The sequence below is a fragment of the Aminobacter sp. LjRoot7 genome (assembly GCF_964252895.1).
Lineage (GTDB): Bacteria > Pseudomonadota > Alphaproteobacteria > Rhizobiales > Rhizobiaceae > Aminobacter > Aminobacter aminovorans_B.
The window spans coordinates 1-57671 of record NZ_CAXUPX020000017.1 but is presented as its reverse complement, the minus strand read 5'-3'; the positions used below and the strand labels follow the sequence as shown (position 1 = coordinate 57671).

The 57671-nt window shown below is 61.6% G+C and carries 47 protein-coding genes and 1 pseudogene (1 of these 48 running past the window's edge); 17 read left to right on the top strand and 31 right to left on the bottom strand.

Translation table 11 applies throughout. From position 1 onward, the window contains the following. The 8 genes in view from ACSQ3E_RS29080 to trbI are tightly spaced (at most 18 nt apart) and all read left to right on the top strand, a layout consistent with a single transcriptional unit that may run on beyond the window. Nucleotides 1-2014, top strand: partial view of a conjugal transfer protein TrbE gene (locus tag ACSQ3E_RS29080; RefSeq protein WP_263008368.1) — the 3' portion only. 443 nt of this gene lie to the left of the window's left edge; only the last 2014 of its 2457 coding nucleotides appear in the window; its start codon lies beyond the left edge, outside the window; its stop codon occupies nucleotides 2012-2014. Continuing rightward, nucleotides 1986-2786, top strand: coding sequence for a P-type conjugative transfer protein TrbJ (trbJ, locus tag ACSQ3E_RS29075; RefSeq protein WP_263008367.1), 801 nt, complete (start codon nucleotides 1986-1988; stop codon nucleotides 2784-2786). The genes ACSQ3E_RS29080 and trbJ overlap by 29 nt, the downstream gene beginning before the upstream one ends. Beyond that, nucleotides 2783-2992 (top strand): entry exclusion protein TrbK, encoded by a 210-nt coding sequence (gene trbK, locus ACSQ3E_RS29070; RefSeq protein ID WP_263008366.1) that lies wholly within the window; start codon nucleotides 2783-2785, stop codon nucleotides 2990-2992. Before trbJ ends, trbK begins: the two co-directional genes overlap by 4 nt. Then, on the top strand, nucleotides 2986-4173 hold the full coding sequence (trbL, locus tag ACSQ3E_RS29065; RefSeq protein ID WP_263008365.1) for a P-type conjugative transfer protein TrbL: 1188 nt from the start codon (nucleotides 2986-2988) through the stop codon (nucleotides 4171-4173). The genes trbK and trbL overlap by 7 nt, the downstream gene beginning before the upstream one ends. Before the next feature lie 18 nt (nucleotides 4174-4191). After that, entirely contained in the window at nucleotides 4192-4854 is a 663-nt protein-coding gene (locus ACSQ3E_RS29060; RefSeq protein ID WP_263008364.1) for a conjugal transfer protein TrbF, read from the top strand. Nucleotides 4855-4871: 17 nt separating this feature from the next. Then, complete coding sequence (gene trbG, locus ACSQ3E_RS29055; RefSeq protein WP_263008426.1) at nucleotides 4872-5711, top strand: P-type conjugative transfer protein TrbG; 840 nt, start codon at nucleotides 4872-4874, stop codon at nucleotides 5709-5711. A gap of 3 nt (nucleotides 5712-5714) precedes the next feature. Next, on the top strand, nucleotides 5715-6167 hold the full coding sequence (gene trbH / locus ACSQ3E_RS29050) for a conjugal transfer protein TrbH (RefSeq protein WP_263008363.1): 453 nt from the start codon (nucleotides 5715-5717) through the stop codon (nucleotides 6165-6167). Nucleotides 6168-6178: 11 nt separating this feature from the next. Next, nucleotides 6179-7483 (top strand): IncP-type conjugal transfer protein TrbI, encoded by a 1305-nt coding sequence (gene trbI / locus ACSQ3E_RS29045; RefSeq protein ID WP_263008362.1) that lies wholly within the window; start codon nucleotides 6179-6181, stop codon nucleotides 7481-7483. A 414-nt stretch (nucleotides 7484-7897) separates the two neighbouring features. Here trbI and ACSQ3E_RS29040 read toward each other — a convergent pair whose 3' ends face one another. From ACSQ3E_RS29040 to ACSQ3E_RS29025, 4 genes are all read right to left on the bottom strand, one after another. Continuing rightward, complete coding sequence (locus tag ACSQ3E_RS29040) at nucleotides 7898-9337, bottom strand: hypothetical protein (RefSeq protein WP_263008361.1); 1440 nt, start codon at nucleotides 9335-9337, stop codon at nucleotides 7898-7900. Continuing rightward, nucleotides 9324-14327, bottom strand: coding sequence for an AAA domain-containing protein (locus tag ACSQ3E_RS29035; RefSeq protein WP_263008360.1), 5004 nt, complete (start codon nucleotides 14325-14327; stop codon nucleotides 9324-9326). Before ACSQ3E_RS29035 ends, ACSQ3E_RS29040 begins: the two co-directional genes overlap by 14 nt. Before the next feature lie 472 nt (nucleotides 14328-14799). Beyond that, nucleotides 14800-15825, bottom strand: a complete 1026-nt coding sequence (locus ACSQ3E_RS29030; protein ID WP_263008359.1) for an alpha/beta hydrolase family protein — start codon at nucleotides 15823-15825, stop codon at nucleotides 14800-14802. Continuing rightward, nucleotides 15815-17428: an RcgA family putative transporter gene (locus ACSQ3E_RS29025; RefSeq protein WP_263008358.1), complete on the bottom strand. Its 1614-nt coding sequence runs from the start codon at nucleotides 17426-17428 to the stop codon at nucleotides 15815-15817. The genes ACSQ3E_RS29030 and ACSQ3E_RS29025 overlap by 11 nt, the downstream gene beginning before the upstream one ends. Nucleotides 17429-17645: 217 nt before the next feature. Here ACSQ3E_RS29025 and ACSQ3E_RS29020 point away from each other — a divergent pair, with 217 nt between their 5' ends. Together ACSQ3E_RS29020 and traR are read left to right on the top strand one after the other, a co-directional pair. Further along, on the top strand, nucleotides 17646-17813 hold the full coding sequence (locus ACSQ3E_RS29020) for a hypothetical protein (RefSeq protein WP_263008357.1): 168 nt from the start codon (nucleotides 17646-17648) through the stop codon (nucleotides 17811-17813). Nucleotides 17814-17938: 125 nt separating this feature from the next. Further along, the gene (gene traR / locus ACSQ3E_RS29015) at nucleotides 17939-18643 is read left to right on the top strand and encodes an autoinducer-binding transcriptional regulator TraR (RefSeq protein WP_263008356.1); all 705 of its coding nucleotides are present in this window, start codon (nucleotides 17939-17941) and stop codon (nucleotides 18641-18643) included. Between the two features lie 14 nt (nucleotides 18644-18657). Here traR and ACSQ3E_RS29010 read toward each other — a convergent pair whose 3' ends face one another. From ACSQ3E_RS29010 to traA, 5 genes are all read right to left on the bottom strand, one after another. Then, complete coding sequence (locus ACSQ3E_RS29010) at nucleotides 18658-18981, bottom strand: transcriptional repressor TraM (RefSeq protein WP_263008355.1); 324 nt, start codon at nucleotides 18979-18981, stop codon at nucleotides 18658-18660. Nucleotides 18982-19141: 160 nt separating this feature from the next. Beyond that, on the bottom strand, nucleotides 19142-19756 hold the full coding sequence (locus ACSQ3E_RS29005; RefSeq protein ID WP_263008425.1) for a TraH family protein: 615 nt from the start codon (nucleotides 19754-19756) through the stop codon (nucleotides 19142-19144). Between the two features lie 14 nt (nucleotides 19757-19770). Then, nucleotides 19771-20910, bottom strand: a complete 1140-nt coding sequence (locus tag ACSQ3E_RS29000) for a conjugal transfer protein TraB (RefSeq protein WP_436125298.1) — start codon at nucleotides 20908-20910, stop codon at nucleotides 19771-19773. 16 nt (nucleotides 20911-20926) lie between these two features. Next, on the bottom strand, nucleotides 20927-21457 hold the full coding sequence (traF, locus tag ACSQ3E_RS28995; protein ID WP_263008424.1) for a conjugative transfer signal peptidase TraF: 531 nt from the start codon (nucleotides 21455-21457) through the stop codon (nucleotides 20927-20929). Next, nucleotides 21454-24756, bottom strand: coding sequence for a Ti-type conjugative transfer relaxase TraA (gene traA, locus ACSQ3E_RS28990; RefSeq protein WP_263008423.1), 3303 nt, complete (start codon nucleotides 24754-24756; stop codon nucleotides 21454-21456). Before traA ends, traF begins: the two co-directional genes overlap by 4 nt. 183 nt (nucleotides 24757-24939) lie before the next feature. Between traA and traC the strand changes: the two genes are divergently transcribed. The 4 genes from traC to ACSQ3E_RS28970 all read left to right on the top strand — a co-directional run bounded on the left by traC (nucleotide 24940) and on the right by ACSQ3E_RS28970 (nucleotide 28228). Beyond that, the gene (traC, locus tag ACSQ3E_RS28985; RefSeq protein ID WP_436125297.1) at nucleotides 24940-25269 is read left to right on the top strand and encodes a conjugal transfer protein TraC; all 330 of its coding nucleotides are present in this window, start codon (nucleotides 24940-24942) and stop codon (nucleotides 25267-25269) included. A gap of 4 nt (nucleotides 25270-25273) precedes the next feature. Next, nucleotides 25274-25489, top strand: a complete 216-nt coding sequence (gene traD, locus ACSQ3E_RS28980; RefSeq protein WP_263008422.1) for a conjugal transfer protein TraD — start codon at nucleotides 25274-25276, stop codon at nucleotides 25487-25489. Further along, on the top strand, nucleotides 25476-27401 hold the full coding sequence (gene traG, locus ACSQ3E_RS28975) for a Ti-type conjugative transfer system protein TraG (protein WP_263008431.1): 1926 nt from the start codon (nucleotides 25476-25478) through the stop codon (nucleotides 27399-27401). Before traD ends, traG begins: the two co-directional genes overlap by 14 nt. Nucleotides 27402-27949: 548 nt before the next feature. Continuing rightward, complete coding sequence (locus ACSQ3E_RS28970; protein WP_263008421.1) at nucleotides 27950-28228, top strand: WGR domain-containing protein; 279 nt, start codon at nucleotides 27950-27952, stop codon at nucleotides 28226-28228. Nucleotides 28229-28248: 20 nt separating this feature from the next. On the opposite strand, the gene ACSQ3E_RS28965 is transcribed toward ACSQ3E_RS28970, so the two are convergent. The 5 genes and pseudogenes from ACSQ3E_RS28965 to ACSQ3E_RS28945 form a co-directional block, all read right to left on the bottom strand. Beyond that, nucleotides 28249-28560: a DUF736 domain-containing protein gene (locus tag ACSQ3E_RS28965; RefSeq protein WP_263008420.1), complete on the bottom strand. Its 312-nt coding sequence runs from the start codon at nucleotides 28558-28560 to the stop codon at nucleotides 28249-28251. A 689-nt stretch (nucleotides 28561-29249) separates the two neighbouring features. Continuing rightward, nucleotides 29250-30174, bottom strand: a pseudogene (locus ACSQ3E_RS28960) (hypothetical protein). Next, a complete protein-coding gene (locus tag ACSQ3E_RS28955; RefSeq protein WP_263008430.1) occupies nucleotides 30171-31103 on the bottom strand; it encodes an ArdC family protein in 933 nt (310 codons plus the stop codon). Before ACSQ3E_RS28955 ends, ACSQ3E_RS28960 begins: the two are co-directional and overlap by 4 nt. Nucleotides 31104-31383: 280 nt before the next feature. Next, the gene (locus tag ACSQ3E_RS28950; protein ID WP_263008419.1) at nucleotides 31384-31569 is read right to left on the bottom strand and encodes a hypothetical protein; all 186 of its coding nucleotides are present in this window, start codon (nucleotides 31567-31569) and stop codon (nucleotides 31384-31386) included. A 485-nt stretch (nucleotides 31570-32054) separates the two neighbouring features. After that, a complete protein-coding gene (locus ACSQ3E_RS28945; RefSeq protein WP_263008418.1) occupies nucleotides 32055-32642 on the bottom strand; it encodes a hypothetical protein in 588 nt (195 codons plus the stop codon). A gap of 548 nt (nucleotides 32643-33190) precedes the next feature. On the opposite strand from ACSQ3E_RS28945, the gene ACSQ3E_RS28940 reads away from it, so the two are divergent. Continuing rightward, the gene (locus ACSQ3E_RS28940) at nucleotides 33191-33535 is read left to right on the top strand and encodes an alkylphosphonate utilization protein (protein ID WP_263008417.1); all 345 of its coding nucleotides are present in this window, start codon (nucleotides 33191-33193) and stop codon (nucleotides 33533-33535) included. A 13-nt stretch (nucleotides 33536-33548) separates the two neighbouring features. Here ACSQ3E_RS28940 and ACSQ3E_RS28935 read toward each other — a convergent pair whose 3' ends face one another. The 4 genes from ACSQ3E_RS28935 to ACSQ3E_RS28920 form a co-directional block, all read right to left on the bottom strand. After that, nucleotides 33549-33878 (bottom strand): hypothetical protein, encoded by a 330-nt coding sequence (locus tag ACSQ3E_RS28935; RefSeq protein ID WP_263008416.1) that lies wholly within the window; start codon nucleotides 33876-33878, stop codon nucleotides 33549-33551. Further along, on the bottom strand, nucleotides 33875-34762 hold the full coding sequence (locus tag ACSQ3E_RS28930) for a DUF7007 domain-containing protein (protein ID WP_263008415.1): 888 nt from the start codon (nucleotides 34760-34762) through the stop codon (nucleotides 33875-33877). The genes ACSQ3E_RS28935 and ACSQ3E_RS28930 overlap by 4 nt, the downstream gene beginning before the upstream one ends. Continuing rightward, nucleotides 34759-35235, bottom strand: a complete 477-nt coding sequence (locus ACSQ3E_RS28925; protein WP_263008414.1) for a hypothetical protein — start codon at nucleotides 35233-35235, stop codon at nucleotides 34759-34761. The genes ACSQ3E_RS28930 and ACSQ3E_RS28925 overlap by 4 nt, the downstream gene beginning before the upstream one ends. An 89-nt stretch (nucleotides 35236-35324) precedes the next feature. Further along, nucleotides 35325-37055 carry a ParB N-terminal domain-containing protein gene (locus tag ACSQ3E_RS28920; protein ID WP_263008413.1) on the bottom strand — a complete coding sequence of 577 codons (1731 nt, stop codon included), beginning with the start codon at nucleotides 37053-37055 and terminating at the stop codon, nucleotides 35325-35327. Nucleotides 37056-37375: 320 nt separating this feature from the next. Between ACSQ3E_RS28920 and ACSQ3E_RS28915 the strand changes: the two genes are divergently transcribed. Then, nucleotides 37376-37726: an MbcA/ParS/Xre antitoxin family protein gene (locus tag ACSQ3E_RS28915; RefSeq protein ID WP_263008412.1), complete on the top strand. Its 351-nt coding sequence runs from the start codon at nucleotides 37376-37378 to the stop codon at nucleotides 37724-37726. Nucleotides 37727-37734: 8 nt separating this feature from the next. Next, nucleotides 37735-38232 (top strand): RES family NAD+ phosphorylase, encoded by a 498-nt coding sequence (locus tag ACSQ3E_RS28910; RefSeq protein WP_263008411.1) that lies wholly within the window; start codon nucleotides 37735-37737, stop codon nucleotides 38230-38232. Between the two features lie 79 nt (nucleotides 38233-38311). Here the strand turns inward: ACSQ3E_RS28910 and ACSQ3E_RS28905 are convergent, their stop codons facing one another. The 13 genes from ACSQ3E_RS28905 to ACSQ3E_RS28845 form a co-directional block, all read right to left on the bottom strand. Next, nucleotides 38312-43417: an Eco57I restriction-modification methylase domain-containing protein gene (locus ACSQ3E_RS28905; protein WP_263008410.1), complete on the bottom strand. Its 5106-nt coding sequence runs from the start codon at nucleotides 43415-43417 to the stop codon at nucleotides 38312-38314. An 86-nt stretch (nucleotides 43418-43503) separates the two neighbouring features. Continuing rightward, nucleotides 43504-43902: a DUF3085 domain-containing protein gene (locus ACSQ3E_RS28900; RefSeq protein ID WP_263008409.1), complete on the bottom strand. Its 399-nt coding sequence runs from the start codon at nucleotides 43900-43902 to the stop codon at nucleotides 43504-43506. 13 nt (nucleotides 43903-43915) lie between these two features. Beyond that, nucleotides 43916-44521: a DUF1419 domain-containing protein gene (locus tag ACSQ3E_RS28895; protein WP_263008408.1), complete on the bottom strand. Its 606-nt coding sequence runs from the start codon at nucleotides 44519-44521 to the stop codon at nucleotides 43916-43918. Nucleotides 44522-44660: 139 nt separating this feature from the next. Continuing rightward, nucleotides 44661-45635 carry a DUF3991 and toprim domain-containing protein gene (locus ACSQ3E_RS28890; protein WP_263008429.1) on the bottom strand — a complete coding sequence of 325 codons (975 nt, stop codon included), beginning with the start codon at nucleotides 45633-45635 and terminating at the stop codon, nucleotides 44661-44663. Between the two features lie 1006 nt (nucleotides 45636-46641). Further along, complete coding sequence (locus ACSQ3E_RS28885) at nucleotides 46642-48216, bottom strand: ATP-binding protein (protein ID WP_263008407.1); 1575 nt, start codon at nucleotides 48214-48216, stop codon at nucleotides 46642-46644. Nucleotides 48217-48464: 248 nt separating this feature from the next. After that, nucleotides 48465-50144: a sensor histidine kinase gene (locus ACSQ3E_RS28880; RefSeq protein WP_263008406.1), complete on the bottom strand. Its 1680-nt coding sequence runs from the start codon at nucleotides 50142-50144 to the stop codon at nucleotides 48465-48467. Nucleotides 50145-50176: 32 nt separating this feature from the next. Next, nucleotides 50177-50770 (bottom strand): response regulator transcription factor, encoded by a 594-nt coding sequence (locus ACSQ3E_RS28875; protein WP_263008405.1) that lies wholly within the window; start codon nucleotides 50768-50770, stop codon nucleotides 50177-50179. Between the two features lie 845 nt (nucleotides 50771-51615). After that, nucleotides 51616-52101 carry a DUF992 domain-containing protein gene (locus ACSQ3E_RS28870; RefSeq protein ID WP_263008404.1) on the bottom strand — a complete coding sequence of 162 codons (486 nt, stop codon included), beginning with the start codon at nucleotides 52099-52101 and terminating at the stop codon, nucleotides 51616-51618. Nucleotides 52102-52431: 330 nt separating this feature from the next. Beyond that, on the bottom strand, nucleotides 52432-53478 hold the full coding sequence (gene cydB, locus ACSQ3E_RS28865) for a cytochrome d ubiquinol oxidase subunit II (protein ID WP_263008403.1): 1047 nt from the start codon (nucleotides 53476-53478) through the stop codon (nucleotides 52432-52434). Next, nucleotides 53475-54902 (bottom strand): cytochrome ubiquinol oxidase subunit I, encoded by a 1428-nt coding sequence (locus tag ACSQ3E_RS28860; RefSeq protein ID WP_263008402.1) that lies wholly within the window; start codon nucleotides 54900-54902, stop codon nucleotides 53475-53477. Before ACSQ3E_RS28860 ends, cydB begins: the two co-directional genes overlap by 4 nt. Nucleotides 54903-54999: 97 nt before the next feature. Then, nucleotides 55000-55368, bottom strand: coding sequence for a tautomerase family protein (locus ACSQ3E_RS28855; protein WP_263008401.1), 369 nt, complete (start codon nucleotides 55366-55368; stop codon nucleotides 55000-55002). 20 nt (nucleotides 55369-55388) lie between these two features. Beyond that, nucleotides 55389-57110 carry a ubiquinone-dependent pyruvate dehydrogenase gene (gene poxB / locus ACSQ3E_RS28850; RefSeq protein WP_263008400.1) on the bottom strand — a complete coding sequence of 574 codons (1722 nt, stop codon included), beginning with the start codon at nucleotides 57108-57110 and terminating at the stop codon, nucleotides 55389-55391. Between the two features lie 71 nt (nucleotides 57111-57181). Continuing rightward, nucleotides 57182-57671: acetoacetate decarboxylase family protein (locus ACSQ3E_RS28845; protein WP_436125296.1), on the bottom strand; the 490-nt coding region annotated here is incomplete at its 5' end.

The window sequence follows — 57671 nt, the reverse complement described above, 5'->3', positions numbered from 1 at the left end:
CCGTGCCGCGCGCTATGCCGACACCGTACTCGACAGTTTCCAGACATCGATCCGCGAGGTCGAGCAGTATCTCGGCAACGTGCTGTCGATCAGGCGAATGGTGACCCAATCGGTCGAGGAGCGCGGCGGCTTCCAGATCGCGCGCTACGACGAGTTATTCCAGTTCATCCGCTTCTGCATCACCGGCGAGAACCATCCGATCCGGTTGCCAGAGATCCCGATGTATCTCGACTGGCTGGCAACGGCGGAGTTCCATCACGGCCTGTCGCCGATGATCGAGAACCACTACCTCGCGGTAGTGGCAATCGACGGCTTCCCGGCCGCAAGCTGGCCCGGCATCCTCAATTCGCTCGACCTGATGCCGCTGACCTATCGCTGGTCGAGCCGCTTCATCTTCCTCGACGATCAGGAAGCCCGCCAGAAGCTCGAACGCACCCGGAAGAAATGGCAGCAGAAGGTCAGGCCCTTCTTCGACCAGCTCTTCCAGACGCAATCACGCTCGGTCGACCAGGATGCGATGATGATGGTGGCCGAGACGGAAGACGCGATTGCGCAGGCGTCCTCGCAACTCGTCGCTTATGGCTACTACACGCCGGTCATAGTCCTGTTCGATGATGATGAAGCCCGCTTGCGCGAGAAAGCTGAGGCCGTGCGCCGGCTGATCCAGGCCGAGGGTTTTGGGGCGCGGATCGAGACGGTCAACGCGACCGAGGCCTTCCTCGGCAGCCTGCCGGGCAACTGGTACGCCAATATCCGCGAGCCGCTGATCAACACGCGCAACCTCGCGGACCTGATCCCGCTCAACTCTGTCTGGTCCGGCGCCGCGGCAGCACCATGTCCGTTCTATCCGCCGGCCTCGCCGCCGCTGATGCTGGTCGCCAGCGGCTCCACTCCCTTCCGGCTGAATCTGCATGTCGACGATGTCGGCCACACGCTGATCTTCGGTCCGACCGGATCGGGCAAATCGACATTGCTTTCGCTGATTGCGGCGCAGTTCCGTCGCTACGCCTCGGCGCAGATCTTCGCCTTCGACAAGGGTCGCTCGATGCTGCCGCTCACGCTGGCCGCCGGCGGCGACCATTACGAGATCGGCGAGACCGAAGGGGAGGGCGGTCCTCGCCTGGCGTTCTGTCCGCTTTCCGATCTCGCGACGGACGGAGACCGGGCATGGGCCTCGGAATGGATCGAGACGCTGGTCGTGCTGCAGGGCGTGCCCATCACGCCCGATCACCGCAATGCGATCTCGCGGCAGGTCGCGCTGATGGCGGATTCCAGCGGCAGGTCGCTGTCGGACTTCGTCTCCGGCGTCCAACTGCGCGAGATCAAGGAGGCGCTGCATCACTACACGGTCGACGGACCCATGGGGCAGCTTCTCGACGCCGAGAACGACGGCCTGTCGCTGGGCTCCTTCCAGACCTTCGAAATCGAGCAGCTGATGAACATGGGAGAGCGGAGCCTCGTTCCGGTCCTGCTCTATTTGTTCCGGCGCATCGAGAAGCGCCTGAGGGGAGCGCCCAGCCTGATCATTCTCGACGAGGCATGGCTGATGCTCGGTCACGCTACTTTCCGCGACAAGATCCGGGAATGGCTGAAGGTGCTGCGGAAGGCCAATTGCGCTGTGGTTCTGGCCACGCAGTCGATCTCGGACGCCGAGCGCTCCGGCATCATCGACGTGCTGAAGGAAAGCTGCCCGACCAAGATCTGCCTGCCGAACGGCGCAGCACGCGAACCGGGCACGCGGGAGTTCTACGAGCGTATCGGCTTCAACGAGCGCCAGATCGAGATCGTCGCGACTGCCCTGCCGAAGCGCGAATACTACGTCGTCTCGCCGGACGGACGCCGCCTGTTCGACATGGCGCTCGGTCCCGTCGCGCTGGCCTTCGCCGGCGCCTCCGGCAAAGAAGACCTGAAGCGTATCCAGGCGCTCAGTGCAGAGCTTGGCTGCGACTGGCCGGTTCGTTGGCTCCAGCAGAGAGGAATAGGCGATGCCGAAACCATCCTTGAACGCGGCTAGGACCGCAGCCACGGCGTTGGTTGTCGCCGGCATATTCAATGTTTCACCCGCGCTGTCGGGCGGCGTAACCGGGCAGGCGACGGAATGGACGCAGCTCCTGAACAATGGCGAGCTGATCACGATGGTCGGCAAGTCGACAGAGCAGATCAACAATCAGGTCACGCAGATTTCGCAGCTCGCTGAGCAGATTCAGAACCAGATCCGCATCTACGAAAACATGCTGCAGAACACGATGCAGTTGCCCAGCCACATTTGGGGTCAGGTCGAGAGCGACCTCAACCGCCTCCGCGACATCGCCGCGCAAGGGCAGGGGATCGCCTTCTCGATGGCCAATGCCGACGACGTACTGAAGCAACGCTTCCAGAGCTTCGCCGATTTCAAGACAGGCCTCGCCAACGGCGAGAGCTTCTCATCAAGCTATCAGAACTGGTCGACAACGAACCGCGATACCATCGCCGGAACACTGAAGGCGGCGGGGCTGACGGCCGATCAGTTCACCTCCGAGGAGTCTACGATGACCTCTCTCCGCTCCATGTCGGAGAGTGCGGACGGCCAGATGAAGGCCTTGCAGGTCGGTCACGAGATCGCTGCCCAGCAGGTCGCGCAGTTCCAGAAGCTGCGCGGGCTCGTCTCGCAGCAGACGACGATGATGGGGACCTGGTTCCAGTCCGAACAAACAGACAAGGACCTCGCCCAGGCGCGGCGAGAAAAATTCTTCAACACGACGCCGCCGAACGTGCGGGGCGGCCAGAGCATGGAGCCACGCTGGTGAGCCGCCCCGTCGTCATGGCGCTGGGCGCCGCCGCGTTGGTCGTCGTCGTCCTGACGATCGCATGGGTCATCGTCGCGCCAGATTCGGAGCCAGCGGCGCCGACGCCGGCCGAAACGGAGAACCGTCGTCAGAAGGCGCATGATTTCCTCGGTGGCGATCCGGATCGCGATGTCCGCGGCGGGCAGGAGATGAAGCCACGTTGGTGAGGACCCACCCATCCCGCGCGCTCGAGTTGACCTTCGTCGCCATCGCGCTCGTTATGTTGGCGAGCGTACCGGCACTCGCCCAGCAAGGCAGCGTGCTGACCACTCTGGAGAACCAGGTGGTGACGGCCGCCAGGGGCTGGGAAACGACCGTCATGAACGCGGCACGCTCGCTGTTCTGGATTCTTGCCGGGATCGAGATCGGCATTGCCGCCGTCTGGCTCGCCATCAACGCCGCCTCGCTGGACTCGTGGTTCGCGGAACTGGTGCGGCGCATCATGTTCATTGGTCTCTTCGCCTTCATCCTTGATCAAGGTCCAGCTTTCGCCAAGGCCGTGGTCGACAGCCTGTTCCAGATCGGAGCAAACGGCGGGTCGGCCTCGCCCGCCAACATCTTCGACGCCGGCCTCCGCGTCGCATCGAAGATGTCCGAGCAGGCTCAGTTCGGGCTGTTCGAAGACAATGCGTTGGCGATCGCCGCGGTGTTCGCGATGATCGTCGTCGTGGTCTGTTTCAGTCTTGTCGCGGCGATCTTCGTTGCCGTTATGGTCGAGATGTATGTCGGGCTCCTCGCCGGCATGATCATGCTCGGTCTCGGCGGATCGTCCTACACCAAGGATTTTGCCATCCGCTATCTGATCTACGCCTTCAGCGTCGGCATGAAGCTGATGGGGCTGGTGATGATCGCGCGCATCGGCTCCGACATTCTGCTCGGGCTGGCTGAGGCGCCGACGGCGACGTCCGACCAGTTCATGACGACGCTGGCCATCGCCGGGATTTCGGTCGTCGTGTTCATCATCGCCATGTACGTGCCGCCCATTATCCAGGGCGTCGTGCAGGGCGCGTCGATCGCCGGCGGCATGGAGGCGCTCCGACATGGCGGGCAGGCCGCGACGATGGCCGCAGGCGGGGCATTTCTCGGAGCGAGCGCGGCGAGATCAGGCGCGGCCACGGCGAGTTCGGCACGCGCCGGCGGCTCCTCGATGGCAGGTGCTGCCCTGCGCGGCATGGCATCGGGCATCGGCAATGCCAGCTGGGCGGCCGGCTCCGCCGCCAAGGAAAAGGCCATCGCTTCGCCCGGCGCCTATGCCGGCTCGTTGCTCGGGCTTGCCAACGCCAAGCTCGACCAGACCCGGCAGAAGGCTCCGCCTCCCCCTCCGCCGCCGCCGCTGCAGGACAAGTGAGCCGGAGAAAGCTGAAGCATGGCCGCGCAGACCCCGCCCGAAAACCCCTATGTCGCTGCACGCCAGGAGTGGAACGACCGCTATGGCTCCTATGTAAAGGCTGCCGCCGCTTGGCGCATCGTCGGCATCGTCGGGATGCTGCTGGCGGTTATCAGCACCTCCTACGCGCTTTATCAAAGTACGCAGGTCAAGCTCGTCCCCTATATCGTCGAGGTCGACAAGCTTGGCACGGCCGCGAGCACCGGCTTCCCGCAGCAGATCGAATATGCGGACCCGCGCGTGGTGCGTGCCACGCTGGGCAGCTTCGTCTCGAACTTCCGGTCGGTGACGCCTGATGCCGTCGTTCAAAAGCAGTATATCGACCGCACCTATGCGCTGCTGCGCACCTCCGACCCGGCAACCGAGAAGATCAACGCCTGGTTCCGCGGCAACTCGCCTTTCGACAAGGCAAGGAACGCCACGGTCGCCATCGAGGTGAACAACGTAGTGCCGCTCTCGAACCAGAGCTACCAGATCGACTGGACCGAATATGAGCGCGACCGGAAGGGTAAGGAGACGGCCGTACGCCGCTTTCGCGGTGTCGCGACAGTTACGTTGACCCCGCCGCAGGATGAAGGCGTAATCCGCCTCAATCCGATCGGTCTGTACATGCGGGACTTCGAATGGACCGCCCAGCTGTGAAAGGCCCGCGCACGCCGATGACCATCACGAAGACAAGAATTTGGGCCGCGCTGATGTCGGTCTCCCTGATCGCGACCGGCACTATCACCGCCACTGCGCCTGCCATGGCTCAGGGGATGAGCGCCAACGAAGAGAAGGGCGCCGGGATTTCCGGGCAATGGCGTGGCTCGCGCGGCCTCGTGACCAAGGGGCCGGACGGCAAGGTCATTTTTCTGTTCGGCGAGGTGCAGCCATCGGTGGTCTGCTCGCCTTTGCAGGTGTGCGACATTGAGCTTCAGGCTGGCGAGGTGGTTCGTGACGTGCTGGTCGGCGACACGGTGCGATGGAAGGTCGAGCCGGCAACGTCGGGGGCGGTTGGCGGGCAGGCGATCCATCTGATTGTCAAGCCCTCAGAGCCGGGGCTCGTGACATCCATGGTCGTCACCACATCGCGGCGGACCTATCACATCCAGCTCAAGTCCCATCAGAGCCAGTACATGGCGCGTGTCGGGTTTGAATATCCCGAGGACGTCTCGACCAAGCTTGCCGACATCAATGCGCGGCTGGAAGCAAGCACGATCCCCGGCGCCGGTGTGCCGGCCGAACAGCTCAATTTCCAGTACAGCGTCAGCGGCCGCGCCGGCTGGCGGCCGACGCGGGTCTACTCGGACGGGCAGAAGACCTACATCCAGTTCCCGCGCTCGCTGTCCGGACAGGATGCCCCGGTTCTGTTCGTCGTCTCCGGCGGCGAGAACCGCATCGTCAATTATCGCATGAAGGGCCACATGATGGTGGTCGACTACCATGTCGACCGCGCCGTCCTCGTCTCCGGCGTCGGCTGGAAACAGGAGAAGATCACGATCCGGCGGGGAGGGTAGGGGATGCAGACCTACAGTTCCCTTTCCCGGCTTGTGGGTATCGCCGCTGTCGCCGCATTGCTTGCCGGCTGTCAGTCCCTCGGTACGGACGGCCTGGTCGCGAGCTCCGCGCCGCAGGAGCTTTCCGGTCCTGCCGCCAGCGCCATCGCCGGCGACATGGTGAGCCGCCTTGCAGAGCAAGTCGGGCCCAGAACCGGCACGATCCTGTTGAAGCCGGACGGTTCGCCGTTCGGGAGCGTGCTCGAGGCCTCGCTCAAGGTCGGAGGCTACGCAGTGGTGAGCGACCAGAAGACCGACAAGGAGAAGCTGATTCCACTCGCCTATGTCATAGACAGTTTCGAGGGGCAGGTCCTGGTGCGCCTCTCGACGAATACGATCGATCTCGGCCGCGCCTATGACGCGACCGCCGCCGGCGCCGTGCCGGTGAGCCCGCTTTCCATCATGCGGCGCGGATAGGGGAGGGGAACATGGTGCAGTCCCTCAAGCTCGGCGGCGCACCCGCGGGTGCGGAGCCGAAGATCCGCAGGGTGAACCGGCTGCCGATCATCATCGCGATCGGCCTCGTCATCACCTTCCTTGCCGTCATTATGTACGGGCTGTCTTCTCGGGGGTTATATTTTAGGGGCGATCCCGGAATCGGAGAGAGTTCCGGCAACCCCGCCTCAACCTATGCCGATCAGCTAAAACGTGGCGTCTCCGACGGCATCATCGGCGAACCGGCCGAGACTCCGGTCTTTCAGCCGACGCCCGTGCAACGCGAGGAAAGCGTCAATCCGTTCACGCCGCAGCCGGCGGCGCGCGAAACTGTCGAGCGACAGGAACCGCAGTTTGAGCCGGAGGCGATCTGGAGGGCACGTCTGGAGCGCGAAGCCGAGGAGCAGTATCTGCGCGAACGCCACCGCCAGCGCATGGCCCGTCTGCAGGCAAACGATGCTGCTTATGATTCACCGGTCGCGGTGAGCACCGGCAAGCTTCAGGGGCAGACAGATGCAGGAAGCGATCCGGGTGCCAAAGGTAGTGCCTCCGGAATGGGCCAGGCCGGCTCGGCCGCCGACCTTTACGCAGCGGCGCTGCAGGCCGGACTGGGTAGGCAGCATCTCGATCCAAACGCCCAGCGTACCAAGGAGGATTTCTTCAACGCCGACATCAAGGAGCTTGGCTATCTCCCGAACCGGGTCGTCCCGCAGCAGTCGCTCTACGAGCTGAAGCGCGGATCGGTGATCCCAGCGACGCTGATCACCGGCATCAACTCCGATCTTCCCGGTCGCATCACCGCGCAGGTCAGCCAGAATGTCTACGACAGCGCCACCGGCCACCGGCTTTTGATCCCGCAGGGTACCAAGCTGTTCGGCCGTTACGACAGCAAAGTCTCGTTCGGCCAGTCCAAGGTGTTGGTGGTCTGGACCGACATCATTTTCCCGAACGGCTCCACCCTTCAGATCGGCGGGATGGCCGGCACCGACGCCAAGGGTTACGGGGGCTTCAAGGACAAGGTCGACAACCACTATTTGAAGACCTTCGGCTCGGCGATTCTGCTCGCCATTATCGGTACGGGCATGGACATGGCGTTGCCGGAGAGCTCGACGCTCGCCACCCAGGACACGGCGTCCGACGCCGCGAGGAGGAATTTCGCGGAGACGTTCGGCCGCGTCGCCGAACGCACGATCAACAAGAATCTCGACGTTCAACCGACACTGGAGATGCGCCCAGGATACAAATTCAACGTCCTCGTCGACCAGGACGTCACCTTCCCCGGCGCTTATCGGAGCTGATGGACGGATCAGAGGTTTTACTGGCAATGCTGCTTAATGAGACGAACGAGCGTTCCGCCATCGTCGTTATACGGACAAGGCGCATCTTATTGGAAATGCCATAGTTTCCGCCTGCGTCAGCTATCTGACCATTTCGGCAAACGAATTTGCCCTCGCCTGACGGACCGGCCGCAAAGGGGTGGATTTCTGCCCGACCGCTTCTGGGCGGCGGAGTTGGGAAAGCGGCCATTCAGGTGGTCGCTGCGCTTCGTCAGCAACGCGCCCTCAAGGTGGTCATTCGCACATCGGCGTCCCTCCACCAAAAGCGGACATAGTCGCCGCCCTTGCGCCGATCTAGGCGGCCAACATGTCTTTTCTGGTGCTGGAACGAGGTTGGGAGGCGTCAAAATCCCAAGTATTGAAGCTTCTTAGGTGTTAGTCGGGACTGCTTTTGCTTTGATAAAACTGATAGCGTTCCAGAAAGTAGGCATACGCCCGGTCGATGACTAGCGGGTCAAAGGAGGCCAGTCCGAGCGGCACTGGATTGCCGGTGGATGCACCGAGCGGAGCGTGAACGATCCCCGCCACCATGACTCCGGGCACCAGCAAGAGCTCTAGTGATTTCGGGAAGTCCCCGACACGGACAACCTGAATTTCATCGAACGTTTTTGCTGTGTACTGTGCAGGCTTATCCCATGCATAGAGGCAGACGGATTTCATATCCGGCTTTTCACCGGGCAAAGTACGCGCGGTCTTCTCCTGTATCAACGTCAGAAGGTCTCGCTGCTGGGTCGTGGCTCCCCACCTGCGGGTCTGCGGCGCGACCGCGTATATGTTGACCGGCGCTTCCGTTACGTTGCGCAGACCGTAGTCGAGCACCGCCTGCACGCGCTCGATGTTGCCCGGCAAAAGTAACGAGCCTACGATAGGAATGGTCTTTCGGTCGGTTCTGGGTTCACCTGCACGGCTGACCGCTTCCCTCCAGTAACGGATTTCGGAAAGACCATTCCGAGTCGTAAACTCTTTCAGAAACTCCGGGGCCATATCGATCAGCGTTTGATACCCGGCGGCAGCGTCGAGGTGAGCGGCTGACGTCTGTTGATCATTCACAAACAGAGCTACGGCGCGCTCGATCTCAGGTCGGTCAGCGATCTCGTGATCCATCCTCCACGGAGACAAGTCGATATCAGCGGCACTGGGATTGGATGCTTGGGCGAACGTCACGAAGCGAAGAGGCATCTGGTATCTTTCGCCCGGCGTAACCACCGGATCGATCGAATAGATGTCACGGCGCTCGGTCTTGCCGCGATCCGCTTGATCTGCGAGTTCCCTGAAGAATTGCTTGAAACGAGCCGGGACGCGCTCCGCTACTCGGCCTGTGCCAGCCGGGTCTTCTGAGGGCAGCTCGGGCAGAAGCCGCTCAAGCTCATCAAGGAAGCGTTTGACCTGGGGAGCTATCGCCATGAGGTCGAAACCGAACGAACGGCGTCGTGCCTCGACGGTGTAGATGGACGGCTGTTCGTCGTCTGCCTTGAAAAGGCCTTCACCTGAAATCGTCAACCAGAGCTTTCCGGCCCTGCGCTCCAGATATCCCGGACCAATGGCCTCCTCCAGAACATACGCCATTTCGGTCTGGCTGTAGCCGAAGAAGGCGGCTGCCTCTTCGTCAGCGATCCCAGGGGCCGCTTTGACGAGGCGCAGCAAGAACTCAAGTGTCGGGCTTACCTGCCCCAATGAGGCCACCTTGTAACTGACCTCGTAAATGCGGCAGGGTAACAGCACATCGAAAATGTCGAGGTCAACGCGGCGATCTTCCTCCGGCGGCACTAGTTCGTGGCCCTTTAGTCGCAACAGCGGCCGACTAAGCTTTCCCATGGGCGCCTCGCTTTTTCATTGAGCTGCTCTGGGATGAGTTTTCCGTTTCTCTGTCTGCCCGAGCTTCCAGCAAATCCTCCGCGGCGATGACCGAAGCAACGCTTTCGTCCGTACGTCGTCCAAAGCCTGCCGATAATTGCCCCATGGGTCTGTTGGCCTTCCATCTATGGCGCGACCCAACGATCACAAGTCTGTCCATCGCGCGGCTCACAGCGACATTGATGCGGTTTGGTGTAACGAGAAAGCCATCCTTTATGGTTTTGACGCCAGATTCGATTCCGCCCAACTCGTTGTTGCGGACAAGCGACAGAATGACGATGGGATTTTCTTTCCCTTGATAGCTGTCGACCGTACCGACCTTCACGTTCTTCTCTAACAGAGAAGCCAACGCGGACTGTCTCAGCTTTCGTTCGATTAGATTGCGCTGCGCAGCGTACATACAGATCACGCCGATGCCGACCGGGTGGTCCTGCTGGGTAAGCAGCCATTCGCGAAACCTGTCATCCGCGTACCACCGGTCAAGCAAATGGACGACCGCATCGGCCTCTGCCGGATTGATCTTGCTCTTGGCTTCTCTCCGCTCGTAGCCCATCGGGCCTAGACCATCGGTCTCAACCCATGTCAGCGGATACTTCAGGTCATCAGGCAATACCTGGGGATCGACAACAGGTCCCGTGCGACCGGCGAGCAGCGTGAGGTCGGGGTAAAATACCTCGGACACGAGCTGACCTATGGGAGAAAGCATCCGGTACTGGGTTTTCAGCCGCGAGCCGGCGGCGAGGCCGTAACCCGTCTTGAACGTGCGCTCGAAATCGCTTCGCTTGATTTCCTTTTTCGCAATTGACGTGCGTTCCGCGACGAGATTGATGACCTCGGGCTTATGTTGCGGCTGTAGCTGCGCATGGTCGCCGACCAAGACGGCCCAGCGCGCAGCCTGTAGCGGGACCAGCAGTTCGCCGGACGTACAGCGGGCGGCTTCGTCGACAATCACCAGGTCAAAAGCGGTGGCCGTTAAGCCCAGCGATGATCGACCGAGTCCCACGCATGTTCCGACAACGATCTGGCGTGTGCCGGCGAGGAACGTATCGAAACTCCGCTCGGCGCGAGACACACTGCCGATAAAATCCCGGCCCAGTCCCGCTATGGATCTCAAACGGTTGATCCTATCCGCACCGACTGCATGTTGCCGCGCCGCGCGTCGTGCTATGGCGGCGGCCGCTTCGTCCATAAAATCGCGCCAATCATCCTCGAAGCCGGATTCTGGCAGCGAAATCTCGATATCGAGCAGCGACAAGTGCTGTTGAAGCGTATCCTTTAGACCGTTGATCCGCTGCACCTGCGCTTCAGCATCGCGGTTCAGCTCGTAGATTTTTTGGACGACGGGCCTTACCGTTGTTTCGAGAACAACGACTTGCGAAATGATGTCGGGCGGAACTCCCAAAGTCTTACCCACCACGGCCATGCGCTCGCCGAATGTGGCGCCGAAGCGATCCTTGTAGGACTGCTCGACGCGGGAGGTGTGATAAGGGCGTAGGGGTGGGGAAACTTGTCCATCATCCATGCCGACGCGGAGCAGACTAGGTAACTCTCCGGTCTTGCGGAATAGAGCCAGGACCGATTCTGCCGCATTGTTTACCGCCTCATGCGACTGACTGGACAGGAGGACGTTCCGAACGAGCCCTTTGGTAATCGCATAGTGGGCAAGAGCGGCAATGAACTTCGTTTTTCCTGTCCCGGGCGGCCCCTGGAGAAGCCCCACCGGCCGGGTATTGATGATTTTTCGAAAGGCTTGCGTTTGGTCGTCATTGAGGCCGTACAGCGCCAATGCCTCGTCGCTCGCTTGCTGCCCCGCCATGTCCGGGGCCGCATCGGAGCGCGTATCAAAGACCGACAACAGGCCGGTGGCGCGACCGTTGCCAGCCAGAATGCGGCCAACGGCGTCGGTCCGCCGCTTGAGGCTGGTGCCCTCGAAGTGACTGAGAAAGCGCAGGCGCTGTCCAGCTTCAACGAGCCGTGAGCCGAAGGACCATCCGCCCTGTGCGTCGATGACAGCAAGGTCTGGCTTCGACCGGTTCAGATCGAGATCACCGATGCGCCGCCAGATTCCTTTCTTATCCTGCTTCTGAACGCCCACGGTATCATTGCGGGAGAAGTCGAACTCACCGCTTTCCAGCTCCATGACGACCTTGTGGCGGCCAATGCCGCGATCGTAGGCGCTATCAAGCTGGGCGACGCCTTCGGTGGTGAGTTCATTCTCAACCTCCATAAGCACACGCCACAGCTCCGGCACGTCGACATCGGTGGTCGGTATATCGCTTTCGGCGATCTCTTCGGCAAGGGCGTCTTCGGCCTCGTCCTCTTGCGGCACGAGATCGGCGCTTTCCGGTGTCTCGGAGGCGGCTGGCGAAGCAGCCCCGGATATTTCTTTTTCGATCCTCGCCTTGACCAAGGGATCATTCAAGATGGGTTCGAGCGCCGATAGGTCCGTGACATCAGACCTCGTGACGTTCAGGGTTTCTCCGATCCTGTGGAATTCCTGTTTGGCCGCAAGGGCAAGAAGCCACTGTTCAAGCTTGCGCCTCGTTGCAACGGTTGCTCGCCCCCCTTGGTCGAGACGAACTTCGAGTTCTTCGAAGGCCCCGCGAATGTGGAGGGCCAGATAGCCACGATGAGGGTGACGACGGACGCGAAGAAAGAGGAAGCCTTCGTCAGAATCGATCGGGCCTGTCTGCTGGCCCGCGAGGGAGACCGAAATTGCTTTGTCGTCGATTGCTTCCTTTTGACCCTTCGACTGAAGCCGTTCGATTGTCTTAGCCAATGATTCTTGTAACGGAAGGAGGGTGGTTAGTGCGGGCGGTTTCTCGCGGCAGTCCCTGATCGCGGAGGCAATGTCGGCCCCGTCCGCGGGATCAAGATCAGACGCGGCCAAGATTTCTTCGGTGATTTTTGTAAGTGCGAACCGGTCGCGCTCCATGCGGTTCCCGCTATCGGGCGCGTAGGCGGAACTTACGACTTCGCCGTCGACACGCGGCGAATAGTCGAGCACATCGATGAGGGTCGGTTGACCTTCCGCACTGACCACTATGTTGGCCGGTTTCAAATCACCGTGCCCGATTCCTTGATCGTGCAGGGCATCCATGATGGAGACGAGGTTGCTACACAAAGATAGGGCTTTGGCGGCGTCGCTAAACTCATGCTCATTGGCGAGAACGGTATCTAGGGCAGCGCCCTCGATCCACGCTTGGACAAGAACAAGACTGTCACCCAGCCAGTACACGCTGCGGACAGGAGCAATCCCTGTCGGTTTGTCGGCCTTCATGTCGGCAGCCCTGCGAAGGAAGGAAAGAAGGCTTCCTCCCTCCTTCTGAACGTCGCCCCAAGCCGACTGTTTCCACTGCTTGACCAGGACCGGGATGTCATCCTCGGCACTGCGCCATGCGTCCATACGGTCGCTTTCAATGATCATCTCCCCTTCAACGGGGAAAGTCGTGAATAACTGGCGTTGTGAGCGGATCGTCGTTCTGAACGATTCGAGCCCCGCGATTATTTCGTCAGGTGTTGGCCTCGACGCTGTTGCACGGTTGAAAGATTCGAGGGCAATGGCCGCGTCCCCGAATCTCTGATCAGGGCTGATTTCCAGAGCCTCCGCGAACCAGTCATGGAGTGCGGCATACTCGTTTGCGCCATCAACTGTGGCCTTCCATTCCGCCGGCTCGCCTGATGGCAGTTGACCGAAAAGCAGTTTGTGCACCGTGACGCCAAGCAGAAAGACGTCCCGGCGCTTCGGACCGCCATCCACTCCCAGCACGTCCTCAGGCACCGTAACTCCAGAAAGAAATTGATAACGGGAAGGCCCGAGGGATTTTCCTTCCGGAATACGCGCCGCCAGCAAATGAGACAGCCTGACCGATGTTGGCAGCTCCAGCCAGATGCTGTGGCCGCCGATATCAAGATGTGACGCATTCTGACGATGCAGCGCCGCAACGGACGATACGATCTGTCGCGCCAGCTCGATCTTCTGACCGGGAAGAGTCGTGGAAGCCTCACTGATGGAAAAGTCATTGAGGCGTCGCATGCGGCGCCTGCGATCGTAAATTTCCCAGTAGTTGACTCCACGGTCGGGATCATCCAGCCGCGGCGTGAGAAGAGTTCGCTCAAGCTCCTGATCCCGGTCGCGGAGCCAGTGGTAAACCTGCTGCTCGCGCCCGGCGATTTCCAGCCGGCCCTCCTCCGTCTGGAAGCGGCCATCGTTGCACTTGGTGAAGTCCCACAATCTCAAGATTCCGAGATTGTTCTTGTTGCCCTCGTCCGTCGCTTCATATTCCCGGTAGATGTCACTGGGATGTGCGTAGCTGAAAATATCCTCGGCAAGATACCTCTGGAATCGACGCCGCCCAGGTTTGAACGGTGAATTGGGACCAACGTTAAAGAACCTGCTTAGCTTATCCTTCCAAAAACCGTCTGTGAGCGGCCTGTGGAGGAATGTGGCGAGAGGGTCGCCGAAGGCCTCGCCTAGCTTGCGCGTATTCGTTGCGAGCTTGATAAAGTCATCAACGGCAAGAACTTTTTCTTTCTCCAGGCCATCGAGATGGGCGTTGGTCGCTAGTCCCGTGAGTACGACAAGACCAACGATGAACGGCACTGGCTCGCGGCGGGTCTCAGTCCTGCTTTTCAGGTGGCTGGCCAGGGGGCCAAGAACCTCGCGCCCGATGTCGCCAATCTTCTGGACCGGGGAAGGGCCGCAGTCCCTGCCATTGTTGTACCAGCGCCCGTCCCTGTTCTCGATCTTGCCGTTCCAGTCCTTGATGTCGACCAGGAATATGCGGTGATCGGAGACGATGATGACGTCGATCTCGCGTGATTTCCCAAGACCCAGCGTCAGATCGAGATTCGTGAAGGCATACCAATTTGACGGCAGCTCCTTTTTGAGCCGCTCAAGGCCTTTTACCTCACGCGAATGAACGCCACGGCCGCAGTTTGTGACCTGCATCTACCCTCGCCCCTGTTTAACAGGCGGGAATATAAACAGGTGTTCTCCATCACGGAACATCTTTCCATCAATGCACTGGAGGTTTGGCAGAATGGCAGCTCATCGCAATTTCTGCCGCCAAAGCGGACAAGCGGCTTCCGGCCCCGGCCCCGCCGTTTGGCGGAACTGAACGAACGGCAGGTTTCGGGCGGCGGCGAAAGCACTCCGAACGGCGACACAGGGGTCGATTCCGTTCATCCGGAGCCTTCGCAAAAATCAGTGGCCCCAATTTTTGGGCGAATTTAGGAGTTTCGCGAAAAGCGCGATCTCTGCACGATAGCAACGCCCGCCAAGGTGACGGCGAAGCCGGTGAGCTGGATTGCTGATAGACCATTCCCAAATCGGCTCGAGAGCAATTTGACGCCTATCGGCGTGGTTCGATCCCGTCTTTGAGTGGTGGAGGAACCGCGTAAGTTGACGGCCAACTCCAAACTCACGCCCGCCGGGCCGCCTTGTCGCCACACGAAAGAAACCGCTTCAAGCTCAAACCCGCCAACAAAATGTAAGGCGGCATGGCGAGCGAATAGTGACCACAGTTTAATTCCAAAATATTTGGCCTAGCACCGGCGTTCTTCAGCCTCTGCATGAACCTCTCCGACAGATCTGGCAACACCACTTTGTCTCTCTTAGCCAACACAACGTGAAGATCGAGATCAGGCCGGGCTAGACGATGTGCGTAGTTCTCCAGGTTAAGCGTCCCCCAGACCCGCCTGAGATCGGTCAGATCAATCCTAGGCTCAAGGCTATCGCGTATCGCGCGTGTCGCGCGACCAGTCCAAACCATATCGGCCAGACTCCCCGCCGTCAGAAATAACGAGGCTTTCGACACCGCCGGATCATGCGCTGCGATCAATCCAGCGACCCAGGAACCCAAGCTCATACCGAGAACCGAAATGTCTCGATAGCCTTCGCGCTTCAACCAACGTATGAGTTTTCGCCCATCCCATACCGCCTGCCTTACGGATTGGATCGTTCGACCAAGGTTGGCGCTAAGCATGTAATCGGCGTGCAGCGATCCGGGTCGGCTACGCTCGAAGTGATAGGGCATCGCGATCTCGACAACCGTGATGCCGCGCTTCGAGAAGAAGCTGGCAATCCGGCGATTTCGGGAGCTTGCATTCCAATGATGAAAAATCACCATCGCCTGATCGAACGACCCGCATTCTGTGATTTTCGCCCAGACGACATTATTGTCTTCGATGTCAGTAGAAACGTCCGACGGAAATTTGAGCCATCCATCTCGCCTTTCAAAACCCTGATCGCTCACACTCGGCTCATCGAAAAAGGTTGGGTCCGCCACGGCCTGGTCCGCAACGACACAAAATTCCTTGATACTTGTTGTCTCCCTCGCACTTGGAAAGGCGCGTTCCGCGTCAAGGACGAAATCCGTTGGTTTCTTCCCTTCCTCTCCGCGAAGGGCCTGGCGTTCGTCCCAACGATCGAGCCAACTATGGAACACTCTGATTGTTTCCTAACTCGCTCGCTCGCCAGCGGCCTAATCCTGGATCGAACAGGCCGTATAGTGCGATTAGCACTGAAATGGCCAGAAGGGTCGAAAAGCCGGCAAACGCGTCGATCAACAAGTAGCTGACAACAAGTAACGCCACGGCCACCGACATCTTCCGCAAAGGCACATGAAATCGACCTCCGACACCCAATCGGATGGAGCCATACAAAAATACAAAACAGGTCGAAATAACGATAAGGAGGCTGCTGTAATGCGTCGGCATACGATAGCGGAACCCGGTGCTTACATCGTCGCGACCTTGGAACATTGAAGACATATCGCCGACCAACCACGTCACAATATTCTCACCACTGGATGCCAGATAAGAGCTCTGGACCTTCATCCATATGGCGACCAGAACCCCCAAAACAGTACACCGAAAAACCCCACGCATCACTGTGAGGCCGGCTTCATTGAGCTCTTGCTGATGATCAACATGCGGCAGCTTCTTCAATCCGTCCCCAATTCTCCAAAGGTCATGAACAATCGCATAGAGCAAAATGAGACCTGCGAAGAAAAGATAAAACACCATGCACATGTATAGGTAAGCGAGACCCGTAAAAACGATTGTTTCGGGGACAGATATGACCTCAGGACGCACAAGAGCTATTTTTCCCCAATCCATGGCATAATTGCCACCGCCCTTCATTAATGGGATCAAGGACACGCCGATCCATTGAAGAAGACCCGCGAACAGCAAGCAAATCAAAAAAACAGACCAATATGTGTAAGAGGAAGCGTCAACGTTGCGCAACCAGGCGTCGTCGCTTTCCACCTGATCGCTCTGCGCTGCGAGCTTTCTGCGCCCCTCACTTTTCCAGAAGACCAGCAACTCTATAACGAAGAAGAAAAACAGCGGTAGGAATACCATAAAGTCTAGTGTCCAATTTGCGGCCCAAAGGAATCCAACCTGCTTAACCAGCCCGTCCGCTCGCTCGAAGGTGACGTTGTGGATCCCCATGATGTACGACAAAAAGCCGAGGGCGGTCATGCCGGCAAACACCGACGCCGGTAAATTCAGGGGAGATCCCTGGCTAAAAAACGCCTCCGATTTCCTCGCCAAGCTAAAACGCCGCCCCGGCCTCTTGGCGTCGGTATCTCGTGTCAGATCTATCGGGGATTCTGTCTCGTCATCGAAGGTTGCAGTCAGTGCCGTATCCGAACTCTCCTGTGCTACGCTGCCTCCGACTATCTTCCATTCTCGTCTCTTTGCCGATAACCGCGACTGCGCCGCACTAAGCTCCATCTGCCATTCGCTGGTTGCCTCCGGATCATCGCATCCAAAGATCCTCGCCAGCCAACGAATGTTGGCAGTGCTAATTCCCTTCTCGTTCTCTTGAAACCAAAGCTGCACCGTTCGCAGATCGACCCCAACCCGGTTGGAATCAATCTGTGAAATCGCTTCTGCAAGAAGCTCGGGCGTCCATGGGCCTGCAGGAAACCCGTCTTTGCCCAACGGCCGACCCGCACCCGCGGCCGCCAATCGTTTGAATAACTGTTTGAAATCACTCCCGTCTCTCGGCGCAGGGAGAAATAACTTTCCGTTCCTAAACAATGACTTATAGGCTCTAATTTCGTTCCGCTTCGCTCGGCTTCGTGTCCTATCGTGCGCTCGTCCTTAAATCAAAGTTTTTATCAAATCGATTTTGACCGGCACGGGTGAGCATCGAATGAAGGGACAACGGGTCTGCGGTTTGCCGATGAACACGGCGTATTGGTTGATAGACGAAGCTCCATCAGCCGCGTGCAACCCAAGGAGCTAAGAGCACCTGATGTCGAAGAATATCGAGCGCGGCAAGCGGACACGCTTCAGAACCGGCGCCCGTGTCGAGCAACCCTTCACCGAGCAGAAGGACCGCATGGGACTGTTCATCCGCACCATGGCCGGTCGCGTCCACGCCAAAGGCAACATCGGCACCGGCATCTCGCCTACAATCTGAAACGTTTTGTCTGGTGGCAGGGGCCGGAGTGTGAGCAGGGACGCCAAAACTGGCGAAGTAATCGTACGGGAAAACAAACGGGCGGAACCGGGGCGGAGACAGTTACACATAGGAGAGGCTATCCATTGAAGACATTCTTCCAGAAGCTGACCGACCTCTCGTCCGTGGCACGAACGAAGCAAATGCTTAAGGAGGGGCTGGCCGAACTGGTGCAGGAGCTTGGTTTCGACTGCTACGCCTATGGGGACTTGCAGCCTTTCAGAACATATGCCGTGTCGAACTATCCGCCGGAATGGCAGGCGCGATACCTCGCCCAGAATTACATCAAGGTTGACCCCCTCGTCTCGATGGCCCAAGCACGGATGCAGGCGTTCACTTGGGCGGCCGAGAGCCCTCATCAGTCAACGGACAAGCTGGTTCGGCGCTTTTATCGCGAAGCGGGAGATTTCGGCATCCGATCGGGTGTCACCATCCCCATCCGCACAGCGTTCGGGCACATATCGATGCTCACGCTCGCATCGCACAAGCCGTCTCTGTCGCTTGAAAATGAGATCGACCAGATCGCCGCGGTCACTGCGGTCTCGCAGCTTCATGCGAAGCTAGAACAGCAGGACGCCGAACCCACGGCCAGCTTTCATGTAGACCTGAAAGCCAAGCAGGCGCTCTGCCTGAAATGGTCGGCGGAAGGAAAGACGATGAAGGATATCGCCGCGATCGAGAACATCTCTTTTGCTACAGTGACGTTCCATCTAAACAATGCACGCAAGGCGCTCGACGTCGGAACGCTGCCCCACGCGACCGCGCTGGCGACCAAACTCAAGCTGATCTAACCGGACGGCGGAGCTCAGTCCCTGGGAACGGACGGAAAATAGCCGAGGACGTCGAGCAGGGTCGACAGCACAGTCTGCTGGGCGTGCATGTCGATCATCGCCGTAATATAAGCGATATGGACCGATCGTGCCGCTTCGGCCGGGGGATCACCAGCCTCTATCGCATGCCATTCGTCTTGCCGTGCTTCTGCAAGGTCACGAAGCCGCCGGTGAGTCTTGATCGCCCGGATTGTGATCCGTTCGAGATCTGACGTTGGAAGGTTCTCAGTCAGGCCGACGACCGGCCTCAGGACGAGTTTATGCTCTGGCTGCACATAGCCTTTTTCATCATCTGGCATCGTAATCTTCTACAAAAGGCGTCCGCGGTACGCCCCCGCCGACAGACATCCTTTGAACCCAAGCCGGGGGTTAGAAAACTGTGTCTACACGGTCCCTGTGACCTTTGAAAAGCCGTTCGGGTTTCCACCCACTCCCGCGAACGGCAGCCAGAGAGAGGGTTTAGGGATACGGGACACCAATCCCCGAAAGATCGATGCGGATCCCCGCCTTGTTGGGATCGCCGGGTTGGGTGTCGTGCTGCATGGGAACTTCGCCTGCTACCGTCCCCTCGGAATTATCCTCTTCCGATGGTCCGGGCGGCGTCTGCTTCGGCTCGGCAAGACTCATCTCGCCAGGATCCGGTTCGCTGAACACGGCCCGACCTTCGAAATATCCCGTCTTCCAGGCGTAGATCGCGTCGTCGAACGCCTCGTCGACAGCGCTGCCGTACCATTTCGTGACGATGCGATAGACCTTCCAGAACAGCGTCGTGCCCATGCGGATGTTGGCGCAGGCGTCGAGAAGATCGGGATTTAGTTCCGAGACATCGGCGACGCCTAACCCGGCCGGAAATTGCGTAACGCCGACCCGCACGACTGCCTTGCCGACATGCTGGCGAATGAGCGCCAACGCCTCTTCCGGAGTGCGAGGCTTCGGCACGAGCACGACACGATCGCCAGCGCTAACGGTGACGGCGAGCGGATCGCTGGAGCCGGCCTCCGCGATGAACTTCTCGACGATGGCCGGTTTCAGACCGGGACCGGCGCATTGCTGGATAAGGGCGGCGTCGATCATGGGCAACTCCTTGGTCAAAGGTTGAAGGCAGTCACAAGGGGTATGCCGAACAGCCGGGCCCAAGCCTCGGCGCTGGCTTTCTGGATGGCGACGATCGAGGTGCCGGCCGTCCACCAGCCATTGCCGGTGGCGACGATGACCTCGGGCGCGTGCAGCATCGACTGAAGGACCGGCCAAAGGATCAACTGCTCATAGCAGATCAGCGGCGCGATCCGCCGGACGCCGAGCTCGACGATCGGATTGGCGAAGAAATGCGCCCGCGCGCCCCCGTCCTGCCCCGTCCATGCCAGCCATGGCTGCCACATGGAGACCGGGACCGGCATGCGCTCCCGATAGAGAATATCGGCGCGCACGGCGGAGATGGCGAGCATGACATTGTCGTAGCCTCGCGCGTCGACGGTCGCCGCGCCGGCGATCACGGTGATGTCGACGCCGTGCAACTGGTCGCGCCAGACCCCCTCGACGGTCGGCGTCCACAAGCCCAGAGCGCTTTCGGGCAGCACGGCGATACCGGCGCCCTCGCCGGCCGCTCGCCGCACCGTGGCGATCAGGTCATGGTGTTGTTCCAGCCCGACATTGCGGCCGAGGCTTTGGCCGAGTTCCAGGTCGACGCCTTTCCACCCTTCCGGTGGGGATGGGTCTGTCCACGAAGCGGCGAACCAGAGCCATATCCCACCCAAGACGATGGCAGCGGCCGGCCACCATCTCGTCGTCATAGCGAGAAGACCGGCGGCGGCGACCGCAAGGCCGAACCATCCCCATCCCGGAAACAGCGCGCCGGCGGCCGTCAGCGGATGCGCCCAGCCGACTATCCCGAACGGTGGCACCGCCATCAGGAGCGCCGCCAGCCCATACCGGGCCGCCCTCCTTCCTCCCCGCCGGCTCGTCCACAGAGCCGTATGCACGGCGACGAAGGCCAGCGACGCGGTAAACCAGAGCAGCAGACCCGGCCAGAGATCTGAGGCATAGTAATTGGCGACGCCCTGTGGCAGTCCGCGTGAGGCTGCGAGGAAATAACCCCCCGATACCAGGGCCGCGACGATCCGGGACGGCGATAACGCCCATAGTGCCGGGAATGCGAAGGCGAGGGGCAGGGTCCGCAGATCGCCGCTCCAGGCGACAGCGCCAACGAGCGAGGCGGCCGCCGCCAGCATGACAGCACGCACAGTGTCAGGGATCGAAGGTGAGGACCGGGCGGGCGCGACCGAGGAGGCCGGTTCCGGAGATCGGCCCGAAATATCGTGAGTCAAAGGAACCCGCAAAATCGGAGTGAAGAAAGAGGTGCGCCGACGGAACGAGCCCGCCAGCGAAGGGAGCCAGCGCCCTGCCCTTTGCGTCGGCGGAATGCAGCTGCGAATGCGCGAGCAGCCGGCCGTCAATCGCGACGCTGGCGCCGATGTCGACACGCTGCCCCTCGATCGCCGCGACTGTCTTGATCAGCGGACTTAGCCAGCCCGGGCATAGGCCACGCCGGAGATAGCCGCGCTCGCGAGCCAACCTGAATGGCGGTGTGTCCGGAGGGCAGATGAAGACGAGATCGCCTGCGATCGCGGGCCGATCAAGTGCTTTGATGCGCCAGAGACCGAGCGGGTAGCTCGGCGTGAGATTAAGGCGGATACCACCAAGCCAACCTATGCAGATCAGCGTAGTTGCGGTCATTGCCGCGACCGCGATCAGGGTGATGGCGTGACGACGGCTCATTGCTTCAAAACCGGAGTCTTGCGCTGTGACAGGCGAAGGTTCTCCGTCTGCTTCAGGGTCTCCGCCGTCCGCTCGTGGGCGGTGATCTGCTGCGCCGCGCGCATGACCGGCCAGGCTTCCGCGAGCTTCTGGCGCTCGCCTGGCGCCAGGCCATTCGCCGCGCTCTCGAAGAGCTTGCCGGATGGTTCGCGCGCCGCATTGGTGAGCAGTGTCCGCTCGCCGAACCGCCCCGTGATCGCCTTGTTGAAGCCGTCGATCTCGGCCTTAGCCATCCTGTCGGCAAGGGCGTAGCCGAGCGCAGCCGGCAGGTCGTTGCGGTCGATCGCATCGCGCACGCGCTCGAGCACTTGGTGAGCGGCGGGAGACAATGCCGGGATGTCGATCGAGACGCGGCGGCGCAGCGTCTGTTCGTCGGCCTCGATCTTCTGCACAACCGTCTGGCGTAGCCGCAGGTAGCGCTCGATATCCCGCTTCAACGCCGGCGCATTGACCTCCGCGATGCGCCGGTCTTCGCGATCGACCTTGCTCGCCAGAAGCCCGACCCTTCCCTTGAGCGGACCGATGGTCGCCGGTTCATTGACCAGGCGCTCGAGCGTCGCCCTGGCCGTCGACGGATCGGTGAGGACCGCATCGAAGTTCATCGCCCGGAAGGCCGTCTCGGGATCGGCGAAGACGAAGCGGAAGCGGGTCGAGACCTCCTCCCACTGCTTCGCAACAGTCGGATCGGCAAGCAGCTTTTCCTCGACCGTATCCTGGACCGAATACGGGAACTGGGTGACGCCCTTCACCATCGGCGCGGACTCCTTCAGCGTTTGGGTTTGACGCGTGTCGAGAAGGCCGAGGCGCTCGCCCAAACCTCTCAGGCGCAGCCCCAAGTCTGCGAGGCGCTGCTTCTGCCGGAGCGTCCAGTCTACTCGATCTCGGACCAGCGTGCGGGCGACACGGGCAATGTGCAGGCCACGGGTCTCGGCGAAGCGCAGCGCCTGGCGGTAGAGCGTGCCGGGCTCGTAGTCGAGCGTTGTTTCCTTGGCGTTGCGCCGCGACAGGATCTTGATGAGTCCACCGCCCATGCCAAACGAACGGCGCCCGTAATAGAGCGCCATATCCTCGCGGTGACGTGTCAGTGCGACATAGGTCAGGTGACGATCCAGAGACAGGGACGCCAGCACCTTCACCCGGTCGACGGTCGACCCTTGAGATTTGTGGATCGTGGTCGCATAGCCATGGTCGAGGTTGCGGTAGAAGCGCTGATCGACGGAAACACGATGGCGCTGATCGCCCTCGCCGATCTCGGCGACAATCCGGTTCGGCACGGCCTCGATGACCCTGGCGATCATGCCGTTCTTAACGCCAAGGGCGCCGGCGTTCTTCAGGAAGACGATCTGGTCGCCGACGTCGAAACAACGCATGCCGTCCTCCGTGCGGAAGGCATGGCCCTCTCCGACGATGCCGCGTTCTACCAGCTTCTCGCGGGCCATCGTATTGAGCAGGCGCACGTCGCGGCGCAGATGGGCGAGGATCAGCGTCGACTTCGTGGCATCGTAGTCGCCGTTCCAGTCTGAGATCAGGTTCTCGACGGCTTGCGCCTTCAGGTCCGAACCCATCACCCTGCCGCGGCTCCGATAGGCGGAGATCGCCTGATCGAGGCGTCCGCGCGCGAGATCGAGCGATGCCTTCCGCATCCAGTCCTCGCGCTGGCGGTAGATGGTCTCTAGTTCGGCATAGCCAATGCGCTCTAGGATTGCCCGGAACGCCGCTCCTGCCTCGATTGGCTGGAGCTGCTCTGGATCTCCGACCAGGACCAGCTTGGCGCCGTTCCGCAATGCTGCCTCAACGAACAGCGCCATCTGCTTGGAGGCGACCATACCGGCCTCGTCGAGGACAAACACGGTCTTCACGTCGAGCGCGTCGCGGCCCTCTTTCCAGCGCAGTTCCCACGACGCCAGCGTGCGGCTGGCGATGCCGGCCTCTTTCTCCAGACCCTCGGCGGCCTTACCGGCGAGTGCACCGCCGACCACGCGATATCCGGCCGATTCCCATGCCTCGCGCGCGGCCTTCATCATCGTAGTCTTGCCGGCGCCGGCGCGCCCGACGATGGCTGCGATGCGTGCGGCGCCCGCCACATGCTCTATGGCGACACGCTGCTCCTGCGACAGACGCTCATTCCGGGCAAAGGTCGCCTCCAGCGCCTTCTGCCGGACGCCATGGCTCGTGCGCTGCGAAAGCCAGATTGACCGCTTCGCCATCTCCGCTTCGACGCGGATCAATTCGCGCGTCGCGTATCGGGCGCGCACCCTCTCCCCGGTGGCGAAATCGACGCTTTCGCGTTCGATCCGCAACAGGTCCGGGCTGTGAAGAATGCGCGTCATCAGATGCTGGAAGGTTCCGGCATCGTCGACATAACGATGCAGGACCTTGGCGATATCCTGGTTGTCGAAGACGCTCTTTTCCGTGGACAGGAGGTCGAGGACGATTTCGGGACGGCGCAGGATTCTGCGAGCGTTTTCCTGCCGTTGCGCCTCGAACTGCTCGATCCGGTCGAGCGAGGGCGCCCATCCCTGCTGCACACCCTTCCGCTGTATCGCTTTGGCGCCAACGCCGATATGGACGGTCGGGACAAGATCGATGCCGCGCTCGGCATAGGAGCGGCCATCGACGCGGATTTCCAGGCCGCCGAGAGCGAGATGCTGATTCTGAAGGTCGAGCCAGCCGTTGCGTTGCTCGATGAACTCCTGTTTCTCGCCGGCCCAGAGGCGGTACTGGATCTTGCCCGATTTCGTACGGACCGGCTGACCGTCCTCGCCAAGGATGGCGAACTTTTTCGCGCCAAACCCGGCGTCCGTGAGCGGGCGCAGCGTGGTCATCAGATGCACATGCGGGTTGCCAGGTTCGTCGTGATAGGCCCAGTCGGCGACCTGTCCGCGTGCCAGGACCTGCTCGAGCACGAACTGCCGCATCAATGCGATGTTCTGCTCCGTCGTAAGCTCGGCCGGCAGCGCGATGATGAACTCCTTCGCGAACTGCGCATCCTCGCGCCTCTCGAATGCCTCGACCCTGTTCCAGAAGGCCTCCACCGCGCCGGCCACTGAGCGGTCGGCAATCAGCTTGCGCGCCCAGTCCGGAGCGTCGGCCGGTAACAAAAACTCCTCATGGGCGAGATTGCGCTTGTTGGAATAGTCGACGGTGCGCGCCTCCATCTCATAGGTCATCTTCGCGCAATGCCGGTACGCGGCCGACAGCACGGCGCTGCGGCCATTGCCGCGTCCGATGAGCTGGGGCGTGAAGTGCGTGATCGCCACGGTGACGACGGCTCCCGATATGAACGAACATGGTGTTCGTCGGGATCGGACCAGCCCAGCGAGGCCGGGAGCAGAACGTCGTGTCAGCGACGTATTACTGCGCCCTTGGATCCATTCCTTCGGAACGGCGGGATGATCTCAGGCGGCGCCGGCTCTGCCGACTAGCTTTTTTACTAGTCGTCCATGGCGCGCATCCGGAGGATTCTGGACGAACTCCAGAAACGACCAGATGAAAAAGGCCTAACCGGAATGAAGAAACCGTCGTCGAAGATCAGGGAAGAGATCGCAAGACTCCAGGATCAGCTCAGGCAGGCCGAAACGCGCGAGGCCGAACGGATCGGCCGCATCGCCCTGAAGGCAGGTCTTGGAGAGGTGCAAGTCGATGACGGCGATCTGATCAAGGCGTTGGAGGACGTCGCAGCGCGCTTTCGCAAAGGGAGTGGACGACCGGACAGGCAGACGGCTGCGTCGGTCGCGGCTGGCGCGCCTCCGGGGTCGGGTGACGAGGCTTGAGCGCATGCAACGGGCGAGCCAGAGCGAGGCGCGCCGCAAGGACACGCGGGAGAAAATCCAGCTTGGCGGCCTCATCGCCAAGGCTGGTTTGCGCTACGAGAAGCGTGCTCTGTTGCTCGGCCTGCTGATCGACGGCGCCGGCCGGTTCAGGGCCGATGACAATGAGCGCGCGCGCTTGCTCGCCATCGGGGAGAAGGCCTTTTCCCATGACCCCGACTAGGATCGCGCTGCTGATTGCGCCGGGCCTGCTGATGGTGAGCATGGTTCTGCTGCTCACCGGTATCGAGCAGTGGACGGCGGGCTTCGGCACGACGGAACAGGCCCGCCTCATGTTGGGCCGGGTCGGGCTCGCGCTGCGCTATGTCGCTGCGGCCGGGACCGGCATCATCTTCCTCTTTGCCGCCAGGGGCGCGAACGCCATCCGGTCCGCCGGCGCGGGCGTGCTGATCGGAACGATTGCCGTTGTCGCCATCGCCGTGGTCCGGGAAACCGCCCGGCTGGTCTCCTTCGCCGGAGATGTGCCGCCAGGGAGCGCGATCACGAACTACATTGATCCAGCAACCGCCATCGGCGGGATGCTGGCAATGGTCGCCGGCGTGTTCGCGCTGCGGGTCGCCCTTCGCGGCAATTCGGCCTTCGCCGCCTCAGCGCCACGCCGCGTTCGCGGGAAGCGCGCGATCCATGGCGAAGCCGAATGGATGGGCGTCAATGAAGCGAAGCGTCTTTTTAGAGACGCCGGCGGCATCGTCGTCGGGGAAGCCTATCGCGTCGACAAGGACACGGTGGCGGATCGTGGGTTCCGCGCCGACGACAATGAGACGTGGGGGGTGGGTGGAAAGTCTCCCCTCCTTTGCTTTGACGCCTCGTTCGGCTCGACGCATGGACTGGTCTTCGCCGGCTCTGGCGGCTTCAAGACGACATCGGTGACGGTGCCGACCGCACTCAAATGGGGCGGCGGCCTTGTTGCCCTCGACCCGTCCAACGAAGTGGCGCCCATGGTGATCGAGCATCGACGCAAGGCCGGTCGTGACGTTTTCGTCCTCGATCCCAAGGACCCGACGACGGGATTCAACGTGCTGGACTGGATCGGCCTGTTCGGCGGCACCAAGGAAGAAGACGTGGTTGCCGTCGCGAGTTGGGTGGTGACCGATACCGGACGGTCGACCTCGATCCGCGACGACTTCTTCCGCGCATCGGCCCTGCAGCTCATCACCGCGCTGATTGCCGATGTCTGCCTCTCAGGGCATACGGAAAAAGAAAACCAGCATCTGCGGCAGATGCGGGCGAACCTCTCCGAGCCGGAGCCAAAATTACGCGAGCGGCTGCAACGGATCTACGACAATTCCGAATCCGATTTCGTGAAGGAAAATGTCGCGCCGTTCATCGCCATGACGCCGGAAACGTTCTCCGGCGTTTATGCCAATGCGGTCAAGGAGACCCATTGGCTGAGCTACCCGAACTATGCTGCGCTCGTCTCGGGTTCGAGCTTTTCCACCGACTCCGTCGCGGAGGGCAAGACCGACATCTTCGTCAATCTCGATCTCAAGACGCTGGAGACCCACCCCGGCCTCGCCCGCACCATCATCGGTGCGCTGCTCAATGCGATCTACAACCGGAATGGAGGGATAAAGGGTCGAACGCTGTTCCTGCTCGATGAGGTCGCCCGGCTGGGCTATTTGCGGATTCTGGAGACGGCGCGGGACGCCGGTCGCAAATATGGCATCAGCCTCGTGCTGCTGTTCCAGTCGATCGGCCAGATGCGTGAAACCTATGGCGGTCGCGATGCGACGAGCAAATGGTTCGAAAGCGCATCCTGGGTGTCGTTCGCGGCGATCAACGATCCCGAGACCGCCGACTACATCTCGCGCCGCTGCGGCAACACCACGGTAGAAGTCGATCAACTCAGCCGGTCCTCGCAGATGTCGGGATCGTCGCGCACGCGATCGAAGCAATTGGCGTCGCGCCCGTTGATCCTGCCCGATGAGGTCCTGCGCATGCGCGGGGACGAGCAGATCGTTTTCACCGCCGGCAATGCACCGCTGCGTTGCGGCCGGGCGATCTGGTTCCGACGCGCCGATATGAAATCGGTCACCGGCGAAAACAGATTCCACCGGAAGGAAGGACCAACTTGAGGCTGACACCGGTGGTTTTGTCCGTCGAGGACCGGCTCGGTCGCGCACTCTACGGGCCATGAACGTGGGACGAGATCTCGCTTGGCGAGATCTCGTGCGTGAAGGGTTCGCCCCGCCTCTGGGATGGGCCACGCCTCGACTGGTGTTCGTGACTTGACCGCAGTGAGGCCGGGTTTTGAAGGGTGGGAACCGTCGCCCGACGGGGTCCTATTCAACCTTCCCGGGACGCAAAGACTTCCGGTGAAGACAAGATGGCCGTGGGAACGATCGGCAGGGAATGCTATCCCTATGATGGGAACGTCAATGATCGGAGCCGAAATATGGGTGAGTGGCCGAAGGACAAGTTGCTGCGCCATGGCCCGAATCTGCCGATGGAAGAGCGCATTCGACGCTACCAGCATAACATCCGTACGATCCGCGCAGCGGGATGCGCCGTGCCGACCTCAAATCGGCCGACACGCCATCCATCACCGGAATGAATCGATCCGCTTCCAGTGATTCAAACCTGTCATTGGACGTCGGGCCCCGGCTGCGCGATTCTGTGTCACATGAACGCGCAGCCCTACCACCTCTATATCGAACGCCGTGACCCCAGCCAGAACATGGCCCGGTTCTACGCGCTGTCGATCGAGGCGACGCTATTCGGCGAAACGCGGCTCGTTCGCCGCTGGGGCCGAATTGGAACACGCGGCAGGATGGTGCAGCATTCCTTCGACAAGGAGGATGAAGCTGTCGAACTCTTTCTCGCAGTGCTGCGCGTCCGACGCCGACGCGGCTACCAGCCGCGGTCGGCCGCTCGCCATGTGGAAGCGACCCCGTCTGCCTGACGGGGCCGCTGCGATTTCGGTCAGTCGCGGTTCGGGCGAGACCAGATGAGCTGGAGGCCTTCCTGTCCGTCCACCTCGATCAGGGTGGCGTAGATGGGAGCCGGGAAGCTCGGATCGTCCAACTTGACCGAGAGGTAGTCGCGCTCACTCTCCCTGGCGGTTTTCTGCCACGCTGCGCCTAGCTCGACTGCACCCGAGTAGAGGCGGAAGTGCGGGCCCTTGTCGGAGGGATTGTCGACCCGCTCGATGCGCGCCTTGACGTTGAGGTTGAGGGTCTTGATGGTGCCGGTGAAGCCGTTGGCGGTGCTGGTGAAGGTTCCGATGGTGGCCATGGTGAAGTTCCTTTCCTTGTGTTCGGGCCGCGCCCTTCGCGACCCCGATGGCAGTCGAAGGATCGGAGACGATCGGACCGCACCCCGCAGGGGCCGCAATGCAATGGAGGGCGGCCAGGAGCGGCTTTCTTGGCCCGCGAGGAATGGCGGCAAAACCGGGGTCCCCGCGCGACCTGTCGCGTGGGGTGGTTCGTCAGGGGAAGAAAGTTGCGGATGGCCGTTGCGGGAGAACGATCGAGGCGTAGCCGGTTTCCGATCAGACATGCCTCATCGAGCCGCAGAAGGGTTGGCCAGTTCAAAGGGGTGGAAGGAACGGGCTGGCCCACTTTTCGGGATGCGTCATTGGCGGTGTTGAGGACGCCAGAACATGACACCCGTTGCCGAAGTCAGGATGCACTGCATGGGTGGCCAGCAGCACACCCCTCTGGCCCGCTCAGGAAACATGATATGGGTCTGGCGATCTGACGGCCCCCCGTGTCTGGACCGTGAGAAGCCGTCGCACACCGCCATCGTCAACGGTGGACCGGTCAATCCTGCAAGGCGATCGCATGCCGGCTTTCTCGAGGCGGCGTCCGGTTCGGACCAGCTTTCTTGCCACGCAAGTTCGTGGTCTGGTCCGGTCGCAACCCCGTCAGGCAGTCGGGGTCGCTTCCGAAAGAAAATGGGGCTAGCTCTGAACGAGGCATGTGTCAGACACGGCACATGCCCTCGCATTCGTTCATCCAGAGATCGAGCTGGCCGTGATCGGCCGGCGTCGACAGGTCAGCCTCATCGAGCGGGACGGCGGATCGATGCAGGAACACCTCTCCGCGAATGCCGCGCGGGCCGGTGCGAATGGTGCGGTCGACCTCGACCGCGTCCAACCAAGCGGCATGGTCGTGGTCGCGCATATGCCGCTATCGGGCATTATCGTGGAACGGGCAGCCGACGCAGGCCGATTTTGGGGGCGTCGGATAGCCGTGACGGCGCAGCCAGGCGAGACAATCCTGGCGGCTCCTGCGCTGCTCGATCAGCGGGAAGCGTTTGACCTGCCACGCCTCGAAACTCGGCTTGGCGCGGATGATTTCATCGCTCCACGACCGGAAAGGAGGGAGACCTCTTGCGGGTCAGGCCGGCGAGCTCGCGGACCTTGCGGCGGATAGGCACGATCTTCAACTCCGTCGTGCATTGCCGCCGGATCATGCCTATCGACATAGTCTCCTTGGATATGCGCCGTGTGCCGATGGTGATGATCTCGCCATCATCGTGCTCGTCGAAAATCGGCACTTCGGCGCCGGCCGGCGTCACCGTTCTGGTGAAGGCCGGAATAGACGCCCAGCGAGCCCCCTCGCCGGCGGCGACGAGCTGCTTGCGGATACTACCCGCCGACACGATATGGACAGGAAAGGGCAGCACGTTCGTCGACATCAGCCAGTCGAGATGCTCATAGACGGCCTCGGGTTCCCAGCCGGTGTCGGCGAAAATGGCGCATTCGGGCATGGGGCCGATCTCCCCATGCGCGGCCATCAGCGCCATGGTGGTGGATTGGACGCCCGCTCCGAGTGAGAGGGCGCGCAGGCGGATCGGGGAAGGTGCGTCACCTTCCCCGCCGATGGTGGGTGCCTGGAACATCATGCGGCCTCGCGCTCTTCGGAGGCCGCGGGCTGCAGGCCGTGGAGGAACGCGACGGCGCGCTGCGCGTGCGCAGCAGCAGCGAAGATTGCCCGCTTGTCGCCGACGAGAACCTTGAGCCAGGACTCGAGATAGCTCGCATGATCCGCCCGGGGCTCGAGTTCCGGCGCGATGCCGAGATCGGCGCAGAGGAAGCAACTCCCGAGCTCGGCTATCAGCTCTTCGCGCGCCCGCTCGCTACGATCCTTGGTATAGCGGCTGAGATCGCGGTCGACACGATGCGGCGCCGCCGTCCAATGCGTGGCTTCGTGGCTGAGGACCGCGACGTAGGACGCGGCATCGCGGAAGCTCTCGAAGGGCGGCATCTGGATGATATCGAGCGCGGGGGCAAAATAGGCCTGAGAACCGCCATGCCGGATCACGGCGCCGGTATTGGCAAAGAAGCGATCAGCATGTTCGATGCGCGCTACACGATCGCGCACGGGCTCCGCTCTTTGCCTATAATAATGGTCCGGCAGGCTGTCGATCTGCGCGACGTTGAAGACCGTGTAGGCCTTGAGGAACGGGATCTCTCGATCGAATTCCTCACCGACAGCGTCCGTCTCGGTCTTGATGAAGCGGCTGGCGAAGACGACCATCGAGCCGGTCTCGCCCTTGCGAACTGCCCCGCCGAGCTCGAGCGCCTGCTTGAACGTCATCCACATCGGGCTGGCAAAGCCGCGTGCGGTCGCCTCGGACCACAGCAGAAGTACGTTCATGCCGCTATAGGGTAGACCGTTATGCCGGAGCGGCCGGGTCACCCGGCCGATGGCGTTGGCTGAATGCCATGGCTGCATCCAGGGACGAACACCCTTCTCCAGGTCCGCGACGATCCTGTCGGTAATCCGCGCATAAATATCGACGCGGGCTTCCTTGTTTTCTTTCCTGCTCATTTTCATGAACCTCCATTCTGGAGGCCGCGCCGATCGCGGCCCCGTCACGGGGTCCACAAGGGCGGAGTAGGGAGGCGGGCCGCGCACCCACCGGGGTCCCCGTTGCGCTCGCGCAATGGGGTGGTCCTTAGGGCCGAAGCGAAGCGGCGGACGGCAAAGCCGTTGCGCTGACTGCCTCGCTCCGCCAGGACACCGGGGCCGGACGGGGCCGGGAGCGGGCAACAGGAAAAAAAAAGGCGGCGCCGAGCGCCGCCACCTTGTTGTCCGTGGGTGGATCGGTTCAGTGAACCGACCGGCCGCCACTATAGGGATCGTAGACGTAGAGCGCCTCGACTTCGGCATCGTCGAGTTCGTTTTCGGGGAGGACGCCGTACTCGTCGTCGGATTGGAAGAGGATGACGGTGACCATCAGGGTGCGGGCGAGGTTCCAGGCGTGCTTCTGGGCGAGTTCGAGATTGTGCGACATCTGAGGGCTCCATCTTTGAAGCGGGCCATTCCCGCTCGATGGCTCCTCAAGAGGTCCGGCACCCGGGCGCGATCACCGCAGAGGCGAAGCCGGCGCGGCCGCACGCTTGCGTAGCGGACCCCTCGCGGGTTGATCGTGGAAGATCCGGGGACGGGCCAGGACGCCATCACAAGAGAGCGGGATTGGTGCGCTGGCAGAGATCGTTGGCTAGGGCATGATCGCGTTGCTCAAACGCAAGAGCGGCCACCACCACCCGGTCCTGGTGATATTGCGCAGACAGCGATGGAACCCTGGTGCCCCCGATTGCGCGGCCACGAGCGGGTCATATCAGCGATTGCTGCCGCCATTGCGCGCTGTTCCGGCATATCTGCCGGCGACAGACAATAGGCGAGCCCGGCGACCAGTCCCATGAGGAGAATGACGGCCAGGCAATGTGGCAACCTGGTCGTATGAGGATGGGCGGAGCCAAAGCTCCGCCCGTTTGTTCAACCGAGAGCTGCCATCTGCAGTTCGGCGGCCTTGCGATCGACGGTCTGGCCGGGGTTCTCGACGGCCCGCTCGAAGGGCTTCCAGGCTTCGCCGATAATTTGTTTGTAGGCAGCGACAGCACCCTCGGCCGCCATCCTGAGGGCATGGGCCTGAACGCCCATGTCGGCTGCGAATTCTCGCTTGCGCTGGGCGGCGCTGTCGAAGCCGACCGGGCCACCGACGTCTTCGTCGCGGGCATCATTGGCGGACTTGGCCGTGGCATCGCGGGCCTCGGTGACCGCCCGGCTGTAGAATTGGCCGGCGCCGTGGGCGGAACCGACATAGGAGCCGACGATGCGCTGCAGGTGGATCTGCATGGCCCGTTCGCCTAGCCCTTCACCGAGGCTGTCAGCCGTCTCGATGATCAGGCGTTCGTGCAGGTCGCGGATGCCGTCGCTGTCGAGAACGGGAAGACCGAAGCTTTCCGAGATCAGGGAGGCCTGGTTGGCGTCCGGGCAGGCAAGCCGGACCATTTCGAGCGTGGTGCCTTTGCGGAGCGGGACGACCCTGGAGGGAGAGCGGTTGGTGCGTGCGGTCCTGGTCATGTGAGAGTTCCTTTCCTTGCGCCGAAGGCTCGGGCCGGCCCGTGCCGGTCTTCCCTTCGGGTGCGGTCAGAGAAAACCGGCGGGACAGCGGCGGCTTCAGGGTCCGGGAGCGACAAGGGCGAGCAGGCCAGGCTTGCGGACCAGCAGGGCGGCAGCCCTCGCGCAGGATGCGGGCCTGGCCTGCCGAGACCGTCGAGCCCGGCCGCCACGCGGCGCGGAACGCGGCCTTGAAGGCGCCGCCAGCCGGTTTAGACCGCTCCACAAACCCGAGGGGATGACCGGCATGGGTGCTGTTCGGAACCAGTGCAACCGGAAGGAACGGGATGCGGGGCCGCGTTTCCGCCAGAGGCATCACAAGTACGACCACCTGCCCGCACCATCCCTCGATTTGCTCCTGCCGGCCCGGCCCTCGATTGCGACATGAGGATTGGCAAGCCGGCTTTCACCTGCAATAGCAGCGTCCATCACCGGCGATGACGATGACTATGTCTATGACGAGGTGAGCGGCGAATGGCGATGATTTCGACGAGGAGGCCGACGATCTGCGTATGGGTGGCAGCGTTGATGAAACTGATCTGCTCGGCGACAAGGTTAAGCTCGCACAGGTCAACCCGGGTCATGCAAGGCTCGCTAAGGCTGAAACGGATGCAGCGCTTGGCGTGAAGATTCCGAAGAGGATCGCAGAGGTCAATGAGCACCACGGTAATCTGCTGGCCGATGGCGACGCCGTAGTGCTGATCAAGGACCTCAAGGTCAAGGGCGCCGGGCAGACACTGAAACAGGGCACGGTCATCCGTTCGATCCGCCTCACCGACAATCCCCAAGAAATCGATTGCCGGCATGACGCCATCAAGGGTCTCGTGCTGCGGACCGAGTTCGTGCGGAAACGGTGACGATCGCGCGCGATCACGCGGCGATCTTCTGAACCAGGCCGTGCCGCTCGCGCAATGCGGCTATCGCTTGATCCTGCCGCGCCAGCCTGCGCGACAGGGCATCGATCTCGGGCTGGCGTTCGGCGGTGAGCATCGCCAGATGAGCGCGATAGCGCTCGAGGAATGCTCCCGCGTCGGGCGGTTTGCCGCGCCGATAGGCTGTGCGCCTCGGCGCGAGCTTCGGGATCAACGCCGTCATGCGACGAATGATCTGCCGGTCGATCAGGTCGAGCTGGCGCTGGATCTGGCGCCGCGCTTCTTCCAAACGGCATAGCCGGCCATCTATCTCGGCTGGGGCGGTCATTTCTGCCGCCCCTGCCACCCGACGAAGCTCGACGGACCAGCATAGACGGCATGCCGTTCGGGATCGATGACGAAGCCGAAGCGGCCAATGTCGTATTCGGCCCTGGGGACGAGAAAACGCCGCTCCTCTGACCCGATCCCGCGCCTGCCACCTTGCATGGCGAGGCACTCGACATAGCCTTTTTGCTGATCGGACGCGATCGCGGAGACGACCACCCAGTCATTGACGTGCGCGGCCTCGAAGTCACGCTGATCCTTGGTCCGGGATTCTCCGGGGCCGAGGATGGTGCCGAAGATCGTTTCCCAGGCATCAGGGAAGCTGTCCTTGATCGTCCGTTCTGCGGCGCGACGTTCGAACGCTGTGAACAGCTCCGGGAAGGTGATGGCGACGATCGCCCAGCACTCGTCCTCTTCGTAGAACCCGTCCGATGTGCGGAGCAACGGATGAACCCTGGCGTTGCGCTCGGCCGAAAGATGAAACCCTCCGTGACCGGCGGTCGAATGGAAGGCTATGCCATCAGCATAGACCGTTGCTCCCTGCGACGGTCCCCAAGGGGTGTGGGCCGGGGACCGCATGTCGCGGCGCCCAAGCGCTGTCCGCTCACGATGATGCTCGGCCCGTTCGAGCACCTGGGCGCAAAACGCATCCTCATCGGCCAGATCGCCGCCGTGACCGTAGAAATCGTCGCGGGTCCATTCCCCTATGGGTCGACGGATACGCCATCCGCTGGCCAGATAGTGGCGGCCATCACGCGCAGGCGCCATGGCGAAGCCATGATCGCCGACAAGCGCCACCAGCATGCCGTCAGCGCTGCGGCCAAAAGAAACCCCGGACGTATCCGGGGTCGCAGGCGTGGGCGAAAGAGAAGACTGGGGCTTGTTCATGCCGCCGTCCTCCCCTCGACCACATCGGCGGCAACCGCGTCGACCGGGACTTCGGCCAGCACGGCGTTGGGATAGCCATGCCGGATGAGCCATTCCTCCGCTGCCGCACGATGCGGGGCGAGATGGACGAGCTCGGCATTCTCCCCGGCCCGGTCGAAGACCCGGACCGAACCGGGAGCCGGCCTTTCGATGACGCTGGACCGCAGGCGAGAGTCCAGCGAGAAGGTCCGATGCACGCGGATGGCGATGACGCCGCCAGACCCGAAACCGGCCTGATGCAGGGTGAAAGAGGCCGCGAGCGAGACAGCGCCGATGCCGCGCTCGCCCTGCTTGCGGATCAGCCGGCCCTGGCTGTTGTTGTTCCGCCGGGCCGAAAGCTTCTTGCGGTGCAGTTCGGGCGAGCGTTGCGTGTCGTCGGACCAGGCGACAACTGCCCCGATTGGGGCGTCCTCGAAAATCGAAAGTGCGGACATGATGTCCTCCAGATGGTGGGTTTGGAAACAAAACCGCCGCCGGGATGACCGGCGGCGGCAAGGCGTTCGAAAAGGAGAAATGCGGCCGGCTACTCGGCGGCCTCGCGGAAACCTTCGCAATAATCCTCGTCGTGCCGCTCGGAGGCGGGTTCCTCTGCGTGCTCATGGGCCGGCTCTACAGGCACATCGCCATCGAGCCCGTCCTGATCGACAGGCGTGCCGTCCTCGTCATCGTCTTCCGCGACAGCGTTCCTGGTCAGCCATTCGCCGAGCGCGATGGCATCGGGCGCAAACAGCGCCGAAGGATGAACGAAGTGGCCCTCCCTGAAGTGCTCGACGAGCGCGGCGCGGGTGTCCTTGACCCGAGCGCGGGGCAGCACAGACGTCACCTCGCACGAGGCTTCCAATGCGGGGCGCGACAGGCAGGACAGGAATTCCTCCGTGCCCATGTTGGCCAGGAACCCATTGGCGCCGATGGCCTGTCCGGCGACGACCGCACCGATCCCGGACTTGCTCATGCCCTCCCGGCACGAGAGCACATCGACCAGCACGTTCCGCATGGCGATCCGCAGCGTGTCCATGTCGAAAACGAACTTACCTTCGGCGTCGAACAGCATGGCGGCATGGCGACCGAAGCGGCTGCCGAACCGGTGGTCTCCCCCCGCTCCGGAATCGACCCGTACGTTCTGGCCCGCGAAGGCCAGCACCAGCAGCGCCATCAGCGTGTCGTCCTCGATGGGAGCCCGGGACAGCGCCTCGTGCAGCGCGTCGGTGCGCAGATCACCGATCATGTCGATTCCCCTGCGCGTCACGTCCGGGCGGGACTTCGACGCCACGACGGGCTCGTCGGCAGCCTCACCGGCCGCAGCATCCTTGCCCTTGGCCTTTTTCGCCTCCGGCATGCGGAAATGAACGCTCTTCACCTTGCCCTCGCGGTCCAGGTACATCGCCGTATGATCGGACTTCTTCGGCGTGCCATAGACACGTTCGGCCTTGGCCGGAAGCTTCACCTCACCCCATGTGTTGGCTTCAACGATAACGCCCTTCTTTGGCAGGTTCTGTGTCATCCATTCCTGCTGGGCGCCAAGGAAGGCCTCGACATCGGTCGTATAGCGGCTGTCCTGGTCGGCCGGTGCGAAGAGATCCTCGACCCAGGCAATGCCATAGGCCTGCGCCAGTTCGTCACCGAACGAGGCATCGCGCGCATGCATGCGGGTCTTCTGCAGCGCCTGCGCAACGCTCCACCAGGAGACCTGAGGATCGCCCTTGCTTGGCTTGTTGGCCTTCCAGACTTGCCTCTGCTCATCGAGCGAGGCCGCCGCGATGGTGCGGAGCTGCTGCTCGTTCGGCATGTCGCCCCTGGCCATATGATCGAGCATCGCCGGCAGCACATTGGCGAGCAAACGCAGCTTCCTGATCTGCCGGATCGGCAGGGCAAGGGCGACGGCAATCGCCTCCTCGGTCCAGCTGAGCGCAACGAGCCGCTCGATGGCGCGCCACTGATCGACGGGATTGAGGTTTTCACGGGCGATGTTTTCGACCATCGAACGCATGGCGCCGCCGTCCTCGGCGGCATCGCCGACCAGAACAGCGATCTCCTCCAGACCTGCCGCAACGGCCTGCTTCACGCGGCGATGACCGGAGTGGATCACGAAGCCATTGCCACCATCGGCCTGCGGCGCGACAACGGGCGGCTGCACGATGCCGACGGCCTTGATGGTTGCCAGCAGCAAGGCATCGGATTGCGGGCTCGATTTGGTACGACGGGCCCTGTCGGGGTTTTCCACGAGCGAACGCGGATCGACCAGCTTGATTTCCATGGGGATGCTCCTTTTGGGAACCGGCACCGCGCCGGTCCTTTCCGTCTTCTTCCCGAAGACCCCCCACGGCCCGCGGAGCGGGCGAGCTGGTGCAATTGCGGACGAGCATCCCTGCCCGGCCGGACCAGCGGGGCTTTCAGCCCTGCGCAGGACGCCGGGCCGGGATCGCGATGGCGGCGATTGAGCATAGCGTCACCGGCTCGCCCGGTCTGCGAGCAGGCTTTCCCTTTCCCGTCCCTCCCCTCAATCCACGTTACAATCCGCTATTTCTGACGCTATATTGCGTCATATTTCTTGCTTTCTAGAATGGAAGTCTCGCCATGGGCCTTGCCCAATATGCCGACGATGGACTGTTCTCACCGCGCAAGATCGCGGCCGCGTTGCGGACGACGAGCGAGGAAATCGCTCGCACCGCCGGGCTTGGAAAGGATGCGATCCAGCGGAAGGACCGCATCGGCTCGGACAAGACGCAGCGCCGATTGCGCGAGATGACGGAGATCGTCAATAAGGTCGAGCCTCGGTTCGGCTCAGCACTGAAGGCCTATGCCTGGTATCGCTCCGAGCCCCTACCCGGCTTTTCCGGCCAGACGGCGATGCAACTGGTCCGTGACGGACATGCCTATGACGTGCTCGACTATATCGACGCGGTTGACGCCGGCATCCACGCCTAGGTCGGCCGGTGCGCTTCGAGGGGCCTCTCTACCGGGCATTGAACCCGATCTATGCAGGCGAACTGATGTCGGGGCGTGGCGCGGAACGCTATGGCGGTCGCTTCAACCGGAAGGGAACGCCGGCGCTCTATTTGTCTTTGTCGGTCACGACGGCGTTGCGGGAAGCAAACCAGGCCGGCAGCCTGCAACCGACGATGCTGGTATCCTACGATGCCGACATCGAGGGCGTTTTCGACAGCCGGGATGACTCAGCCCTGCAGGCGGCGGGCATGGATGCGACGATGATCGCCGATCCGACCTGGCGCGATCAGATGAAAGCGTCCGGAGAAGCGACAACCCAAGCCTTCGCGCGAAAACTCGCCGCGGCCGGCTATCATGGATTGCTCGTCAAGAGCTTCGCTCCCGGAGCAGGCCGTGAAGATCTCAACCTCGTCCTTTGGACAGGGGGCGCGAAGGCGCCATGCCGGCTGACACTGATCGATGACGAGAACCGCCTGTCTCGATAGCAATCGACGGAACGGTCCACAATGGAAAACACGACACGAGCCTGCTGTGCCATCAAGCGGAACAGGCCCTCAAATCCGATCAAGGGGCAATCGCCTTGACGTTACCTCCGCCATCTGTATCGGCTGCGAGCGATTTCTCGATTTCGGCAAGTTGCGTACGCTTGGCCGCCAGCTCCTCGGCGAAGGCGAATTCGCCGCCCTGCCGTAAGCGGGAGGACGAAAGCCGTCGCTCGGCATCGGCCAGCCGCTGGCGATAGCGTTCCTGCTCGTCCTCGAAGCCGGACAGCGCGTGCTCGAGGCGGAAGACCGCGCCGAGCGGCGTGGTGGTCACCGGCAATTCGATCTCATGGTCGACGCCGGTGCGCACCAGGATGGTGGTGTAGCGGTATCCGTCCTTGCCGAACCGCTCGCCACAATATTGGAGGTCGAACCCGCCCAACGCTGCAATGGCCACATCGCCCTCCTGGCTGAGTTGCACGAGGGTCAGGATTTCTTTCATCAGCGCCCTGCCCGCGGCCTTGCGCTCGACAAAGGTTTCCTCGCCCACCTCCATACGGAACGCGTCGCCCGTGGTCTGCACGAGCCTCTCGATATCCTGCCCGATCTCACCGATATGCCGGGTGGCGTGTTCGATGTCGCGCTCGGCGTCACGGATCTGGCGGCGGATGGCGAACTGATCGTCCTGGTGCGCGGCGCGGAGCCGATCGAGACGGGCCATGTCGGCCTCGAGGCCCGCCTTCTGCATGAGGCGCGGATCGCCGGATGCAATGGCCTTGGCCATGGCGAACTGGTTGGCCTGCCCCTCGCCCATATCCTCGAGCCGCCGGATCGAGGTATCCCCGGAGAGGGCCGCGGCGATGAAGCGCGCCTTGCGCTCATTGTTCTGCCACATCTGGGCGTCCATCGAGCCTTCCGTGGCATAGGCGAAGATATCGACCACATCATGCTGGTTGCCCTGACGCTGGATACGGCCCTCACGCTGCTCGATCTGCGAGGGCAGCCAGGGCACGTCGAGATGATGGAGCGCCTTGAGACGAAGCTGGGCATTGACCCCGGTGCCCATGGTCTCGGAGCTGCCGATCAGGAACCGCACCTTGCCGGCCCGGACGTCCCCGAACAGGCGCTGCTTGGCCTCGGACTTCTTGAAGTCCTGCATGAAGGCGATTTCGGAGGCCGGGACACCCATGCGCACGAGCTCGTCGCGAATCCAGCGATAGGCCGAGAAGCCGCGCGTCTTTTCGACGCTGATGGTGCCGAGATCGGAAAAGATCATCTGCGCGGCGCCCGTCAACTCGAACGGCTTGCCGTCCGGCCGGACATAGGTGCCGTCTGCGGTCTCGCGCCAGATGCGGAAGGCATTGCCGACGAGGTCGTTGAGCTTGTTGTCGGGCTCATTGTCATTGCCGGCATCGACCAGACGCAGGTCGATCGCGGCATGACGACCATCGGTGATGACGGAGAGCAGTATATCGTCACCGGGCTGAGGCGGGCCCTCGCGGGCCTCGATCGCCTTGATCCGGGCATCGAGCAGGACCTGGTAGCGCTTGAAGGTAGCCGAAGGCTTCGACGTTCTGATCTGCCGCGTGCCGGTCGAAAGCGCGGGGATCTTGACGTAGGCGCGCAAATCCTCGGGCATGACAACATCCGCAAAGGACCGGAACATGGCGATCAGTTCGGGGACATTGACGAAGGTCGCAAAGCGGGTGACCGGCTTGTACTTGCCGTTCGGCTGCAACTCGAGCTCTGTGGTGACATCGCCAAACGTGCTCGCCCAGGCGTCGAACTCATGCAGGCCGCGCTGGTGCAGCGCCTCGAAGCCGAGATAGCGCTGCACCGAGAACATCTCGCCCAGCGTATTGGTGATCGGCGTGCCCGACGCCAGCACAAGCGCCCTGCCCGGATTCCTGGTCTCGACGAACCGAGATTTGACATAGAGATCCCAGGCGCGCTGCGAGCCGTTCGGATCGATTCCTTTCAACGTCGACATGTTGGTGGCGAAAGAGAGTTTCCTGAACTCCTGGGCCTCGTCGACGATGATCTGGTCGATGCCGATCTCGGAAATGGTGAGCAGGTCGTCCTTGCGGGTCGACAGGGATTCGAGCCGTTCCTGCAGTCCCTCCTTCAGGCGCTCGAGGCGCTTGCGCGAAACGCGGTCATCGCTTTCGACCCTGGTCAGGAGGGTCTCGTAAAGCTTGAGCTCGTCCTGGATCATCTGTTGCTCGAAAGCAGATGGCACGTCGATAAAGCGGAAGGCCGAATGGGTAATGATGATGGCGTCCCAGGTCGCCGTTGCGGCGCGCGACAGGAAGCGATGCCGCTTGTCCTTGATAAAGTTGGTCTCGTCGGCAACGAGAATGCGAGCCGTCGGATAAAGCGCCAGGAACTCGCGCGCGGCTTGCGCCAGGCAATGGCCGGGAACCACCATCATGGCCTTGGCGATCAGTCCAAGACGCTTCTGCTCCATGACGGCTGCCGCCATCGTCATAGTCTTGCCCGCGCCGACAGCGTGGGCGAGATGGGTCGAGCCGGCCGAGATGATGCGCCAGATGCCGCGCTTCTGATGCCCGTACAGAGAAAAGGCGCCTGAGGCGCCCGGTAGCTGGAGATGATCCCCGTTGAATCTTCGCGGGGCAATGTTGTTGAAGCGGTCATTGTAGACCCGCGCCAGCCGGTCGGTGCGATCGGTATCGGACCAGATCCAGGCCTGGAAGGTAGTCTTGATCTTGGTCAGTTTTTCCTTCGCAGCTTCGGTGTCGACGACATTGAGGACGCGACGCTCGCTATCGCCCTCCTTAATGATGTCGAAGATCTGCGGCACGCGGCTGTTGAGGGCATCGGCGATCAGCTCGCCCGCGTGTCGGCGTTCCGTACCCCATTCAGAGGTGCCGGTGGCCATCCAGCCCAACTGCCGGGCCTGGACCGTCCAGGATGCAAGCTCGGGCATATGGTGGATCTTGATGTCAGCGCCCATCGTCTCCTTGACGAAGGCGACGACGTCGGTGGCCGGAATCCACGGCGCACCGAGGCGGGCGGTAATATCGGAGGGACCGAGATCGGCGGGCTGCACGTCGAGCAGCGCCCGGACATTGCGCTCGAAGACCGGATCCAGCACCGCGGCGGCTTCCGCGGCCTTGAGCTTGCCGCGGACCTGGCCGGAAAGATAGGCATCCTCTGTCTGCCACGGACCGGTCTCCGGGTCGCGGAAGATGGCGTCGCCCAGTTCGGCTATGACGGCATCACCATCGGCATGCAGCAGTTCCGCGATGTGATCGATGTCCACATGACCCCGTTCGTTCAGGACGACGGCCAATGCGTCGGCTGCCGAGGTGATGATCGGGGCAGAAGGTGGCGCGATGACCCGCTCGGTGAAAATCGGGCCGGGACGCGCCGTATTGGTCTCGAGGTCGTAGTCCTCGATCGAGGCGACCAGCCAGCAATCGGGATCGTCGAGGAAGGGCTGCAGGTTCGGGCGACGATGCGTCTCGCGGACCTCGCCGGTCTCGTCCTCCTCACTGACAGAGACGGTGGTGAAGTTGATCGGTCCGAACTCCCGGACGAAGTTGGACCAGGCAATGCGCAGTTTTACTTGCGCCGGCTTCCAGGGCCAGTCGAGCTCTTGCGCCTTCAGCACCTCGCGCACCGCATCGCGGATCGGAATCAACTTGCGGATGATGCGGGCGTGCTTCTCCGGCACGCCGTCACTGGATCTACCCTTGCGCACGGCAATGGTGACGGGAGCGCCGTCGACCAGCTGCATCAGCGCCGCGTTTTTCCCAACGAAGAAACTGCCCTCGCGGACAGCGGCGCTGTCCGGAACCGGACCGGCGCCATCGGCAGCAACGCTTTCGGCATGGAGGTCGAGCTCCTCCGGCTCGCCGTCATAGAGGGCTTCCGGAAGAAGGGAGACGGCGGAGGCGAGTGCCCGCTCCAGATCGACGCCCTGATGCGGCAGGCAAGTATAGGTTTCACCGAAAGGTCCAGAGGTCTCGGCGTGCGTGCCAAGCACGAAATCAGGATGGCGCACAAACCAGCGGTTCACGCGAATAGCGGCCTCATCGCCATCGGCCGGGCGCACTTCATCCAGATCGAGCCAGGACAAGTCGCCTTCCGCCTCGTCGGACATTCTCTTGCGGAAGAAGAGGATGTCGACGACGACATCCGTGCCGGCATCGGCGCGGAAGCTGCCCTCGGGCAGGCGGATCGCCGCGATCAGGTCGGCTGACTTCGCGATATGCTCGCGAGCCGAACAGTCCGCCTTGTCCATCGTGCCATGCGACGTGACGAACGCGGCCAGTCCGCCCGGCTTCAGAAGATCGAGCGACCGGGAGATGAAGTAGTCGTGGAGTCGTAGCCCCATCGAGCGATAGGCGCGGTCCGAACGCACGGTGCGATCCGAGAATGGCGGATTGCCGATGGCGAGATCGAACTTGGCCGGCAGGTCGGTTCGCGCGAAGTCTGCGTTGATGATGCGGGCGCAGGGCTGGAGCAGGCGGGCGACGCGTGCCGTGACCGGATCGAGTTCCACGCCGGTGACGTGGACCGCATCGCGCATTTCCTCCGGCATCAGTGCCGGGAACAGGCCCGTGCCGATGCCAGGCTCGAGCACCCTGCCCCCACGCCAGCCGATATGTTGCAGGCCGGACCAGATTGCACGGACGATAAACTCCGGCGTAAAATGCGCATACTGAGTACAGCGCGCGAGCGAGGCATATTCGGCCCTCGAGACCGCATCTTCCAGATCGCTTCCGATCTCATCCCACCCAGCTCGGAATCCATCAACGCCAGGACGGCGCAACACACCATTTGCGAGGTCCGACGCACCGAAGCCGGTGAACCTGATGAGGCGCGCCTGTTCCTCGGGCGTCGCCGGGCGGTCCTCGGCCTCGATCTCGGCGGCGAGTCGGATTGCTGCAAGGCTATCCCTGGCCCGCTGCTTCCAGCCACGGGCAAGATCACGGCTGCCGGACAGATGAAAGTTGGCGCCGGCCACCGATGGCGCCGCTCGCTGTGACGTCGATGTCGTTTTGGGCACTGGCATGGCCGGCGCCGGTGCAGTCGGTAGCGGATCGTCATCGACATCGTTGGCGGCGAAATCTCCGCCAAAGGCGGTGACCCCGAGGCCGAGCCCGGACGAAAGTGCGGTATTGCCAAACAGGTCAAGTGTGAAAGGGTCGTCGTTGCACATTGCGGATGTCTCCATAGGTGATGGCGTGCGCGGTCCCCCGGCCGAGTGGGTCGGCAGGGCGATCGGCGCCGCGGGTTTGGAAAGGGTCAGCGGGTGATCAGCGAGAGCGCGATTTCAGTCTCGGTGAGCTGCACGTTGAGGTGCGTGGCACGCATGTTGCGGTCGAACAGCGGGATCAGCCGATCGGCCTCGATGAATTCGATGCCGTCATCGGTGCCGAAATAGCGGCGCTTGTAGTCCCACCAGTCGATATTGCCCTTGGGATGGCACTGCTCGGCATAGATGACGAGCGCCTTTTGCCCCTCGGCCAGCTTGCCGTTGGAGAGGATGTAGACGCCCTCGTCGCCGACCAGCCACAGGCCGGATATTTCACCCTCGCCGGGGCGAGAGCCATAATAGGGATTGCGAAAACCGCCATTGGCGGCCGCATCGGCAACCCCTCGCGCGATGATCTTGCGGACCGCGACAATCGGGAAGGTGAACATGGCAACCTCCCCATCAGGCCGCGCGCCGTGCGGGCAGGTATCGCAGATGCACCGGTAGCTTGGCCTGGATCTCGTCCTCGGTGAGTTCTTCGAGCAGCTTCAGCATCGTGCCGCCGTGACGGCCGTAGACCAGCACGGTGCGCTTGCCGCGAAACTCTGGAAGCCAGCGCTCGCCGGCATAACCGCGATATTCGTCATGGGTCGCGGACCAGATATGTTCGATGCGCTCCTCATGCGTCATCGCCTTCACCGGCCAGGACTCGCGCCCGACGATGGCGTCACGCGTCTCGACAGGAGAGCGGGCCTGCAACAGGTCGCAATAGGCATGGAAGTGGCGCACCTTTCCGTCGATGCGCAGGGTGTAGAAGACGCTGGTGATCGTATCGGTCAGAAACTCGCGCATGGCGAACATTTCACCACGCATCCAAAGCGGCGGCAGAATGTCGAGCATGTAGTCGTGTTCGGCCCGCGCGATCTCGAACCACTCGCCTGCGAACAGCGCGCTGTCGTCCTTGTCCCAACGATTGGGCCGCTGGGCATGGCGGTCGAACAGACGGAACATTTGCCGGCGATCGACGACACCCTGGTAGATCTTGCGGATAGAAGTTTGAAGGGTCATGTGGAGGCTCCTGGCCATTTGCGGGCCGGAGCGCGGTTCATCCTCGTGGATCACCATCGTCTTCAGCCCTTCCGGACCCCTCCTCCACAGCCGCCTCTCCGTCCGGGCGGGTCAAGGGCCGGCGCAGCCGGGCGAAGCTTCACCCTTGAGGCGACCGGCGGGCATGCGGCAGGCCTTCTCCTCCCTCCTCTCCTCCCTCCTCTCTTTCCTCCTCCTCTTGCCTGTTCCGCATCCGCAGGGCGTCGTTCCAGTCCTCGGCGGGTGGCGTCAGCCGAACCCAGTCGCAACAGACATTCTCAGCGATCTCGCGCAGGCGGTCGACGAAGACCTGGCCCTGGCTATTGGCGTCCGTCGCCGCAACGATCTGCGAACCGGGCCGACTGGCCAGGGTGCGCAGCGCCTCCGATGTCGCCGGCGACCAGCCGCCGCCCGCGCTGAGATAGAACGAGCCGGGCCGCATCTCTTCGATCGCCGCCAGGCTCATCGCGTCGATCGCGGCCTCGGTAACGCAGAGGCGAAGTGCATCCGACCGGCCAAGACGGAACAGCACCTTGGCGCCCCCTGACGCAAAACCGCGCCAATCGGGACCGCGCTCCTCCCAGCCGGTGAGAGCGCCATCGCCATCGGTATGGGCAGCCCACATGCTGCCATGCGGGCCTTCTCGCACAAGATTGGCGGATATGGCGATGCGGATAATCCGCTCGGGCAGGCCGCGCTCGTCGTGGAGATAGCGCCAGGTAGCGGAGCCTTTCCATGGCTTGCGACGGGCGCGCCAGCGTTCGGGGATGGACAGGTCCGGCTCGTTCTCGCGCGCTTGCCGTTCCCAGACCGGATGCGATGGGACAAAGCCAATGAGACTGGCGACTTCGTGCATTGCTTCGACGAAGCGCACGCCCCGCAGATGTTCAACGAGACTGAAGACGTCACCCTTGTCGTCGCCAAGCGGGTCGAACCAGCCCTTGCCATCATGAATGACGATCATGATCTCGGCGCCACGGCGATATTTCATGGCCTTGCGCGTGCTTTCCTTGAGGTCGAGCGCGAACCCTACCTCCTCCAGCACAGCGCTGCAGGGCACCTTCCCGCGCAACTCTTCTAGATCTGTCTTGCCCATTCTTCGCGCCGACACCTCTTGTGCTCCTCTTATCCGATTCCCGCTCCCGATCCTTTCGGGGCGAAGACCGGCGGCCGCGAAGAGCAAGGCCGGCAAGGGCGCGGCGGTCAACTAGCATTTTTGCCGGTCGCCAGCGACGGAACCGCGTCGGCGTCAGCTTCCCTTGCCGGCAGAAGCACGCAAGCGGCACGGTTTTCACGATCAGTTTTGCCGGCTTTCTTCATCGGCGACGATCGTGCGCAGCACACCGATGTCCATTTCCACCTGCCGCGAGATGCGGGCGATTTCCGCCGCGGCCTTTGCCCAGTGGTAGAATTCACCTCTGTCGCGACGAACACGAGCGCGGGTCGCCCGGCGCTGCGCCTCGCAATAGGTGCCGAGCTCCTCAGCGGAGAGAAGCCGTCGCGCGTCCTCCCGCCAGCGGCGGCGAAGCTGACGACGACAGTCGATCCAGCGTAAGGACCTTGAACATACGACGTCTGTTCCCTCTTCAGCGTCAGGGATGGCGGCCCGGACGAGTGAAGACCCTTGGGCTTCAGCTCCGCCAACAGCCCGGCCCGTAGAACGACGCCATGACCCGAGTGGGAAACGTGGCCCGACTCATCGTTACCACGACTGTGGACGCATCTTTGCAAAGGGTCCGGAAGCTTTCTGAGATTGCGGGCGACAATCTGAGATTTGAGACGATCGACCGAGAGCTCGTCCGGCAATGCCCGGCATGCCATGTTGAACAACTGGTTGAACGCAAAGGTCGGAACAGTCGCCGGTTTCTTGGCTGCAACGCTGCAACCAGTTTCCAGAGTTCGATCACATGCAGCCTTCAAGAGTTGGCGGCTACATGCAGCATGGAAATTAGGTGCCGCGACATTTGCACGGCCTCGCAGATATGGAAGAAAAGGGGTGGATTTCTGCCTGTCGGCTTTTCGGAACGCGAGGCAAAGAAGCGGAGACATCGTGACTGAAGGCTCGGTCACGCGCTTACCCTTGATGGCCTGTTCTGCTCGATCTAAGTGGCTCGCACTCCAATACCATTGATAACGCTACCGACATGCCACTTCGTGACATGCTGTGTCTCTTCCATCGTCAGAAGCTTTGCGCCAGCATATGCGCGCGTAGTGTGCAGGAATCGAAGGTACGTTCTGCCCTGCCCCGACGAAATACTTATAAGAGATTTGTCCACCAGACTGGCGATCACCCTGCTGAGCGCCCGCGGCTCGCTATAGTCAGCGCCGAGAAGTGCATCCACCGCTTCTAGTTCAAATCGCCCAGCAAATGTCGACAGCCGGCAAAATATTTCTTGCTCGTGTGTCGACAGCAAATTGAAGCTCCAATCGAGCACAGCTTCCATGCTCTGATGCCGCGGCATCGCGCTGCGGCGGCCTTGAAACAGCATTTCGGCGTAGTTGTCGAGAAGCTCGGAGACCCCACCGATCCCCAACGCACCCACACGGCTTGCTGCCAGTTCAATGGCCAACGGAATGCCATCGAGACGATGGCAAATGTCAGCCACGATCGGAGCATCGGCGTCGACGAGCTCGCTACTGTGCCCACTCGCTACCGCTCGCTCAATAAAAAGTTGAACGGCCGGCCAAGCCAACGCGGCATCAGCCGAAAGAACATCTACTGGAGGACATTCCAACGGGGAGAGCAAGTGAACAGTCTCGCCCTCGACCCGCAATGCCTCCCGGCTTGTCGCGAGCAGATGTACCCCGGGGGCATCTCGAACAAGACGCTCCGCCAGCGGCGCTACCGCCTCTATCAGGTGCTCGCAGTTGTCGAGGACAATCAGGATTTTCTTGTTGGCAAGGAATGCTACCAGCGAAGATTCCGCATCGACGCTGTGCACATCACACCGCAACGCTGCCGCCACCGCCTGTGAAACGGCATCCTGATTGGTTTGGAAACCGAGATCTACGAAATAGGCGGCATCTTCGGCAAACTTTTCACGCAATGCATTGGCAGCTGCGATCGCCACGGTAGTTTTTCCAATCCCGCCCGGTCCAACTACTGTTATGAAGCGGCGCGACAGCAATAGCAGCGCCAAGGTATCGACCGTCTCGTTCCGGCCAACCATGAAAAGCGCAGGTGCGGGCAGGCTTGATGGTTGTTCGGGAGTTGCGAAGGGCACGGCCGGCCGGACGACACTGGCATCCCTGGGTCTGACCGGGGCGGCAAACATATAGCCGCGGCCGGCGACGTTAATTATGTAGCGCGCGTCTCCCCTGCCGTCGCCAAGTGCCTTGCGAAGTGCAGCGATGCACACGCGAAGATTGGCTTCCTCCACGGTAACGCGCGGCCATACAAGGGCAAGAAGCTCTCGACCCGAGAGAATTTCTCCGGGTCGCGACGTTAACGCGATCAGCAGATCGAGGGCCCGGCCGCCGATGGCGACCGGCGCACCCTCTCTTTCCAGCAATCGGGAGGGTCCGTTCAAACAGAAGGGGCCAAAACAAATGCTCTCACATCCATCGGTGGACGCTGCCGTGGCGCTTGCAGTCTCGCCTTCTTTCGGCGCAGCAAGTTCAATCGTGGCAGAATCGCTTTTGGGGTCGGGGTCGCCGGCGGTCTGCAGTCGGGGCATGGGACTAATCCTGCCCTGCCAGTTGGCCGATGGAACTGCGTAACGGTTGTGTTCGCGTCGTCCAACCACTGCCTCTTCTCCAAGCCATCTGTCGGACTTGAGGCGTACATCTCTGGCCGTGATCCCCATCGCAGAGCCTTTTTTGCGTAGATTGCGTCACCGGGCACAACCGTTTTTTCGGCTGCCGTCGGGGAAAGTGATGGGAAAATATCGTATCGTGCTAGTTGTACATGGGTATAACGAAGTCCCTACGGGGCTTTTGAATCGGTCGCCGTTGGGTCGGTATCCTCCAACTCGCGGTCTGATTCAGGGAATGTTGTTGACGGAACCTCAAACCAGAAAACCGTATTCTGCCCAGGCCCGCGCTCCACACCGATTGTACCACCCATCAGAGAAACGATTTCGCTGCTGATCGCGAGGCCCAGCCCCATGCGGCCGGTTCGAGAATGACCTTCAGCTCGATAGTATGGCTCGAAAATGTGCTCAAGAGAGGCGTCAGGTATGCCGGAACCATCATCCGCCACAGTTACCCGCAGCCGATCATGGGTGTTTCCCACTAAAGCGAAAGCAATCGACACTCTGGCTTTCGCATGCTGCAGTCCATTGCTTACTAGATTTATGAGCACTTGGCTCACACGCTCCGGATCCAACTGAAGCTCAAGGGTGGGATCGGAGTGGCCTATCTCAAGTTCGATGCCTTTTTCCTGAGCCTGAGCGAGGAGAGTGGCTGCAACATTTCGGACGAGAATGCTGACATTGGTCAGACTGCGGTGAAGCGTGTGGCCTTCCGCTTCGAAGCGAGTGTAATTCAGCACACCGTTGAGGAGGTTCAGAACATGATTGCTGATGTTGTCGATGATCCGTAACGACTCCACTCGCTCGTCACGAGCCGACGTCGTCTTCAGCAAACCGGAAGTTAGAAGAGCCAGGCTCGCCAAGGGCGATCTGATTTCATGGCTCATGGTAGCGAGGAAACGTGATTTCACGGCGTTGGCATTCTCTGCCGCCCGTCGGTCCAGCTCCGATTGCATCTGGAACAGTTTGCGCGTCTCGAGCGCCGCTCCAACGAGCAGTGTTACAAGGGTCGTAGCAGCGAGAAAGCACTGCACTGTGAGCGTCTCGATATCCAGGACGCTGACGATACCCAGCCGGAGGTTGTTTAATTGTATTGCCAGTGCAGTCATGCCGATTCCCAGGACGCCCAGCGACGCCGAGAGAAAGCCTGAGGAAAAGGTCACGACAATCATGGCGACTGTTATGAGAAAAAGCAGAGAACCGTCCGACCGATTGAAGATGAACCAGACCAGTGAAAAGACCATTCCGCCAGCCAGGACGCTGATGACGCCCTCCCGAAGGGAAGGCCATCTCCATGGCGATTTCAGGAGCAGAAGCACGGGAGGCGCGAGCGCCACCATCCCCAGCAGCCCGGCGGCCTGTGCGATACTGGAGGTCCAGATGGCATTTCGCGTATTCGGCACAAAGGCGTCGATGAACCTGACGGCGACGGATGGCCCGGTTGTGACACTTTCCGGCACCAGGTATGGCAACAGGTAACTGCGTGCCAGGAGAGACGCGAGCATCGCCACGGCAATCGCCAGAACATGCCAAACGCGCCGCACGTCAACGCCGGACGGCAACAGCATTTCCAGGAAGATCACGAAGAGCAGGATGCCGCCGGCGCGGGAAAAAGACGTTCCCACGACGGTGACGGGATCGATTTCGCCATCCGCCCACCAGACGGATATGAAGGTTGCCATGGCAACGAAGGGAAAGACCCAAAGACGATGCCAGCCACGCGTCATGATCAATCCGACGCCGAACAACATCGGCGTAGGATTGATGACCGGCACACGACCTACGTCAAAGAGAGGCTGCATTGCCACCAGGAAAATGGTGTAGATGATTGTTGCGACGAGCAGCGGCCCCATTGTACTCGATCGGGGCTCGGAATTTGACATCTTCACCGTCGGCGCAGGCGTTCGTGCAACCTAACAAGGGCCGCAACGGAAGACGCCTTCATCTTTTTCATCATGCGAGCACGATGAACCTTGACCGTGATCTCGGCCAAAGCCATGTCGTTTGCGATCTGCTTATTGAGCTTGCCCGCTACGACATGAGACATAACCTCCGTCTCGCGCGGCGACAGACTGTCGTACGCCCTCTCGATCCGGAGTTCTTCGTCTCGTTCTTGTTGGCGACTTACTTCAATGCCCGACGCGCGCGTCAAGACTTCTATCAGTGCTTTTTCCGCGAACGGCTTCACCAGGTAATCGAACGCGCCGCTTCGCATGGCCTGGACTGCGAGAGCCACCTCGTCCCGACCGGTCATGAAGATAACCGGACGCTCGTCATTGCGCGCAGCCAACCTACCCTGGAGTTCCAGGCCGGTATCGCCCGGAAACTCTACGTCCAACAGGAGTATGCCGGGCTCGGACGGCATGATGCGAGCTTCGAAGTCGGAGGTCGAGGAAAAGACCTCAACGCTCCACCCCGCCGCAGACAAAAGCTGTTTCAATGCCAGGAGGAGATTGGTGTCATCATCGACGACAAACACCCTTCCTCTGACTGTCTCCCCTCCAGTCATTGAATTGCCTTGCAGTCGCGAAAAAAAGCCCCAGAGAAGCGTGGCTGACCCCAGGAACACGGCCCCTATCTGAACCCAGAACTGATCAGGTTTTACGAAATTTTACAACGTAAAACTTGCGCTCTCCCAAGACGGGTGGCGTTGCGGGGGCAGACTCATGCGTTTCACCTGCAGCCATGCGGCGGAATATGTCCGCCCAATCAGAAGGACCGGCAAGATCATCATCGCAACCAGGTGGCAGCTCGGCTATCGTGCCGCAGGCCAAGTCTCGTCGCGTCGAGGCTTGGCTCTGTAAGAAAGCCAGCGGAGGCAGGATGCTCGATCTGGCAGCGCATAGGAGAGACAGGCCCGTCGCGTCGACTGTGCCCGACTATCGAGCCATGATCCGTGCCGTGACCCAGCGCGACAACGCGCGCGCCCTCATCGACGGCATGACGGCCGCCAGCGATCTGGCCTCACCACGGCCGCGCCCGCAAAGATCGAGGTACTGGTCGACGCACGATTGAAACCGATGAAGCTGGGCAGCCATTCACTTCAAATACGCCGCGCCAAGCCGCCTCTACTGGGCTGGCCGGCCCGGGATGCGGGTCGTGCAGGCCCTGCATTGGATGCCGGACATGCTCGCGCAGGAGAGCGAGCGAACACGCATCCACACGGAGTTGCGACGTCTGCTTGACGACCCGAAGCATGGCGAGGCTATCCGCGAGGACCTGCGCGCCGGGGGGCCTACTCCACTAGTCAATTTGCACGCCGAAACACAGGCCGAAGCGGCGCGCGAGCGTAGAGTCCGGCGCACGGTCCTAATGTCGGCCTTGTCAGTTCGTCGCGGACAGCTCTACCTGCTCGACACCTGCCGCAATATTGATGCCCGTCTGCCCTTCGACTGCGAGGGGCTGCAACGCGAAGGCCTTTTCTGTACCGCCAACGAGAATGTCCGCGCCAAGTCCGAAACCAGCGGCCACTTCTGCGTGCACTCCCTCGTACTTCCCGGAGAGCAGGCCGTTCTCCCGGGCCAGGGATGCGGAAACGACCGCCCAGACGAGATGAGCTTCCTTTATCTCGCCAAGCTCGATTCCATATTGGTGAATCGTTCCGGTGTAGTTTTCGATCGTGCCGTCACTGCGCGTGAAATCGCAGGTCATCGTCTGCTTGCGCGCGAGTATTTCGCCAATGCCTATCGAAGTGTCGCATTGAAGAACTCCGACCCGGGCATTTACCGACCAGGCAGGAATGGTCGTGGGGAGCAGAATTGCCGCAGCGGCTAGAAGCGCTGTGTGGCGAGCTATGATTCCTGGGAGCATGCAATTTTCCTTTGCTTGAGTAAGATTCTTAAAGCTTTAAGCGGTCCTTTGATGTCAGCAGTCGGTCGGTGCCGTCCTATCGTCAAACGAGCCGTGATCCGGTCGACCGCTTCTTTGACAGTGTTAAGGTACGATGAATGGGTGTCGCCCCGCCACGGACGTTTGCTACCACACGGACGCCGCCCTGCTCTATCCAAACGATTGTGGCCGGTGAGCGATACAGGCCACCAGAATGCCGTAATCGCCATGGGGGAGAGCACCATCAGGGCTGGGTCGGCGACGTCGCTTTCGCGCGCGGGGAATATGTTTGTCCATTGGGCGTTGTGCAACCTATTGTGGAACCTTAACAATGGTTTCTTCCGTTTCGTTCGATGGATCGACCGAACTCCAGCTGGAATAGTCGGCCTCTGGGTCGACCTTCCCTTTGAAGAGAAAGTAGATGACGAGCGTATAGACCAGCGTGATCGGCAGCACGACCAGCCCGGCTCCCCAAAAGAGGAACGCCTGGCTGGACCGGGGTGCGGCGGCTTCCGCGATTGTGATCGAGAACGGCACCATGTAGGGATAGAAGGAGACCGCCAAGGTTCCAAAGGCTGCCGCGAAGATAACGAGACCGCAGAGGAATGGCGTACGTTCCTGACGATGCCGTACGGCTCTGAACATCGCCCAGGTGGCAGCGACGCCAATCATCGGGAAGATCACGAGTGCCGGACGATCCAACCATCGTTCCATGACACGTAACTGAAGGCCGAGCGCGGCCACAAAAGCCACGGTCAGGAAAAGAAGCACGCCACCGAGCAACCTCGGCAGGAGGCGAAAGGCCATCGTCTGGATGTCGCCCTCCGTCTTGCAGACCAGCCAGCCGGCGCCCAGCATGGCGTAGCCTAGACAGAGGCCCAGCCCGCAAAAGAGCGCGAAGGGCGAGTACCAGCCGAAGGCGCCCCCCGTATATTGTCCGTCCGCGATCGGCAGGCCGGTCACAAGCGCGCCCACCGTCATCCCCTGGATGAAGGTCGCAACAAGAGAGCCGAATATGAAGCACCCGTCCCAAAATCGCTTTCGACGGATGCTCTTTTCACGAAACTCGAAAGAGATCCCGCGCAGGATGAGCCCCGCCAGCATGAGGAACAGAGGCAGGTAAAAAGCGGACAGTAGAGACGCATAGACCAGCGGAAAGATACCGAAAAGGATTGATGCCGTGACGATCAGCCAGGTTTCGTTCCCGTCCCACACGGGGGCGATAGCCGCGAGCATCTGGCGTCGGTGCCGTTCGTCCGGCGCGAGAGCAAGAAGCATCCCCACCCCGAGATCTAAGCCATCGAGCACCACGTAAAGTATCAATGTAAGCGCGAGTGCAACGGTCCAGAACTCGATCATGACATGCCCTCCCCGACTAGAGGCGTTTCGCTTCTCTGAGCCCCCGGACTGTTGCCGGCTATCGACAGGGGTCTCTTGGGGTTTGTGCGATCCAGCGGGTTGGGCGACGGCGAGCCAGGCCCCCGCCGAAGCAGTCGGTAGATATAGACGACACCCGCGCTGAAAATGACGGTGTACACCACGGCGAACATGATCAGAGTTGTCGCTACCTGCGCCGTTGACAGGAAGGGCGTGACAGCATCCGCTGTCCGAAGCTGGCCATACACGGTCCATGGCTGACGACCGACCTCTGCTGTGAACCAGCCGGTCAGAGTTGCAATGAAACCAAGTGGAAAGGACAGAAAGACGGCCCACAGCAGCCAGCGCTGGCGCTCAAGGCGTTGGCGTCCAATCTGAATGCAGCCATACCACGCTAGCGCGAGCATGAGCAGGCCGCACCCGACCATGACGCGAAACGCGAAGAACGGGATCAGAACAGGAGGACGGTCGCCAACAGGAAAGCTCTTCAGGCCGACTTCCTTCGAACTCAGACTGTTGGACGCAATCAGGCTGCCCAGAAACGGGATGCTGATCGCATAATCGTTTGATTCCGTGCGCTCGTTGGGCCATGCAATCAGCACTTCGGACGCCGGCTGCTCGTCTTCCCAACGTGCCTCGATGGCGGCGAACTTCGCCGGCTGCTTGTCGTGAACGTAGTCGCCGACGAGATGGCCAATGACCAGTTGCACCGGGACAAGCAAAGCGGCCAGGCCCAGCGCCATGCGCAGCATGACGCGCGCCTCTGCCTTGAAGCGCCCGCGAAGCAGATGCCATGCTCCCGTCGCGGCGATACAGAAGGCCGACGTGACGTAGGCGGCCAGGAGCATGTGAGGGAAACGCACCCAGACGACAGGGCTGAAAATGATCGCATGCCAGTCTGTCGGCTCGAATATGCCCGGGGGCAGCATCCTGTAACCGACCGGCCACTGCATCCAGCTGTTGTTCACCATGATCCAGAAAGAGGACATTGTTGTGCCCAGCGCGACCATCAGGCATGCAAAAAGGTAGAACCAGCGCGGCACGCGGCTGCGTCCGAACATCATCACGCCAAAAAAGCTGGCCTCTAGCGCAAATGCGGTGAAGCTTTCGTAGCCAAGAAGCGGCCCCTGGATCGCGCCCGTCCGGCGCGAGAGTTCGCTCCAATTCGTACCGAACTGGAACGCCAGTACGATGCCCGAGACCACGCCCAAGCCGAAGGCGACCGCAAATATAGTGCGCCAGAAATCCGAGAGGCTTCGGTACACTGGCTTGCCCGTAGCCATCCACATGGCTTCCAGCACGCAAAGCCACGCGGCGAGCCCGACCGTGAAAGCCGGAAAGATGATGTGGAACGAGACGGTAACCGCGAACTGTATGCGCGAAAGCATGAGGGCGGTAAGGTCCATGGTCCGATCCTCGTGGTAGAAGAAGGTGTGACGGATCTCGGCCATTCAGGCGAAGCGAAGGGCCGCCTCGCCGAGCTAGGCGATCGTCTCGCGGCTCTTAGGAGACGTCCGGCATGATCTTGCCCATCTCCATTGCTTGGCTAGCCGGTACCTCCTGAATCCCGATGACGATTTGATCGTTCTTTGCGCCAGTTGCGCTCTGGAGCAGTTCCCAGAGCCGCGCGAGCATCTTGCGCTTGTAGTCATCCGACCTGCCGGTTCGTATGACGAGTGTAAGCGCCGCCGTCGCCGCAGCTTCGCCCGCCGTGAATCCGTTCCCCTGCGGGTATTCCTGGAAGATGATGTGCACCCAGTTCGTCGGAAGGGCGGCATATTCCGAATGGAACTCAGTCAGTTTGGCCGCCAGATCGCTCTTGGCTTCGCTGCTGAGCACTCCGGCCTGCGTAGCAACAGTGTATAGCGGCATCGGCTATCTCCATGGGCCGGCTAGAGCCGAATGTTTTCCTCGGCAAGGTGGATAAGTTCACCGGCCCTGCCGTCCAGGACGGCCTTGAGCATGAACATTCCGAATTTTTGCGCTTCGTCGAACGTCTTGGTCGGCGGCATCACCAATTCCTGGCGGGCGCTGACAACATCCAAAAGCGCGGGACCATCGTGGCTGAGGACCTCGCGAATGCCGGCTTCCAGATCTTGGGGCGTCTCCACCCGGACACCCTTGATGCCCATGGCTTCCGCCATCGCCGCGAAATTGGGATTGGTGAGATCGCAGCCGACGTTGAGGAACCCCGACGCCTTCATCTCGATTTCAACGAACCCAAGAGTGCCATTGTTCAGCACGACGACCTTGACCGGCAGCTTGTGCTGGATGAGCGTCACAAACTCGCCCATCATCATGGTGAAGCCGCCGTCGCCTGAGAGTGAGACGACCTGCCGCTTCGGGAACGTTGCCTGCGCCCCGATGGCATGCAGCATCGCATTGGCCATTGAGCCGTGGTTGAAGGAACCGATCAGCCGCCGGCGCCCGTTCATCTTGAGATATCGCGCCGCCCAGGCAACCGGGGTGCCAACATCGCAGGTGAAGATGGCATCCTCGTCCGCCAGTTCGCTGACAAGCTTGTTGACGTATTGGGGGTGGATCAGTTTCGTTCCAACCCGGCCTTCTGCCAGACCGTCAAGCCTTTCCCGGGCTTTGCGGTAGTCAGCGAGAGCCTCATCCAGATGGAAAGTGTCGGACTTCTCCTGCACGAGGGGAAGGAGTGCGCCCAGCGTGTCCGTCACATCCCCAATAACGCCAACATCGAGCGCGCAACGGTTACCGAGCGCCTCGGGCCGGATATCCACCTGGGCTATCCTCGCGTTGTCGGGAAGGAATTGGCGGTAGGGAAAATCGGTTCCCAGCATTAGCAGCGTGTCGCAGTTCTTCATCGCCCAATAGCCGGACGCAAAACCGAGCAGGCCAGTCATGCCGACATCGAACGGATTGTCGTATTCAAGGTGCTCCTTACCTCGCAGAGCGTGCACGATCGGAGCCTTTAACTTCCTGGCAAGCGCCACGACCTGGTCGTGAGCGCCGGCGCAACCCGCTCCGCAAAACAGTGTGACGCGCCGGCCCTCGTTCAGCAGGCGGGCAAGCCCCATCAGTTCGTTGCCCTTCGGGCGGACGCATGGATCCGCCGGCAACACCCATGCCGAGACTCGTCTCTCGATGTGCTGCAGCGCGACGTCACCAGGCAGCACGACAACGGCCACACCCTTGCGCGCGAGGGCGACGCGCATCGCACGGGCGAGCACCTGTGGCAGCTGGTCCGGATGGCTCACCAGTTCGACGTAGTGGCTGCATTCCCGGAAGAGGTTCTCGGGATGAGTTGCTTGGAAAAAGTCGATGCCGATCTCGCTGCTCGGAATATGCGCGGCGATGGCGAGAACGGGCACCCTGCTGCGCTGCGCATCATAGAGCCCATTGATCAGGTGCAGGTTGCCCGGCCCGCAGCTGCCTGCGCAGACAGCCAGCTTGCCGGTGAGGTGCGCCTCGGCGCAGGCCGCGAATGCCGCTCCCTCTTCGTGACGCATATGAATCCACTCGATGGTCTCCAGGTGATCAAGCGCATCGGTGAATCCGTTCAAGGAATCCCCGACAACTCCATAGATGCGTTCCACACCGGCCCGGGCGAGAGTGCGTGCCATGTATTCCGCAGCAGTCATGCTCATGGATTCGGTTCCATTTCTGTTGGGCTCGTGTGCTCGGTTGCGATCGAAGCCCGGCATCGGGCTTCGGTTGGCTAGGCCAGATAGTCTCGCAGGATTGGTAGGTCGGTGACCGAATAGGACATGCTGAACCGAAAGCCCCTTCCGACACGCTGCGGAGCGATCCGGTGCATGTCCTCCCCTGCGACTTCAGGGATCGTCAGTTCGGCGCTCCCGGACCAGACGTCGCTGAAAGTAAGATCGTCCATCTTCGACAAGGTCAGCTCGTTGACGGCCGGCTTGTCCTGGCGACCCGCGGTAAGCTGGGGGAAATACCGACGGATGATGGTCGGACGATTGAATACCTTGGTGGGATCCGGGACAGCACCTTCCAGCTGGATGCGGGCAGTCGCCATGCGCTCGCCGTGAGCCGAAACGCTCGCACCAAAGCGGCTTCCTTTTGCGACGGGGGCGGCCGCCGGGTTTGGGGCGGTAAAGCTGCGCGTCTGAAAGATGCTACCCAGCTTCTTGGGGTAGCCCTGGATCCAGCCGCGGGCCAGTGCCGCGTCATTGTCGACGAAGATA

Excerpts from the sequence above, each read along its gene's own strand:
- traD (WP_263008422.1), top strand. The coding sequence starts at position 25,274 with ATGCAACGGGCGAGCCAGAGCGAGGCGCGCCGCAAGGACACGCGGGAG.
- trbG (WP_263008426.1), top strand. The coding sequence starts at position 4,872 with ATGACCATCACGAAGACAAGAATTTGGGCCGCGCTGATGTCGGTCTCC.
- traC (WP_436125297.1), top strand. The coding sequence starts at position 24,940 with ATGGCGCGCATCCGGAGGATTCTGGACGAACTCCAGAAACGACCAGAT.
- ACSQ3E_RS28950 (WP_263008419.1), bottom strand. The coding sequence starts at position 31,569 with ATGTCGCACAATCTCGAACTCGCCCAGAAGCACGCCTGGAACCTCGCC.
- ACSQ3E_RS28945 (WP_263008418.1), bottom strand. The coding sequence starts at position 32,642 with ATGACCAGGACCGCACGCACCAACCGCTCTCCCTCCAGGGTCGTCCCG.
- ACSQ3E_RS28890 (WP_263008429.1), bottom strand. The coding sequence starts at position 45,635 with ATGGGCAAGACAGATCTAGAAGAGTTGCGCGGGAAGGTGCCCTGCAGC.
- ACSQ3E_RS28970 (WP_263008421.1), top strand. The coding sequence starts at position 27,950 with ATGAACGCGCAGCCCTACCACCTCTATATCGAACGCCGTGACCCCAGC.
- ACSQ3E_RS29020 (WP_263008357.1), top strand. The coding sequence starts at position 17,646 with ATGTCGAAGAATATCGAGCGCGGCAAGCGGACACGCTTCAGAACCGGC.
- poxB (WP_263008400.1), bottom strand. The coding sequence starts at position 57,110 with ATGAGCATGACTGCTGCGGAATACATGGCACGCACTCTCGCCCGGGCC.
- ACSQ3E_RS28860 (WP_263008402.1), bottom strand. The coding sequence starts at position 54,902 with ATGGACCTTACCGCCCTCATGCTTTCGCGCATACAGTTCGCGGTTACC.
- ACSQ3E_RS29010 (WP_263008355.1), bottom strand. The coding sequence starts at position 18,981 with ATGCCAGATGATGAAAAAGGCTATGTGCAGCCAGAGCATAAACTCGTC.
- ACSQ3E_RS28940 (WP_263008417.1), top strand. The coding sequence starts at position 33,191 with ATGGGTGGCAGCGTTGATGAAACTGATCTGCTCGGCGACAAGGTTAAG.
- cydB (WP_263008403.1), bottom strand. The coding sequence starts at position 53,478 with ATGATCGAGTTCTGGACCGTTGCACTCGCGCTTACATTGATACTTTAC.
- ACSQ3E_RS28935 (WP_263008416.1), bottom strand. The coding sequence starts at position 33,878 with ATGACCGCCCCAGCCGAGATAGATGGCCGGCTATGCCGTTTGGAAGAA.
- ACSQ3E_RS28915 (WP_263008412.1), top strand. The coding sequence starts at position 37,376 with ATGGGCCTTGCCCAATATGCCGACGATGGACTGTTCTCACCGCGCAAG.
- ACSQ3E_RS28955 (WP_263008430.1), bottom strand. The coding sequence starts at position 31,103 with ATGAGCAGGAAAGAAAACAAGGAAGCCCGCGTCGATATTTATGCGCGG.
- ACSQ3E_RS28855 (WP_263008401.1), bottom strand. The coding sequence starts at position 55,368 with ATGCCGCTATACACTGTTGCTACGCAGGCCGGAGTGCTCAGCAGCGAA.
- trbI (WP_263008362.1), top strand. The coding sequence starts at position 6,179 with ATGGTGCAGTCCCTCAAGCTCGGCGGCGCACCCGCGGGTGCGGAGCCG.
- ACSQ3E_RS28925 (WP_263008414.1), bottom strand. The coding sequence starts at position 35,235 with ATGTCCGCACTTTCGATTTTCGAGGACGCCCCAATCGGGGCAGTTGTC.
- ACSQ3E_RS28920 (WP_263008413.1), bottom strand. The coding sequence starts at position 37,055 with ATGGAAATCAAGCTGGTCGATCCGCGTTCGCTCGTGGAAAACCCCGAC.
- trbH (WP_263008363.1), top strand. The coding sequence starts at position 5,715 with ATGCAGACCTACAGTTCCCTTTCCCGGCTTGTGGGTATCGCCGCTGTC.
- trbJ (WP_263008367.1), top strand. The coding sequence starts at position 1,986 with ATGCCGAAACCATCCTTGAACGCGGCTAGGACCGCAGCCACGGCGTTG.
- ACSQ3E_RS29060 (WP_263008364.1), top strand. The coding sequence starts at position 4,192 with ATGGCCGCGCAGACCCCGCCCGAAAACCCCTATGTCGCTGCACGCCAG.
- ACSQ3E_RS28930 (WP_263008415.1), bottom strand. The coding sequence starts at position 34,762 with ATGAACAAGCCCCAGTCTTCTCTTTCGCCCACGCCTGCGACCCCGGAT.
- traG (WP_263008431.1), top strand. The coding sequence starts at position 25,476 with ATGACCCCGACTAGGATCGCGCTGCTGATTGCGCCGGGCCTGCTGATG.
- ACSQ3E_RS28880 (WP_263008406.1), bottom strand. The coding sequence starts at position 50,144 with ATGGGGCCGCTGCTCGTCGCAACAATCATCTACACCATTTTCCTGGTG.
- ACSQ3E_RS28885 (WP_263008407.1), bottom strand. The coding sequence starts at position 48,216 with ATGCCCCGACTGCAGACCGCCGGCGACCCCGACCCCAAAAGCGATTCT.
- traF (WP_263008424.1), bottom strand. The coding sequence starts at position 21,457 with ATGAGCCGTCGTCACGCCATCACCCTGATCGCGGTCGCGGCAATGACC.
- ACSQ3E_RS28965 (WP_263008420.1), bottom strand. The coding sequence starts at position 28,560 with ATGGCCACCATCGGAACCTTCACCAGCACCGCCAACGGCTTCACCGGC.
- ACSQ3E_RS28870 (WP_263008404.1), bottom strand. The coding sequence starts at position 52,101 with ATGCTCCCAGGAATCATAGCTCGCCACACAGCGCTTCTAGCCGCTGCG.
- ACSQ3E_RS28900 (WP_263008409.1), bottom strand. The coding sequence starts at position 43,902 with ATGTTCACCTTCCCGATTGTCGCGGTCCGCAAGATCATCGCGCGAGGG.
- ACSQ3E_RS29000 (WP_436125298.1), bottom strand. The coding sequence starts at position 20,910 with ATGCTGGCGGCGGCCGCCTCGCTCGTTGGCGCTGTCGCCTGGAGCGGC.
- ACSQ3E_RS29005 (WP_263008425.1), bottom strand. The coding sequence starts at position 19,756 with ATGATCGACGCCGCCCTTATCCAGCAATGCGCCGGTCCCGGTCTGAAA.
- ACSQ3E_RS29035 (WP_263008360.1), bottom strand. The coding sequence starts at position 14,327 with ATGCAGGTCACAAACTGCGGCCGTGGCGTTCATTCGCGTGAGGTAAAA.
- ACSQ3E_RS28895 (WP_263008408.1), bottom strand. The coding sequence starts at position 44,521 with ATGACCCTTCAAACTTCTATCCGCAAGATCTACCAGGGTGTCGTCGAT.
- ACSQ3E_RS28905 (WP_263008410.1), bottom strand. The coding sequence starts at position 43,417 with ATGTGCAACGACGACCCTTTCACACTTGACCTGTTTGGCAATACCGCA.
- ACSQ3E_RS29040 (WP_263008361.1), bottom strand. The coding sequence starts at position 9,337 with ATGGGAAAGCTTAGTCGGCCGCTGTTGCGACTAAAGGGCCACGAACTA.